Source organism: Stutzerimonas stutzeri SDM-LAC, assembly GCF_000235745.1.
GTDB classification, from domain to species: domain Bacteria; phylum Pseudomonadota; class Gammaproteobacteria; order Pseudomonadales; family Pseudomonadaceae; genus Stutzerimonas; species Stutzerimonas stutzeri_H.
Window position 1 is genome coordinate 1 of the sequence record NZ_AGSX01000064.1, and the last position, 51,495, is coordinate 51,495.

General features: G+C 62.2%; 38 protein-coding genes and 1 pseudogene. 13 read left to right on the forward strand and 26 right to left on the reverse strand.

The genetic code is table 11. The features are described 5' to 3' along the window. The 4 genes from nirJ to PSTU_RS0107420 form a co-directional block, all read left to right on the forward strand. On the forward strand, positions 1 to 1,095 hold a 1,095-nt coding region (gene nirJ / locus PSTU_RS20565), incomplete at its 5' end, for a heme d1 biosynthesis radical SAM protein NirJ (RefSeq protein WP_019340405.1). 65 nt (positions 1,096 to 1,160) lie between these two features. After that, positions 1,161 to 2,000, forward strand: coding sequence for a uroporphyrinogen-III C-methyltransferase (gene cobA, locus PSTU_RS0107410; protein ID WP_019340406.1), 840 nt, complete (start codon positions 1,161 to 1,163; stop codon positions 1,998 to 2,000). Then, positions 1,991 to 3,484, forward strand: coding sequence for a nitrite reductase (locus PSTU_RS0107415; protein ID WP_019340407.1), 1,494 nt, complete (start codon positions 1,991 to 1,993; stop codon positions 3,482 to 3,484). Before cobA ends, PSTU_RS0107415 begins: the two co-directional genes overlap by 10 nt. Before the next feature lie 240 nt (positions 3,485 to 3,724). Further along, a complete protein-coding gene (locus tag PSTU_RS0107420; RefSeq protein ID WP_019340408.1) occupies positions 3,725 to 4,585 on the forward strand; it encodes a LysR family transcriptional regulator in 861 nt (286 codons plus the stop codon). A 39-nt stretch (positions 4,586 to 4,624) separates the two neighbouring features. Here PSTU_RS0107420 and PSTU_RS0107425 read toward each other — a convergent pair whose 3' ends face one another. From PSTU_RS0107425 to PSTU_RS0107495, 15 genes are all read right to left on the reverse strand, one after another. Further along, a complete protein-coding gene (locus PSTU_RS0107425) occupies positions 4,625 to 5,764 on the reverse strand; it encodes an HPP family protein (RefSeq protein ID WP_019340409.1) in 1,140 nt (379 codons plus the stop codon). Positions 5,765 to 5,899: 135 nt separating this feature from the next. Beyond that, a complete protein-coding gene (locus PSTU_RS0107430; RefSeq protein WP_019340410.1) occupies positions 5,900 to 7,039 on the reverse strand; it encodes an HPP family protein in 1,140 nt (379 codons plus the stop codon). Positions 7,040 to 7,327: 288 nt separating this feature from the next. Beyond that, on the reverse strand, positions 7,328 to 8,449 hold the full coding sequence (locus PSTU_RS0107435; RefSeq protein WP_019340411.1) for a methyl-accepting chemotaxis protein: 1,122 nt from the start codon (positions 8,447 to 8,449) through the stop codon (positions 7,328 to 7,330). A 14-nt stretch (positions 8,450 to 8,463) separates the two neighbouring features. Beyond that, a complete protein-coding gene (locus PSTU_RS0107440) occupies positions 8,464 to 9,207 on the reverse strand; it encodes an SDR family NAD(P)-dependent oxidoreductase (RefSeq protein WP_019340412.1) in 744 nt (247 codons plus the stop codon). Positions 9,208 to 9,313: 106 nt separating this feature from the next. Further along, positions 9,314 to 10,504, reverse strand: coding sequence for an NnrS family protein (locus PSTU_RS0107445; protein WP_019340413.1), 1,191 nt, complete (start codon positions 10,502 to 10,504; stop codon positions 9,314 to 9,316). 353 nt (positions 10,505 to 10,857) lie between these two features. Next, the gene (gene tatA, locus PSTU_RS0107450) at positions 10,858 to 11,040 is read right to left on the reverse strand and encodes a twin-arginine translocase TatA/TatE family subunit (protein ID WP_019340414.1); all 183 of its coding nucleotides are present in this window, start codon (positions 11,038 to 11,040) and stop codon (positions 10,858 to 10,860) included. Between the two features lie 33 nt (positions 11,041 to 11,073). Then, positions 11,074 to 11,625 carry a nitrous oxide reductase accessory protein NosL gene (locus tag PSTU_RS0107455; protein ID WP_029404665.1) on the reverse strand — a complete coding sequence of 184 codons (552 nt, stop codon included), beginning with the start codon at positions 11,623 to 11,625 and terminating at the stop codon, positions 11,074 to 11,076. 23 nt (positions 11,626 to 11,648) lie between these two features. Further along, positions 11,649 to 12,476, reverse strand: a complete 828-nt coding sequence (locus PSTU_RS0107460; RefSeq protein ID WP_019340416.1) for an ABC transporter permease — start codon at positions 12,474 to 12,476, stop codon at positions 11,649 to 11,651. Beyond that, on the reverse strand, positions 12,473 to 13,399 hold the full coding sequence (locus PSTU_RS0107465) for an ABC transporter ATP-binding protein (RefSeq protein WP_019340417.1): 927 nt from the start codon (positions 13,397 to 13,399) through the stop codon (positions 12,473 to 12,475). Before PSTU_RS0107465 ends, PSTU_RS0107460 begins: the two co-directional genes overlap by 4 nt. Then, positions 13,396 to 14,703 carry a nitrous oxide reductase family maturation protein NosD gene (locus tag PSTU_RS0107470; protein WP_019340418.1) on the reverse strand — a complete coding sequence of 436 codons (1,308 nt, stop codon included), beginning with the start codon at positions 14,701 to 14,703 and terminating at the stop codon, positions 13,396 to 13,398. The genes PSTU_RS0107465 and PSTU_RS0107470 overlap by 4 nt, the downstream gene beginning before the upstream one ends. Before the next feature lie 66 nt (positions 14,704 to 14,769). Then, positions 14,770 to 16,671: a TAT-dependent nitrous-oxide reductase gene (gene nosZ, locus PSTU_RS0107475; RefSeq protein ID WP_019340419.1), complete on the reverse strand. Its 1,902-nt coding sequence runs from the start codon at positions 16,669 to 16,671 to the stop codon at positions 14,770 to 14,772. A 60-nt stretch (positions 16,672 to 16,731) separates the two neighbouring features. After that, a complete protein-coding gene (nosR, locus tag PSTU_RS0107480) occupies positions 16,732 to 18,912 on the reverse strand; it encodes a transcriptional regulator NosR (protein WP_019340420.1) in 2,181 nt (726 codons plus the stop codon). Between the two features lie 378 nt (positions 18,913 to 19,290). Beyond that, a complete protein-coding gene (locus tag PSTU_RS0107485; protein WP_019340421.1) occupies positions 19,291 to 20,544 on the reverse strand; it encodes an acyl-CoA dehydrogenase family protein in 1,254 nt (417 codons plus the stop codon). Positions 20,545 to 20,714: 170 nt separating this feature from the next. Beyond that, entirely contained in the window at positions 20,715 to 21,155 is a 441-nt protein-coding gene (locus PSTU_RS0107490) for a CopD family copper resistance protein (RefSeq protein ID WP_019340422.1), read from the reverse strand. Between the two features lie 92 nt (positions 21,156 to 21,247). Further along, a complete protein-coding gene (locus PSTU_RS0107495) occupies positions 21,248 to 21,571 on the reverse strand; it encodes a hypothetical protein (protein WP_019340423.1) in 324 nt (107 codons plus the stop codon). Positions 21,572 to 21,762: 191 nt separating this feature from the next. On the opposite strand from PSTU_RS0107495, the gene PSTU_RS0107500 reads away from it, so the two are divergent. Further along, on the forward strand, positions 21,763 to 22,161 hold the full coding sequence (locus PSTU_RS0107500) for a DUF488 domain-containing protein (protein WP_019340424.1): 399 nt from the start codon (positions 21,763 to 21,765) through the stop codon (positions 22,159 to 22,161). Positions 22,162 to 22,164: 3 nt separating this feature from the next. Here the strand turns inward: PSTU_RS0107500 and PSTU_RS0107505 are convergent, their stop codons facing one another. Both PSTU_RS0107505 and PSTU_RS0107510 read right to left on the reverse strand, forming a co-directional pair. Then, positions 22,165 to 23,163, reverse strand: a complete 999-nt coding sequence (locus PSTU_RS0107505; protein ID WP_051127869.1) for a TRAP transporter substrate-binding protein — start codon at positions 23,161 to 23,163, stop codon at positions 22,165 to 22,167. A gap of 364 nt (positions 23,164 to 23,527) precedes the next feature. Next, positions 23,528 to 24,526, reverse strand: a complete 999-nt coding sequence (locus tag PSTU_RS0107510; RefSeq protein ID WP_029404666.1) for a TRAP transporter substrate-binding protein — start codon at positions 24,524 to 24,526, stop codon at positions 23,528 to 23,530. 357 nt (positions 24,527 to 24,883) lie between these two features. Here PSTU_RS0107510 and PSTU_RS0107515 point away from each other — a divergent pair, with 357 nt between their 5' ends. From PSTU_RS0107515 to PSTU_RS0107525, 3 genes are all read left to right on the forward strand, one after another. After that, the gene (locus PSTU_RS0107515; RefSeq protein WP_019340427.1) at positions 24,884 to 25,867 is read left to right on the forward strand and encodes an NAD(P)/FAD-dependent oxidoreductase; all 984 of its coding nucleotides are present in this window, start codon (positions 24,884 to 24,886) and stop codon (positions 25,865 to 25,867) included. Between the two features lie 177 nt (positions 25,868 to 26,044). Next, positions 26,045 to 27,421: an L-serine ammonia-lyase gene (locus PSTU_RS0107520; RefSeq protein ID WP_019340428.1), complete on the forward strand. Its 1,377-nt coding sequence runs from the start codon at positions 26,045 to 26,047 to the stop codon at positions 27,419 to 27,421. A gap of 162 nt (positions 27,422 to 27,583) precedes the next feature. Further along, entirely contained in the window at positions 27,584 to 31,765 is a 4,182-nt protein-coding gene (locus PSTU_RS0107525; RefSeq protein ID WP_019340429.1) for a CheR family methyltransferase, read from the forward strand. Between the two features lie 183 nt (positions 31,766 to 31,948). Here the strand turns inward: PSTU_RS0107525 and PSTU_RS0107530 are convergent, their stop codons facing one another. Beyond that, entirely contained in the window at positions 31,949 to 33,505 is a 1,557-nt protein-coding gene (locus tag PSTU_RS0107530) for a sigma-54-dependent phenylalanine hydroxylase transcriptional regulator PhhR (RefSeq protein WP_019340430.1), read from the reverse strand. A 269-nt stretch (positions 33,506 to 33,774) separates the two neighbouring features. On the opposite strand from PSTU_RS0107530, the gene phhA reads away from it, so the two are divergent. The 4 genes from phhA (at position 33,775) to PSTU_RS0107550 (ending at position 37,554) form a co-directional block, all read left to right on the forward strand. Beyond that, the gene (gene phhA, locus PSTU_RS0107535; protein ID WP_019340431.1) at positions 33,775 to 34,560 is read left to right on the forward strand and encodes a phenylalanine 4-monooxygenase; all 786 of its coding nucleotides are present in this window, start codon (positions 33,775 to 33,777) and stop codon (positions 34,558 to 34,560) included. A gap of 276 nt (positions 34,561 to 34,836) precedes the next feature. Continuing rightward, a complete protein-coding gene (locus PSTU_RS0107540; RefSeq protein WP_019340432.1) occupies positions 34,837 to 35,193 on the forward strand; it encodes a 4a-hydroxytetrahydrobiopterin dehydratase in 357 nt (118 codons plus the stop codon). Next, positions 35,190 to 36,386: an amino acid aminotransferase gene (locus tag PSTU_RS0107545; RefSeq protein WP_019340433.1), complete on the forward strand. Its 1,197-nt coding sequence runs from the start codon at positions 35,190 to 35,192 to the stop codon at positions 36,384 to 36,386. Before PSTU_RS0107540 ends, PSTU_RS0107545 begins: the two co-directional genes overlap by 4 nt. Positions 36,387 to 36,729: 343 nt before the next feature. Beyond that, positions 36,730 to 37,554, forward strand: coding sequence for an EAL domain-containing protein (locus PSTU_RS0107550; RefSeq protein WP_019340434.1), 825 nt, complete (start codon positions 36,730 to 36,732; stop codon positions 37,552 to 37,554). Between the two features lie 7 nt (positions 37,555 to 37,561). Here the strand turns inward: PSTU_RS0107550 and PSTU_RS0107555 are convergent, their stop codons facing one another. The 7 genes from PSTU_RS0107555 to PSTU_RS0107590 form a co-directional block, all read right to left on the reverse strand. After that, positions 37,562 to 38,245, reverse strand: coding sequence for a type 1 glutamine amidotransferase domain-containing protein (locus PSTU_RS0107555; RefSeq protein WP_019340435.1), 684 nt, complete (start codon positions 38,243 to 38,245; stop codon positions 37,562 to 37,564). Positions 38,246 to 39,368: 1,123 nt separating this feature from the next. Continuing rightward, positions 39,369 to 41,258, reverse strand: a complete 1,890-nt coding sequence (locus tag PSTU_RS0107560) for a methyl-accepting chemotaxis protein (protein ID WP_019340436.1) — start codon at positions 41,256 to 41,258, stop codon at positions 39,369 to 39,371. A 195-nt stretch (positions 41,259 to 41,453) separates the two neighbouring features. After that, a complete protein-coding gene (locus tag PSTU_RS0107565) occupies positions 41,454 to 42,914 on the reverse strand; it encodes a sodium-dependent transporter (RefSeq protein ID WP_019340437.1) in 1,461 nt (486 codons plus the stop codon). An 80-nt stretch (positions 42,915 to 42,994) separates the two neighbouring features. Next, positions 42,995 to 43,648 (reverse strand): maleylacetoacetate isomerase, encoded by a 654-nt coding sequence (gene maiA / locus PSTU_RS0107570; RefSeq protein WP_019340438.1) that lies wholly within the window; start codon positions 43,646 to 43,648, stop codon positions 42,995 to 42,997. A 366-nt stretch (positions 43,649 to 44,014) separates the two neighbouring features. Next, positions 44,015 to 45,424 carry a sodium-dependent transporter gene (locus tag PSTU_RS0107575; protein ID WP_019340439.1) on the reverse strand — a complete coding sequence of 470 codons (1,410 nt, stop codon included), beginning with the start codon at positions 45,422 to 45,424 and terminating at the stop codon, positions 44,015 to 44,017. A gap of 214 nt (positions 45,425 to 45,638) precedes the next feature. After that, a complete protein-coding gene (locus PSTU_RS0107580) occupies positions 45,639 to 46,733 on the reverse strand; it encodes a Glu/Leu/Phe/Val dehydrogenase dimerization domain-containing protein (protein WP_019340440.1) in 1,095 nt (364 codons plus the stop codon). Between the two features lie 426 nt (positions 46,734 to 47,159). Continuing rightward, positions 47,160 to 50,630 carry an indolepyruvate ferredoxin oxidoreductase family protein gene (locus PSTU_RS0107590; protein WP_019340441.1) on the reverse strand — a complete coding sequence of 1,157 codons (3,471 nt, stop codon included), beginning with the start codon at positions 50,628 to 50,630 and terminating at the stop codon, positions 47,160 to 47,162. Positions 50,631 to 50,868: 238 nt separating this feature from the next. On the opposite strand from PSTU_RS0107590, the gene PSTU_RS0107595 reads away from it, so the two are divergent. Then, the gene (locus tag PSTU_RS0107595; protein ID WP_019340442.1) at positions 50,869 to 51,336 is read left to right on the forward strand and encodes an Lrp/AsnC family transcriptional regulator; all 468 of its coding nucleotides are present in this window, start codon (positions 50,869 to 50,871) and stop codon (positions 51,334 to 51,336) included. Here PSTU_RS0107595 and PSTU_RS21765 read toward each other — a convergent pair. Continuing rightward, positions 51,333 to 51,495, reverse strand: a pseudogene (locus tag PSTU_RS21765) (phosphonate metabolism protein/1,5-bisphosphokinase (PRPP-forming) PhnN); the annotation flags it as partial. The gene PSTU_RS0107595 and the pseudogene PSTU_RS21765 overlap by 4 nt on opposite strands.

The window sequence follows — 51,495 nt, forward strand, 5'->3', positions numbered from 1 at the left end:
CCCGTAGTGATCTGGAACCTGCTCCGGCGTTGCAACCTGACCTGCAAACATTGCTATGCCACCTCTGCAGACAGCGTCTTTCGCGACGAACTCGATACGAGCGAAGCGCTGAAGGTCATCGATGACCTGCTCGACGCCGGTGTGCGCGTACTGATCCTTTCCGGCGGTGAGCCGCTGCTGCGCGACGACATCTTCGAACTGTCCGAATACGCGCGTCTGCGCGGCTTCTTCGTCGCGCTGTCGACCAACGGAACGCTGATCGACGAGCAGAACATCGAGCGGATCGCCGCCGCGAAATACGATTATGTGGGCATCAGCATCGACGGCCTGGAAGCGGTGCACGACGACTGGCGCCAGCTCAAGGGCAGCTTCGCCGCCTCCATGCATGCCATCGACCTGTGCCGCGGGCACGGCATCCGCGTCGGCCTGCGCACCACCCTGACGCAGAACAATTACCCGCAGCTGCCGGCCCTGCTGGCGTTAATGCGCGAACACGATGTGCAGAAGTTCTACCTCTCGCATCTCAACTACAGCGGGCGCGGCAAGCGCAGCCGCAAGGCCGACGCGCATCACCAGATGACCCGCGACGCCATGAATCAACTGTTCGAGCAGGCCTGGGACGACGTACTGCATGGCCGCGAGACCGATTTCGTCAGCGGCAACAACGACGCCGATGCAGTGCTCCTGCTGCAGTGGGTGGAAGCCCGGCTACCGCAACACCGTGACCGCCTGGAAGGGATGTTGCGTGCCTGGGGCGGAAATGCATCGGGCGCTGGAATTGCCAATATCGACAACATCGGCGACGTACACCCCGACACCTACTGGTGGCAGCACACGGTCGGCAACGTCCGCCGGCAGTCGTTTCGCGAACTGTGGCTGGACCAGCCCGAGCCCCTGCTCAAGGAACTGCGCCAGCACCCGCGCGCCGTGGGCGGTCGTTGTGCCGAATGTCGCTGGCTGCCGATCTGCAACGGCAACACGCGCACCCGCGCCTGGGCCGAAGGCAACCTCTGGGGCGAAGACCCGGGGTGCTACCTCAGCGATCAGGAAATCGGCCTGCCGCAACCCCAGCACATCCCCAGCCTCTCTATTTGATACCGAGCGCGGCCCCGAAGCCGCCCGAGACCTAACGCCGTCCGATGAGATTTTCAGGAGTTCGCATGGATCAGCCAATCACCCTTCCCGCTTCGCTCGGCGCCACGCTAGCCCCAGGTGAAGTTGCCTTGATCGGCGCCGGCCCAGGCGACCCCGGGCTGCTCACACTGCGGGCGTGGAGCCTGCTGCAGCAGGCCGACGCGGTGGTCTACGACCGCCTTGTCAGCGACGAGCTGATGAAGCTCTTACCCGCCCGCTGCGCCCGTCACTACGTCGGCAAGACCAGCGGCTACCACAGCCTGCCGCAGCCGCAGATCAACCAGCTGCTGGTGGACCTGGCGCAGCAGAACCTGCGCGTGGTACGCCTCAAGGGCGGCGATCCGTTCATCTTCGGCCGCGGCGCGGAAGAACTCGAATACCTGCTCGCACGCGGCATCAACGGTCAGGTGGTTCCGGGTGTGACCGCCGCTGCTGGCTGCAGCGCCTATGCCGGGATTCCGCTGACCCACCGCGACCTGGCGCACTCCTGCCAGTTCATCACCGGCCACTTGCAAGAAGACGGCGCGCTGCAGCTGCCCTGGAGCAGCCTGGTCGAGGGCAAGCAGACGCTGGTGTTCTACATGGGCCTGGCCAGCCTCGGTGAAATCTCGCGCAACCTGATTGCCGCTGGCCTGCCGGTCGACACCCCCGCCGCGCTGATCGGCAACGGCACCCGGCCGGATCAGCAAGTGGTTCGCTGTACCCTGAAGCAACTGCCGGCGATGGCGCAGCAACAGCAGTTGAAGCCTCCGACGCTCACCGTGATCGGCCAAGTGGTGGGGCTCTTCGCCGGCACCCAGCTGGAATTTCCCGCCCGGCTCTGTGCGGAGTCACAGCCAGCCGTCACGGAGGCCTTATGCGTCTGACCCCTTTTGCTCTGCTATTGCTCTGCGGTGCCGTTCAGGCCGCACCCGACGCCGTGTCGCTGGAGCAAGCCGGTGTGCTCTACGAACAGCATTGTCAAAGCTGCCACGGGGTTAACCGTCTCGGTGGCGCCGGGCCTGCATTGCTACCCGAGAGCCTCAGCCGAATCAAACCGGATGAGGCGCGCGCGGTGATTCACGATGGTCGTCCGGCCAGCCAGATGGCGGCGTTCGGCAATCGCCTGAACAGCGCCCAGATCGACGGGCTGGTCAGCTACCTGTACCAGCCGGCCGCCACACCACCAACCTGGAGCGATACCGACATCCGCGCCAGTCATCGCATCCTCGCCGATCTGGACAGCTTGCCGAGCACACCGCAGCACGGCGCCGATCCGCTCAACCTGTTCGTCGTGGTCGAGGCCGGCAACCATCACGTGCGCGTGCTGGATGGCGATCGCTTCGAAGAGCTTGCCAATTTCCCCTCGCATTTCGCCCTGCATGGCGGGCCGAAGTTTTCCCCGGATGGTCGCTTCGTCTACTTTGCCTCACGTGACGGCTGGGTCAGCGTCTACGATCTGCACAACCTGACCATGATCGCCGAGATCCGCGCCGGGCTGAATACGCGCAATCTCGCCGTCAGTAACGATGGTCGCTGGGTGCTGGTGGGCAACTACCTGCCGGGCAATCTGGTGTTGCTCGATGCCCGCGACCTGTCGTTGGTCAAACACATCCCGACCCTGGGTGCAGACGGCACCCAATCGCGGGTCAGTGCCGTTTACACGGCCCCGCCGCGTGACAGTTTCGTGGTGGCGCTGAAGGACGTGAAGGAAGCCTGGGAACTGTCCTACGCCGGCGAGCCGGACTTCGAGCCTCGGCGCATCGAAGCCGCTGACTTCCTCGACGATTTTTCCTTCACCCCGGATTACCGCCACCTGCTCGCCACCTCGCGCAAGGCACTCGGTGGGCAGGTCATCGACCTCGACACTGGCAAGGCGGTCACCGACATTCCGTTGCCGGGCATGCCGCACCTGGGCTCCGGCATCTACTGGAAACGCAACGGTGACTGGGTATTCGCCACGCCCAACGTGAGCAAGGGGTTGATTTCCGTACTCGATCTGCAGAGCTGGAAACTGATCAAGGAAATCCCCACCGAAGGGCCGGGTTTCTTCATGCGCAGTCACCTGAACTCGCCCTATGCCTGGACCGACGTGTTCTTCGGTCCCAACAACGATGCGGTGCATCTGATCGACAAGCAGACCCTGGAGGTCGCCCACACGCTGCGCCCGATGCCGGGCAAGAACGCTGCACACGTCGAGTTCACCAACGACGGTCGTTACGCGCTGCTCAGCGTCTGGGACACCGATGGCGCACTGATCGTCTACGACGCCAGCACCCTGGAGGAGGTCAAACGCATCCCGATGAACAAGCCATCCGGCAAATACAACGTCGGCAACAAGATCGAGTTCGCCGAAGGCACTTCGCACTGACCACGCCCTCCGAGCTGCCGGCCATCGGCAGCCTCGGAGGGTAGGCTTCAGCCCACCAGAACACAGCGCGGGACACCAAACGCTGAAAAGCGATTGCATGAACGTCCGGAAGGAAGCGGAGAGCTTAAGCCAACCCCACCGCGACGGTCAGCGCCGGGGCTTCTGCACAGCTGATTCGCTTTCAACATTGATTCCAACCTGCTTTCATATCACCCCCTTTGATATGAGTGGTCTATTGCCATGGACATCGATCTCGCCCGCACCTTTCTCGAGATCATTCGTAGCGGCAGCTTCATCGCCACCGCCGAGCGGCTGCATATCACCCAAACAGCCGTGACCGCCCGGATTCGCAGTCTGGAAACACAGCTCAGCTGCCGACTTTTCGTGCGCAACCGTGCTGGCGCACGGCTGACCACTGACGGCGAGCGCTTCGTCGCCTACGCCACACAGCTGGTACAGACGTGGGAGACAGCCCGGCGCGATCTGCCGCTGCCGCGCGGTTACGACAAGGTGCTGTCGCTCGGCGCCGAGGTGAGCCTGTGCAATCCACTGATGCTCGCCTGGGTCCAGCGGCTACGCCAGGCGATGCCTGATCACGCGCTGCGCAACGAGGTGGCCAGCGGCGATGAGCTGCAAAAGCAACTCGACCTGGGCGCGCTGGATGCGGCACTGGTGCACCAACCCGAGTATTGGCCGGGGCTGCAGGTAGAGCAGTTGCTCGAGGAAAAGCTCATCCAGGTGGTGCATGCGACCAATCCGGACCCCTATCTCTATGTCGACTGGGGCCCGGCGTTTCGTCAGCAGCACGATCTTTCCCTGCCGGGTCACATGCGCGCCGCATTGTCGTTCAGCCTGGGCCCGCTGGCACTGCAATATCTTGTGCAATGCGGTGGCCGTGGTTACTTTCGCACGCGGGTGGTGCAGCGTTATCTGGATGAAGGTTTGCTCATGCGCGTCGAGCGTGCGCCGGAATTCAGCTACCCGATCTATCTGGTCTATTCACGTGCGGCACAGTCCCCGGCTCTGTTCAAAGCGCTCGAACTGCTACGCGAAGTGGCCGAAGACGACTACGACTGGTCGCGCTGGAACTACGAAATCTGAGCCGGACGAAGCCAGGCAAGACACTGGGACAACCACGACTCAGTGGCTCAGCCGTTTCATCCAGTTCTGGTAGAGCCCGGCGACCAGATCGCTCTGGGTGATCATGCCGACCAGACGCTGCTCGGCGTCTACGACAGGCAAGCAGGACATGCGACGATCCGCCAGCAGATGCACAAGATCGGCGAGATTCGCATCTTCATGCACCGACACCACCGGCGCGCTCATCACCCGCTCCACTCGCACCTCGCGACCGGACGTTAGCCGTCGAAGATTGAGCCGCGACGGGCTGGGCTCGAAATGCTGCAGGAGATCGGTCAGGGTGAGGATGCCAGGCAGCTTGCGGCTGCCCGGCTCGAGCACAGCCAGCGAATGAAGCCGGTGCCGACGCACGACGTGCCAGGCCTGACGCATCCGCGCCTCGGGATCGATCCAGTGCAACTCTCGGCACATGATGTCTGCAGCCGCGACCGTGCCCATGCTGCGACGAATGGCGTGGGTCTCGGTGCGCTTGATCAGCTCGACCAGGTCGTCGCGGGTGATGTCGACGTACTCACCGAAATCCTCCAAGGCACGGTCCACGTCATCGCTGGTGAAGCTCATGTGCTCGTCGCCCAGCGGGACCCCGCCACTCTGCTCGCCGCCGCTTGCTGCGCGAGGCTTGGGATAGCGATGGCGCGTGAGGTTGTTGTAAACCAGCGCTGCGGCGATCAGCAGCAGCGAGTTGAAGGCTACCGGGAGCAGCAGGCCATAACCCAACTCGCTGATCCCCGGCCCACCGATGGCGGCGACCATCGCCAGCGCACAGCTCGGCGGATGCATGCAGCGCAGCAGGAACAGACAGGCAATAGACAAGCACACCGCCAGCACCGCCGCCGCAAGGGTAGGCAAGGCACTCGCGCCCAGGGCGATGCCAACAGTCACGGCAACGAGATTGCCACCGACCACCGACCAGGGTTGGGCGAAGGGACTCGATGAAGCACTGAAGAGGATCAACGCCGAGGCGCCGGCTGGCGCGACGATGTGCAGCGTAACCGGGCCACCGAACAACCAGAGACCAATGGAGACCATCGGCAGCACTACCAAGCCGACGCCGACTACCGCGCGCAGCCATTCCTTGGGCCCAACGCTCAATGGCACCGGTAAAAAGGATCGCAGCCAGTCGTTGAAAGGGTCTTGCATAGGCTCGGCCTGGAAGGTGTATAGCACTCAGGCACTGCGACTAGGCTGCAGGTTCCGGCCGTTCCCACCGAGGGCTGCAATGTATGAGGCGACGGCTGATCACCACCGGCGCCTCCCGACATGGCATGGGACGCTTCAGTCGGGTAAGTGCTTCAACCAGTTCCGATAAAGCGCGGCAATCAGATCGGTCTGGGTGATCATGCCCACCAGGCGTTGCTGGTCGTCCACCACCGGGAGGCAATGCAGGCCACGGTCGGAGAGCATGAATACCAGGTCGACCATGTGGGTGTCTTCGGTCACCGAGACGACCGGCGTACTCATGATCGTGCGCAGATGGACGCCGCGCAGGAATTTCAGCTGGCCGAAATTAATCCTCGCTGACGCCGGCCGGAAGTGCTTGAGCAGATCGACCAGGGTCACGATGCCGACCAGCTCGTGGCTGTCGGGCTGCAGCACCGGCAAGGAATGCAGGCGGTGCTCGCGCAGGCTCTGCCAGGCGCGCTGGATGGTGCAGTCCGGCGTGCTCCAGTAGAGGTCCCGGGACATGATGTCGGCCGCAGTGATTTCGCCCATGCTGCGCCGCAACGCGTGCTTCTCGGTCTGCTTGATCAGTTGAGCGAGATCATCGCGCGTGATGTCCACGTACTCGCCGAAATCCACCAGGGCCCGCTCTACATCGTCTTCGCTGAAGCTCATGCGCTCGCTGGGCAAGGGGTCCTGAGTGTGATGGAGGTTACCCTTGGGTGGGCGCGGTTTCGGATAGGGGTGTCCACTGAGGTTGTTGTAGATCAGCGCAACCGTCACCAGCAGCAACGAGTTGAATGCCACCGGGTATAGCAGCTGGAACCCGTAGGCATGCAGCTCCGGGCCACCGACCACCGCCACCAGCGCCAGTGCTGCACCCGGCGGATGCAGGCAGCGCAAGCCGAACAGGCAAATGATCGCCAGCGCGCCGGCCAGGCCAGCCGCTGGCGCCACAGGCAATGGACTGGCACCCAACGCGATACCGATGGCAGCGGCCAATAGGCTGCCGACGATCACCGACCATGGCTGGGCAAAGGGGCTCGACGAGGCCACGAACAGCAACACCGCGGACGCAGCCGCCGGTGCGGCCAGTGGCAGGGCGACGGAAATCCCGAAGACCCAGGCGCTGAGCGGAATGACCAGCAGCAAAGCCAGGCCGATGCCTGTTGCGGCGCGCAGCCATTCGACGGGGCGCGCTGAAAAAGGCGTGGGCGCAAAGGATCGACACCAGTCTAAAAGGCGTTCCTGCATGGTTCCTGCTTGCGTTGAGTCGGTCGGTCCCGCCCACGTCCAAGCGTTTGGATATGGCGGGCAATGTCAGCCGATCAGAAGGAGGTCCAAGACCTCGAATAGAGGCCCCGGATCGAATCGGGCGCACATTGTCGGCGCGCCGCGGGCTCAATGCTAATGAATAGTATTGATGCGTTGCTGCAGTATTTTTGTTAACAACACTGCGAATAGGCCTGAGTCATCGATAGCAAACAGGTTAACCGGCCCATTTGGACGGCATAAGCAAAGAAAAACGGCTTACCGATGGTGCTAGCACGCTTCGCTAATAGCAGCTTTTGACTCTTTCTCATGCTCACCGATTAACGCCGCCACGATGCGCATCACTTCAAGATTCGCCTCTTCCATCTCGCTCATATGGGCAAGTGCATCTTCCAGCGCCTGTCGGCGAAACGCCTCGATGGCCTGCTGGCCCTGATCATGAACGGCCGTATGCGGGCGCTCGATCTGCTGGAAATGCTCCAGCCGGTGCATGCCGCGATTGGCCTCCCCGTAGTACCAGCGACCGAAGCGACACTCACGTTCGCTGGGCAGAACCGCCGCGTTCTGGCTGTTCGAGCCAAGCACTTGGTTATAGACGACGAACTTCAGCGACAGCTCATCGAGGTTGGCCAGTTCAATCCCGGCACGGAACGAGGAGCGCTCGATGCCGTGACGCATGTCGCCTGACAACTTGTGTAAGTGCTGCATGGCCGCCATCGCCAGTTCGGTGGTACGGCTGAACCCGTGCGCCAAGCTGCCCTGAACCTGTATATAGGCGTGAACGCTGGCGATCTCGGTCTGCACTTCGGAAATTTTCTTGACGATGTCGGCAGTGGCCAGTGCGGTCTTTTCCGCCAGCGTGCGGATTTCCCCTGCGACCACGGCGAAACCGCGGCCGGCATCACCGGCCCGCGCCGCCTCGATGGCGGCGTTGAGGGCGAGCAGGTTTGTCTGGCTGGCGATGCCGCTGATGAGATCGACGATGCCGTTGATCTGTTGCGAATGGGCCGCCAGGGCGTCGACCTGCTGCGAAGCCTGATTAAGCCCGCTTTCCATGTCGACCGCCTTGCTCTGTAGCTCGCCGAAGTGCTGCTGGTTGCTCAGCGCTGCGTTGGCGACCTGCTCGGCCTGCGTGCGGTTCTCGCCGAGCTGGCCGGTGAGGTATTCGAACGAGTCGCCCAGATGCCCCACCGAATGGCTGAAACGCACCAGATTGCCGGCAACGCCTCGATAATAGTCCAGCTGACGTTGCCCGTTGGCGCCAGCGGCGCTGGCAGCGGCTGCCTGCGCCTCCAGCACGGCGATACGCGCGGCTTGCTCCGCGCAGGTTTGCTGCAACTGGTCACGCTCCTGCTGCAGTTCAAGGGCGGCTCGTTTCCATCTGAAAAACATTGTCTGCCTCGCAGTTAAGTAAGCGTGTAACCGTTGTCGACCACCCAATCCTGGCCGTAGACGCCACGTGCTCCTTGCGAGAGCTGGAACAGGATGACGTTGGCCACCGCAGCGGACTCAAGGAAATGTCCGGGCAGTAAACGCTGGGTGACACCTTCGGCTACCTGCTCCAGCTGTTCATCGGCCAGTCCCAGCGTGCCCCAGATCGCGGTAGCGGTTGGCCCTGGCGAGACCACGTTGATACGCAGGTTCAGCGGTGCAAACTCCACTGCCAGGGTGCGAGCGTGGGCGACCAGTGCGGCTTTACTGGCGATATAGGCAGCCAGCCCCGGGAAGGTACTGCGCGTGAGGAAGGTGCCGACGAACACCACCGATGCCGGTTTGGCCAGCTCGCCGCGCAGCGCCGCCAGCGTGTTCAGCGCACCAGCGCCGTTTACTGCCCATTGGCGGTCGAAGCAGGCCACGTCGAGGCTGTCGCCCAGCTCGGCGATGCCGGCGTTCGGCACCAGATAGTCCACCGGACCGAGCTCCGCGGCTCGACGCGCCAGCAGTTGCAGGTCATCGGCTGAGGTCACATCGCCCGCGATCCAGTACAGGTGCTCCGGGTAGATTTCGACCAGCTGTGCCAAACCGCCCAGACTACGCGACATCGCCAGCACCCGCGCGCCGCGCTGCAGCAATGCAGTACACAGCGCCAGCCCGATCCCCGAGCTGGCACCGGTAACGACGGCCAGGCGTTCATAGAATTCATTTTTCATCATCATCTCCGATGCCGGCGCTCGCCGAGCCGCAGGCTGCCCGTCCCGGAATAGGCAGGCAGCATTTTTCGTTAGGGTGAAGCGGAATAAGTGGTTTGCTCAGCGACTAGCCCGGATGGCCATCGACCCGCGCAGCCACCAGCATTGGCGCATAGCGCCAGACATATAAGGCGAAAGCCAGAGCCCAGCAGACCGCCGCGAGCCACAGCCCGAGCAATGGCCATTCGGTGATTAGAAACACCCGTGAAGCCGCGCCCAGGTTGAACAGCACGAAGGCACCGACGATGCCAGGCGGCAACTGCAACGGTCGCCCGGTATGGCCGAGCGTGACGCGAGCAATCATCGCCAGGATCAAGCCGCTCATGGAGCCGACCGACAGCGCGTGCAGCGCTGAACTGGAGCTTTCCAGCAAGCCGAAATTCCACAGCGCCAAGCCGGTTGCCGCGACCACCAGCCAGAGCATGGCCAGGTGCAGCGACCACAGCAGCGGCACGCGCCAGATACCGGCGTCGTACCAGCGTGCCAGCCGCAAGAGGTGCCCCATGGCGATGGCGAGAAACAGCACGCCAAGCGCGACATGTTGTTGCAGCGCAACACTGACCGCGTAGAGCACGGCAATCAGACCGGTTCCTACCAGCAGTGCCACGTCCAGCCACAGCCATGGTTTGACCGCTTCGGTGCGGCCGAGACCACGCTGGGTAAAGAAGGGAATCACCCGCCCGCCGATAATGGCCATCAGCGCCGCCACCAGCCATAGCCCAGCGAGTACGCCCTGGCGCTGCAAGCCGTCGTCGCCCAGCGCCACGCCGCAAAGTACCAGTACATCGGCGCCAATCATGAGGCTGAGGACAGCGATGATCGGGTAGTTGCGCTTCTGCCTGACCACCCAGAGCATGCGCCCCATCAGCACGGCCACACCCAGCATGAACAGCAGGTCCAGCGGAATCAGCAAGGCCACCGGCAACCCGAACAGCCAGCCGAGGCGTGCCAGCAGCCAGACCACGGCCAGCGCCATCAACTTGTTGCCGGATACACCAGGCTGGCCGGTCCAGGTCTGCCCCGCCGTCAGCAAGAAACCGGCAACAATCGCCATGGCGAAACCGAACAGCATTTCGTGACGGTGCCAGGCCAACCAGCCGCCGGTTGGCTGAAAGCCCGGCCACAAACCTGTCCACGCGGCAATCCACAAAGGAATCGCCAGCATCGCGAAGATGCTGCCACCGAGGAAAAACGGGCGAAAGGCGAGCCGCCACATGGGCGGAATACTCAAGGCTTTCCGCCGATCGATAACTTGCACAAAGGCCTCCTGAGCTTTTTCGTCTCTGCCGGGGAGAAGATCCCTCCGGTCAGAACAGTGATCGCTCCGGAACCACGGAGCCATGCCTACTTTTTACAGGTTAGAGGGCTCTGGCAGACTTGATTGCAATCATCTTTTTTTCGAGGGAGCGCGGCTGCGGTCGCCGGCGGGTGTGGGTGCGCTCAGGAGTCGGGCAGCACGAACCGGTACGAACGACCAATGGCAAGTTCGGATTCTGTACCGCCCGGCGGCCGGTAGAGTGGGCCACGCCCTACCGATCCACCGAACCGGAGCCTGGTGGCTGTAAAACGCGACATCCACCCTACGGACGCGGAGTTGCGAGGGAGGTGGAGCTATTTAGCCTCGTGCTTGACCGCTTCGACCGATGCAGCGTTGTCACCATCGCTCATGGATTTGCGGAAGCCACTGATGGCGCCGCCGAGATCGGAGCCCAGGCCGCGCAGGCGCTTGGTGCCGAACAGCATGACCACGATCAGCAGTACGATCATGAGTTGCCAGATGCTGATGCCCATCATTTCAAATACCTCATCGAGTTGTTGGTTTGCGGCCTAGTGACCGGCGTGAGCCTGTTGATGGCCGGGCATGTCGTGCGACATGCCGGACGATTGCTGGAGCACCGATTGATCGATGTCCTCGAAGCGCAGCACCCGGCCACCGTGCATGGCTGCCAGCGACTTGGCCGCGGACTCGTCAGAGAAGGTTGCCAGCACCACACCCATAGCGCCCTTGAGCGACGTACCCGCGACGTAGTAGGCGCTGGTGGCATCAATCAGGTATTGGTCATCCGGATTCTCCCAGGTGGAGCGGCCCATGTCGTGCACGTAGAGCTTGGCGTTGAGCATGCGATTCTCCGGCTGCAGCCACCAGCCGAGCATCTCCGCGGTGGAGCAAAACTTCCGCACCCCGCCCTTTTCCACCGCCTGCCCCTTGGGCCCCGGGAAATCGCTGATCACCATGCCGCAGACATGGCATTCGTCGCTGCTGTGAAAAGCGACGGGCTCAAGCAGTTGCTCGCTCTGCTCGGCCTCGTTACAAGCTGCCAGGCCCAGCATCAGTGCAGCGGTAACCAGCATGCGTGACGCTCTATTTAGCGTATTCATCATTACAGTTTCCTTTTCCATGGTCATGCGGGACGACGGCGGAAGACACCGTAGGCCAGCAGCAGTGAAGCACCCACCCAGAGCAACAGGCACAACCAGAGCGCCGCGCCCGGCACGGGTAGATCCCCACCCAGCGCCAGTACACCCATGGCATTGCCGCCTTCGAAGCCGGACAGATTGATCAAACGGTAGATATCGGCCGGGTTGAGCAGCAACAGCCAGGGCAGCGCGTCAGGGCTGAAGCTACCTTCGCTGAGTACCAGCAGCGCCAGCAGGACCAGATCGAACACCAGCACGAAGAGAAACCACACCCCAAGCGCCAATCCCGCTGCGCTGGATTTCTCGCTGACTTTGCTGCTCAGCACATAGGCCAGGGCGAGAAACACCCAACCGAGGAGCGTCGAGGAGATCATGAAGCGGCCGAAGGCCCAGAGCAGCAGGCCGATCTCGATATTTTCCACCAGCGCGGCGATGGCCAGCATGGCGCAGCCGAAGCCGATCAGCACTGCCAGTGCCAGGATCAGCCCGTGGCCGACGAACTTGCCCAGCAGGATCTGTCCGCGCCCCAGCGGATAGGTAAGTAGAAGCATCAGGGTGCCGCCCTCGTCCTCGCCAACAATGGCGTCGTAGGCCAGCAACAGTGCGATCAGCGGCATCAGAAAGGTCGCCAGGCTCGCCAAGCTGGCGATGGTCGCCGGAATCGAGGTAAAGCCGAGCTGACCGGATGCTGCCGCGCCGAGCCAGGCGATACCCACCGCCAGCACCGCGAACAGCAGGCTGATGGCCAGTAACCAGCGGTTGCGCAAACCGTCGCTGAATTCCTTGCGGGCAATGTTCCAGATCTGGTTCATAGCGTGCCCTCCGCCGTGCGCACATCGCCGGCGCGTTGCATGTAGTAGCGATACAGGTCCTCCAGCGACGGCTGGTGGATCTCGATGTCATCCGGCTCGCCCTCACCAAGCAACTCGCGCAACAGCGGCAGCTTGTGGCCGTTGATTGCGCTGACTTCGACGCTGCGCTCACCCAGCGAGCGGGCGCTATGACCAGCGGCGTCCCAACGCTGCAACCAGCCGGCGCTGTCGCCGATACCACTGGCGCGAATGCGCACCGGCAGCCCTGCCTCGACGCGCAGCTGCGCCAGGCTGCCGACAGCCTGCAGTTGGCCCTTGGCGAGAATCGCCGCCCGGTTGATATGCGCCTCGACGCCGGGTAGCACATGCGAGCAGAGGATCACGCTGGTGCCGCGCTGGCGCATGCGGTCGATTAACTGGTAGAGATCGCCGGTGGCGATGGGGTCCAGCCCGACGGTGGGCTCATCCAGCAGCAGCAGGCGTGGCTCGCCCAGCAGCGCTTGCGCCAGGCCGAGGCGCTGGCGCATCCCTTTGGAATAGGTCTTCACTCGGCGCTCAGCTGCGTGGGACAAACCGACCTGCTCCAGCAATTCGTCGACCTGCGCCAGTGACGCGCCTTTCAGCCGGGCAAAATGGCGCAACGTCTCGCGACCACTGAGCTGCGGATAGAACGTTACGTTTTCCGGCAGGTAACCCAGTTGGCGACGGACCTCGGGATCATGCGGTGCCCGACCGAGCACACGCACCTGCCCTTCGCTAGGCGAAAGCAGGCCGAGGATCAACTTCATGCTGGTGGTCTTGCCGGCGCCATTGTGGCCGAACAGACCCAACACCTCGCCCTCGCCGAGGGTCAGATTCAGATCATGCAGCACGGTCATGCTGCCGTAACGCTGGTTCACGCCCTGGATGTCTACCGCGCTCATGGCGTTGGCTCCTGCGTTTTGCTAATCAATAGTTCGGTTGGCGGCTTCATCAGCGGATGGCTGTCCTGCACGCCGGGCGACTTGATGACCGGGAAGGCGCGCTGAACCCAGCGCAACACTTCGATACTCGGGCTGTTCATCAGCAATCGCACCTGCGGATAAAGCCACAGCAGGCGGTCGACGTTGTCGTTGGGCTCGTAAGCCACGTCACCCAACCCGTCGCTGTTACGGTCCCAGCCGAGGTAGTCGCTCCAGTAGTTTCCACGGCCGTCGATGGACCATTCCTGCGTGCGGGTGGCCACGTACTTGACCTGCTGCTGGTTGCCGATGAAGGCGTTGCCAGAGATGCGATTGTCTTCCGAACCAGCAGTCAGGTGGATGCCCAGCGCGCTTTTCTCGAAGCGGTTGCCTTCGATGGTATTGAACAATGAGTTGTAGATGAACAGTGCCTTGCCCTCGGCACCCGAGATCATGCTGTCGCCGGTCGAGCCGCTGCGCACGTTGCTGACGACGTTGTCGCGGATGGTCGAATAGGTGATGTAGTTCATCAGGATGCCGTAGTTCTCATCCTCCTCGGAGCGGTTGCCGATAACCTCCAGCTTGCGGCTCTGCATCAGTGCATAACCGGTACGGGTGCGACGGGTGATATTGCCGATTACGCTGTTGTCGTTGGCAAACATGTAGTGCACGCCGTAACGCAGATCCTCCAGCACGTTACCTTCGATATGGTTGCCGTTGGAGGTATCGATATAGATGCCGTCACGGGTGTTGCGCACCTGATTATCGATGATCCGCGCACCGCTTACCGCGTACAGATGGATACCGTTGCCACGGTCCTGGGAGCGTACGTTCGGGTCACCTTCGATGACGTTGTCCAGCAGGCTGACATCTTTCGAGCCGTCGACCCAGACGCCAAAGCCCGGCCCACGCAGCTGGTTGTTGCGGATGACGACACGCTGCGCCTTCGGCTGGATGAAGATGGCCGCGTTCATTTCGGTGAGATCGCGTCCCCAATCGAGCAAGGTGCAGCCTTCAACGGTTACATCCGACGCCTCGATCAGCAGCCCGTTGCCCTCGCCTCCTGCCTGCAACACCGCGCCGGGCTCGCAATGCAGCTCCATGGACTGGTCGATGCTGAACTGACCGGTGTATTCACCGGCCGGCAGGCGCCAGCGGTTTTGCCCTTGCGCCTCGAGCGGCAAGGTGGTGATAGGTTGCGGTGCCGCCTGAGCCACACCGCCGAATAGAGCCAGCAGCAGTGCTGCCAGCGGTTGAAGCCTCGATGTCGCCTGAGACCTGAGCACTACGTTGTTCCTCTTCAGCTTCCAGGCAGGTGAAAAGGCGGGAGCGATCGCTCCCGCCCGATCCGGTTACGCCGGCTCGACCAGCATACGGCCGACCATTTCCATGTGCAGCGCGTGGCAGAACCAGCTGCAGTAGTACCAATGCAGGCCGGGCTTGTCGGCCGTAAAGGTAATGGAAGAGGTCTGCTGCGGGCTGATTTCCATGCTCGCGCCGTGGTTGGTCATGACGAAACCGTGGGACACGTCCTCGATCTGGTCGATGTTGGTGATGGTCACGGTGACCTCATCGCCCTGCTTGACGGTGAACTCGGTCATGCCATAGGTCGGTGCCATGGAGGTCATGTACACCCGCACCTTCTTGCCATCGCGGATGACCTTGTTGTCGGTCTCCAGCTTGACGCCGTCTTTCTTCGCCATCTCAACGGTCGGCGCGAAGAACGGATCGTTACGGTCCCAGATTTTCTTCGGCTTGATCTGGTCACGGCGAGCCAGGATGCAGTCGTGCGGTTCGGCATAAGTCGGGCCGTCATGCACCAGCTTCATTTCTTCGCCAGAAATATCGATCAGCTGGTCGTTCTCCGGGTGTAGCGGGCCGGTCGGCAGGAAGCGGTCCTTGGAGAATTTGCACAGCGCCACCAGCCACTTGCCATCGGCTTCGCTGGTTTCGGTCAACGAGGCGTGGATGTGGCCCGGCTGGTACTGCACGTCGAGCTTCTGCCTGATGTAGTTGACCTTCTCGCCCTTGTAGGCGCGCACCGCGTCGGCCATGTTCCACTTCACCACCTGGCTGTCGATAAACAGCGTGGTGTAGGCGTTGCCACGACCGTCAAAGGTGGTGTGCAGCGGGCCGAGGCCAAGTTCGGGCTCGCCAGCGACAACATCGCGCGGGTCCTTCAGCTTGCCGTCGAACAGATCGTCGAGCTTGGCGATTTCGATCATGGTGACGGTAGGCGACAGCTTGCCGGCGGCGATGAAATACTTGCCATCGGACGAGGTGTTGCAGCCGTGCGGGTTCTTCGGCACCGGGATGTAACGCGTGAATTCGGAGCCGGCACGGCCGTCGATCACTGGAACCTTGGAATCGCCGATCGTGCTGAACTTGCCGGCTTTGACGGCCGCTTCGATGCGCGGGATGTTGTAGACCACCACCCAGTCGCGCTCGTTGCGCATCATGCCGCCCAGGTCGTAGGCCTTCTCCGAGTTGTAGCAGGTGGAGGCGGCGTACTTGCCGGTGTAGTCGGCGTCGGTGTTGTCCAGGTTGCCATCGACGATGACCTGGAAAGCCATCTCCATAGTCTCGGCATCGATGACGTTGAACATCGTGTAGGCGTTCTCAGCCTGCAGATCGTACGAGCTGCCGTCGTTTGGATGCGGGATGACGAATTCGGCGTTGGCGAACACGTACTTGGTGTGCGGCACCTTCTGCAAGCGCAGGCCGTGAATGGCCTGGACGTTCGGCACGGTGAGCATCTTGTCGCACTTCATGATGTCCAGACGGATACGCGCGACGCGGCTGTTGGCCTTGTCGTTGATGAACAGGTACTTGCCGTCGTACTTGCCATCGGTCATCGAGATGTGCGGATGGTGGCAGTCGCCGTTCAGGAACTTGGCGCTCTCGCCCATGATGTGCTTGCTTTCGTTGGTCAGCCCCCAGCCTGTGGCGGAGTCGACGTTGAACACCGGGATACGCATCAGCTCGCGCATCGATGGCACGCCTACCACGCGCACTTCGCCCTGGTGACCACCGCTCCAGAAGCCGTAGTAGTCATCCAGTTCGCCCGGTGCGATGTGAATCTTCTGCTGCGCGTCCTTGACCGCTGCGGCCCAGGTTTCGCGGCTCATTACCGCACCGCCGAAGGCGGTTGCTGCAACGGCGGCGCCGGTCAGGGCACTGGCGCCCAGGAAGCCGCGACGGCTTAATCCGTTCTTTTCCAGCGTTTCGGGGAGGTTCTTGCTCTTGTCGCTCATGGGGGTATTGCTCCTTAGCGTGTACAGACAGGTCAAACGATCGATTGTGAGCGCTCGTGATCAGGCGCTCTGCGGGTCTACCACTTGCACTACAGGGATCAGCGTTGGGCCAGACGGGGCTTTCTTGCCGCGTTTACTGCGCTTGTTCTTCACGATCAGCGGCGGGCACTTGTTGTCGTTGTGATAAGTCATCTGGCAATCGAGGCAGTAGTGGCACTCGTTGTGATTGATGTGTCCGTCCGGGTGAATCGCCTGGACTTCGCATTCGTTGGCGCAAACCTGACACGGGTTGCCGCACTCCTTGCGCCGCTTGAGCCAGTCGAACAGGCGGAAGCGGCCAGTGATCGCCAGGCCCGCGCCCAGCGGGCAGACGTAACGGCAGTACACCTTGCGGGTGAAGATATTGATGACCAGCAGCACCACGGCGTAGGCAACGAACCACCATTGGCGATCGAACCTGAGGGTGATGGCGGTCTTGAAGGGCTCAACCTCGGCGGCCTTCTCGGCCATCATCATCGACTCGAGGGAAATGCCGAACAGCACCAGCAGGACGATGTACTTGATCGCCCAGAGCCGTTCGTGGACCGCGAAAGGCACATCGAACTGACGAATCTTGAGTTTGCGCGCGGCCTCGTTGATCAGCTCCTGCAAGGCACCGAACGGGCACAGCCAGCCGCAGAACACGCCGCGTCCCCAGAGCAGGACGCTCGCCGCGGTAAAGGTCCAGAGGATGAAGATCACCGGATCGGTCAGGAACAGCTCCCAACGGAAGTCCTGCACCAGCGCATGCACGAAGGTCAGCACGTTGACCACCGACAGTTGCCCCAAGGCATACCAGCCAATGAACACGACGGTGAAAATCAGGTAGCCGTGGCGCAGCTTTTTCAGGAAGTTGGGGTGCTGGGTGAGCTTGTCCTGCATGAACAGAATGACAGTCAGCAGAAGCAGCGCAGCCAGGATCACGCCAATCTGAAAGCTCTGCTGATACCAGATGTTCACCCACATCGGCCGGTTGGCTTCCTCGATGGCGGCCAGCTCGTCAGCGGTCGGTTGCGGTCGCTCGATGTATTGCTCAGGCATCTGATAAGGCAATTCGAAGCTGGTGAACATGCCGCTGACCGGGCCGGTCTGGCGGCGCACCAACAGTTCCAGGGTCCAGGGTGAACCAGGGTCGAACGCGGCGTGCTCACGAATAATGAACACCGCCATTTCGCTGAAATCCGGCATGCCTTCGGCGTATACGTCGTCGAGCCGCTGGAAGTCCATGTCGCGGAAGCTGATCACGTTGCCGAACTGGCGCAGCTGCACCCGATCGAAGATGCCACCGCGCACATAGCCCGAGCCCTTGAACGAGTACTCGCCACTGCCCATGACCGCGACGGCGTGCTCGCCCGGCTTGAGCTCCTTCATCAGATCGGCGAAGTGTGTATCGCCGAGCAGCGCCCGGCCGATGGTTGGCGGGTTCAGGTGAGTGGCGTAGAGATCGATGAAGGTCTCGTCGACCTCCTCCGGCGCGGCCTCGTCGACACCTTCGGCTTCGGTGCCTTTGAACGCCTGATCGATGTCGCCCTTGGTCAGGTGGAGGCGACGGATCGCGCCGTTGCCGGTCAGCTCGCTCCAGGTCGCGGGCTCGTAGAAATCCTCGCGAACGGTGGCCGGCTTTTGCGTCGCACCGGCCTTCTCTTCCACCAGCCCGAGCGACACGGCAACGTCGTGGGCTGCGCGCATGACGATTTCATTGACCACCATGACCGTAACGGTGGCACCGGTGACCGCATCGATGGTGACCGCATTCTTGTCCTTGGACCGGCCGACCACGACCCGTTGATCGACCTTGATGCCGCGGTACTTGGCGTTGAACGCGTGCAACTCTTCTTCAGGGATACCGATGAGCAGGATCGGCTCATGGTGCTCGAGTACGTACGCATCGACGATCACGCCCTGCGGGTCGAGCAGCACCTGCATGTTGATCGGCTTGCCGGAGTAAGCCGGAATATCCACCACATTGATGGACTGGAAGGCGTAGCCCAGTACTTCGTCGCCTTGGGTGATCGTGCGGACCTGGTACTCGCCTTCGGCAGCCGAAACGCTGGCGTCCGGGAAGAACTGTTCGATGCGCTGTTGCTCGACGTCGTATTCCTTGGCATGAGCGAACGTGCTGAACATCAGCGCCATCAGCAGGGCGAAGCCGAGCCCCCATGCGCCTCTAGTGCCAGCTGCGAGAGAGAGAACGGACTTCATAAGCTACCTACCTAATGCTGCGAATATGGGCCGATAGTAGGCGCGCGCGACCACCGCGTCACTTGACGTTTATCAAGATCGATCCGGTAAGGCTGATTGCATTGAGCCACGTCAATCCGATGGTTGGCTGCGACAACAATCGGACGACCGCCATCGGGTTAATACAGGTGCCGCAAAGTCTAGAACAGACCGAAGCGCCAAATGTGCCGCTGGTCGATTTACCCGCGGTATGAACCCTGCGGCGTGCCGCGCCGGCCGACTCTGGCGGCCCACACACGCTTCGGTCTTGATACATTTCGGTGCGCTGGGGCGTAGCGTGGATCGCACTGCACTGGTCCACAAAATAGGCCCCGGCGGTTTCAGAAATCGACGACCCCTCTAGGCATTGCGCCCAGGCGGCGTCAGGTAGGCGGCCGTTGCGCCACGATTGGCTTCGCTGGCCTTGATTTCCATCCGGGCGATGCTGCGCAGATGCACCTGGTCGGGGCCATCGGCGAAGCGCAGGGCCCGCCCGCCGGTCCACATGTCTGCCAGCGGCGTATCGGGCGTCAGGCCCATTGCGCCGTAGACCTGCATGGCGCGATCAGCGACGTTGGTCAGCATTCGGGGCACCAGCGCCTTGATCATGGAGATCTCCTTGCGCGCCGCCTTGGCACCGACCTCGTCGATCATCCAGGCGGTCTTCAGCACCAGCAGCCGCGCCTGTTCGATTTCGATGCGGGACTCGGCAATCCAGTCGCCAACATTCGAATACTGCTGCAGGTATTTGCCGAACGCCTTGCGCTCCTGGCAGCGCTCGACCATCAGTTCCAGCGCCAGCTCGGCCATGCCGATCGAGCGCATGCAGTGGTGGATTCGCCCCGGCCCAAGGCGGGCCTGGGCCATCATGAAGCCCTCGCCTTCCTTACCCAGCAAATTGCCTGCCGGCACCCGCACATTACGCAGAACCAGCTCGCTGTGGCCTTCCGGTGCCAGGTGATTCATCACCGGAATATTGCGTACCAGCTCGACACCGGGCGTGTCGAACGGCACCAGAATCATGCTCTGCTGCTGGTGGGTCTCTGCAGCCGGGTCGGTCTTGCCCATGACGATCAGCAGCTTGCAGTTGGGGTGCGAGGCGTTGGTGATAAACCACTTGCGCCCGTTGATCACGTAATCGTCGCCATCGCGCCGGATCAGCGTCTGGATATTGGTGGCATCGGAGGACGGCACGTCCGGTTCGGTCATGGCGAAGGCCGAGCGGATCTCGCCGTCAAGCAAGGGATTCAACCAGCGCTGGCGCTGCTCCGGCGTGGCGAACATGTGCAGCAGCTCCATGTTCCCGGTATCCGGCGCATTGCAGTTGAACACCTCCGACGCCCAGTGCACGCGCCCCATGATCTCGGCAAGCGGCGCGTACTCCAGATTGCTCAGCCCCATGCCCGGCTCATCCTCGCCGAGCGAGGGCAGGAACAGGTTCCACAGCCCTTCCGAACGCGCCAGCGCCTTGAGATCCTCCATGAACGAAACCGGATAGACCCCGGCCGCAACCTCCATATGCCAGGCGCCGATACGCGGCACGATGTACTGATCCATGAACGCGAGAAGCTGCTGACGCAGCGCTTCGACACGTGGGCTATAGGCGAAATGCATCGGACACCTCGAAGGTCAGACGGGTCGGGAATGCACTCACCATAGGCGCGGTAAGGCAGAAAAAGAACAAGTCTAAAGCAGCTGAATCAGTCGCCAATCACGGCGGCTGATAGCGCGACGGGGTTGACCGAGGTCATCGCCCGCAAGGCGCCAATGCACTAGCGCTGCCCTTACCAGCGCAGATAGAACATCCCCTTGGCCAGCAACACGATGCCCACCATCTGCGCGAAGATCGCCCAGTGGATGCGCCGATAGCGGGTCGGCGTCATGCGCCCGCTGCGCAGCAGCATGGCGACCATACCAAAGGTGAAAAAGACCCCGACCGCCAGCAGAATCTTCAGTGACAGCAAGGTCGCAAAGCTGCTGGCGAATGGGTCGGCCAATGCCTGGCGGTGATACCAGGCCAGCCCGATACCCGCGCCGTAGACGAACAGTACGACCCAGTGCAGCACCACCCGCAAGCGCGCGCCGACCGCCTTGTCGACCCTTTGCATCAGTTCCGGCTCGATTTGCTGGCGCACGCGGCTGAGCACCGCGACCTCGACGAACAATGTGCCGATAAAGAAGATCGCCGCCAGCAGATGGATGACATGCAACAGGGAATAGCTCATCACGGCTCCTTCGGTTGTGGTGCCGCCCAGCCTAGCAAAGCCACAAGCGCCGCAGAACAGCGCTCAGCGATTCAGCTCGCAGGTTGTCACCCTTAGCGTTGCACCTGCTGCCCGACGACCAGGCTGTTGTTCGACGTGCGCAGTCGCGATCGGCTTCCATCGTCTTTCTCGATCACGTAGAGGGTTTGCTCCAGACCGGCCGCTTCCTGCACCTCCTGCCCGGCCAGGTAACCCAAACCGCCACCGATCAGCGCACCGATAGGGCCGCCGGCAACCGCTCCCAGCATAAGCCCGCTAAGCCCACCGAAACCGCCACCGACGACGCGATCCTCACGTGCCGATACCACCTCATCGGCGCTGGCCAGCGAGCTGGCGAACAGGGTTGCGCAGGTAACCAAAGCGACTAGATTCTTCATACGATGCTCCGCTGTGTATTGTGTTGTCACCTGTGTACAGTCATAAAGCGTGCCGCTTTTAATTGCCTTCATATTCAATGAGTTAAAGTCATAAGCGTATTTTCCACCCTGAACATACGGGTCATTTATACCCGTCAAAGAGTATTTTTAACCCAGCACTAAAACCGCCTCTCAGCATGGAGACCATTGCAATGATCCGCTGCAAACGCGCCTACGAGCCGCCAGCACTCGATGACGGCCATCGGGTGCTGGTCGATCGTCTATGGCCTCGCAACCAGCGCAAGGAAACGCTGGCACTCGATGACTGGTGCAAGGCGCTGGCGCCCTCCAACGAACTGCGCCGCGCGTTCAAATCCGGCAAGCTGGCGTTCGAGCGTTTTCGAGAGGATTACCGACGGGAACTGGCGGGCCATCCCGAGCACTGGTGGCCGCTGCTGGATATTGCGGCAAGCGGCCAGCTAACGCTCGTCTACGCCGCGCGCGACGAGCAGCAGAACAACGCGCAGGTGTTGGCCGAATGGCTGGAAGAGGAGTTGGAGCGGCGCGACAGGCCAAGCTCGCCGACCTGCTATGCCGGCGAGCGAATGTGACGATCAGCGCTTGCGGTTGACCGTTAGTGCGGCGCGGATCACGTCGGCACCGATCTCGTTTTCGTAGGACTGCCAGACCGGCATCATTTTTTCGCGCCAGGCTTGGCGCTGCTCGGCGGTCAGCACGATCAGCTTGCTGCTGCCGCTGGCGAGGATTCGGTCGCGGTCGCGCTGGTTCAGCGCTGCGGCTTCCCGGTTCACCACCTGGGTCACTTCGAGAATGATGCCCTCGAGCTCGGAGCGCACAGCAAAGGGCATGCTCATCCAGAACTTCGAGCTGGTCACCAGCATGTAGTTGAGCACCCCGTGGTTGCTCTCGGTGATGAACGGCTGAACCTTGTGCATGTTCTGGCTGGCAATGTTCGACCAAGGGTTTTCCGCGCCCTGGACCACACCCGCCTGCAACGACTTGTATACCTCGGCGAAGGGCAGCACTACCGGCTTTGCCCCTACCGCGCTGAACTGTGCTTCAAGCACCGAGGAGGGTTGCACGCGAAACGCCAATCCGGCGGCATCTGCAGGCATACGCAGTGCCGTAGTAGCGGAAAGTTGCTTAAGGCCGTTGTTCCAGTACGCCAGGCCATAGATGCCGGAGTCGGCCATCGAGCGTAGCAATTCACGGCTCATTTCGCGCTTCTGGAAGCGCTGAACGGCCGCGTCGTCATCGAACAGGAAGGGCAGATCGAAGACCTGCAGCTTCTTCGTGTACTTGCCGAACTTCGACAGCGAAGGCGCGAGGATCTGCACCTCGTTGTTCAGCAGCGCCTGCATCTCGTCGGCATCACCGACCAGTGTCGAGTTCGGGTAGACCTCAACCTTTACCTTGCCGCCCAAGCGCTCATGCACCAGTTTCTGGAACAACAATGCCCCTTTACCCTTGGGCGTGTCGTCCGCTACCACGTGGGCGAACTTGATGACGAACGGCTCGCCTTCGGCCGCCATGACCGACGCACTCAACCCAGACAGGACTGCAACTACCGCAGCAACGCAAAACTTGAACATCTGACCCCCAACGGAAATAGCCCGAATCGACGCCTTGTGAGCACCGTTCGAGTGGTTAATCGACAACGATAAGGCCTGACTCACGCAGCGGCGTGGTCGGTTCGCTTTCTTCAACTCGAGTTGGCCAGATCATCTCGACTGCGGCGGTCGGCGGCTGGCCTTTATTGGAATGCGGCTGGCGAAAAGCAGGGCGCTAGGGCCGTTACCAACCGAGCGGAAGTCTTCGCGATCACCGGGCGTGGCACAAGGCCAGAAAGTCCAACCAGCTCTCAAAACGACACATTGGTTGAGCGCGCAGTGAGTGCGCGCTCGGCAGGAGTCAGCTGAAGCACCAGCGCCCATACGGCGCCGGAACAGGCCCGCACTAGCGGCGGTTGACCGTCAGCGCCGCACGCATGACGTCGGCGCCGATCTGCGACTCGAAGGATTTCCATACCGGCTGCATCTTGGTGCGCCAGGCCTGGCGCTGCTCGGCGGTGAGCGTAACGAGCGTACTGCTGCCGCTGGCCAGGATGCGTTCACGCTCGCGCTGATTGATTGCAGCAGCCTCTGCATTCACCGTCTGGGTCACCTCGAGCAGGATGTTTTCCAGCTCGGAACGCACCGCGAATGGAATGCTGGTCCAGAAGGCGGAGTTGGTCACCAGCATGTAGTTGAGCACGCCATGGTTGGTTTCGGTGACATAGCTCTGCTTTACCCCGGCGTTCTGCCCACGCATGTTCGACCAGGGGCCTTCGGTGCCTTGCACCGTGCCGCTCTGCATGGCTTTCGCCACGTCGGAAAAGGGTAGCCGGATGGCCTTGGCATCTACTGCCGCGAACTGCGCTTCGAGTACCGATGACGGCTGAATGCGAAACGCCAGACCCGCCGCGTCCGTCGGACTGCGCAATGGCTGGCTGGCCGACAACTGCTTGAGACCGTTATTCCAATAGGCCAGACCGTAGATCCCGCGGCCGGCCATCGAGCGCAGCAGCTCGCGACTCATCTCGCGCTTCTGGAAGCGCGCCACCGCCGCCTCGTCGTCGTCGAACAGGAACGGCAGATCGAAGACCTCCAGCTTCGGCGAGTACTCGGTGAACTTGGACAGCGACGGCGCCAGCATCTGCACCTTGTTATCCAGCAATGCCTGCATCTCATCGGCGTCGCCAACCAGCGTCGAGTTCGGATACACCTCGACCTCCACCGCACCGGCGAGCCGCTCGCGAACCAGTTTCTGGAACAGCAAGGCGCCCTTGCCCTTTGGCGTGTCGTCCGCGGCGACATGGGCAAACTTGATCACGATGGGTTGCGCGGCGCTGGCCGCCACCGGTGCGAACAACAGGTACAGCGCCACACAAGGCGCAACGAAAAACGATCTGAACAATTTGACCCCCACGGGAAATGAGCTCGACGCGACGCCTCGTGAGCACCGTGCGAGTGATGTATTGCAGTTCGATATGCTCAGGTGCTGCCTGGTAAGGCGCGCCTGAAGACGTACAGCGGGGTGACCAGAGCACCACGACGAATCGAAGGCTGGCCTTTATTGGAATGGCGGTGACCGGCCAGTACGGATTGAATCCAGCCAGTCACCAAGCGGCGCATTTTTCGCCACCAGAGGCTCTAGCACAAGGGTTTAACGTCGAACCAGCTCTCAAAACAGAACATTGCACTCATCGGAATATGCGAACTTTCGAACCGCCCCTCACTTCTACTGGCAACATCTTGGCCACTGCGATCTGCCATGAACGACGAATCGACCCCACCGCCGCCACACCCCGCGCCAATCGACTGCCTGATTGTGGGTGGCGGGCCGGGCGGATTGACTGCAGCGCTCTATCTCGCACGCTTTCGCCGTAGCTGCATGGTCGTGGACGCCGGTTCCAGCCGCGCGTCGTGGATACCGCGATCGCATAACTACCCAGGTTTCCCGCCGGGGATCAGCGGCAATGATCTGCTGGCTCGCCTACGGGAACAGGCCAGGGGCTATGGCGCGCGACTCGAGCATGGTCGGGTCGAACATATCGAACCCCATGTCGATGGCTTCAGCGTGCGCTACAGCGACAAGCACTGCGTGACCCGCCGGATCATCCTGGCCACCGGCATTGAAGACACCCTGCCGGACATGCCCGATGTCGAGCAGGCAATCGGCGAAGGCAAGGTGCGCTTGTGCGCGATATGCGACGGTTATGAGGTCAACGGTGACAACGTCGCGGTCTACGGCGAGGCGGAATGCGCCATTGGCCATGCGGTGTTTCTGCGCACCTTCAGTGACCAGGTCACGGTGGTCGTCCATGGCGAGCCCAATGCCTGCGACCAGGCCATCGCACTGGCCGAGCACTATGGTATTCGGGTGATCAGTGATCGAGTCGAGTCCCTGCACCCCTGCGAAACCGGCATCGAACTGCTGACCTGCGGTGGTGACCGGCATCATTTCGACTTCATTTATCCCAACCTGGGCGCGCGATATCGCTCAGACCTGGCGTTGCAGCTGGGCATCGACTGTGACGAGTGTGGCGGCATCCAAGTGGACGACCACCTGCAAACCACCCTGCGCGGTCTCTATGCCATCGGCGATGTGACCCTTGGCCTGAAGCAGATGAGCGTCGCCATCGGCCAGGCGGCGCAGGCGGCAACGGCGGTGCACAACAGCCTGGAAGCCAACCCCTGGGGTGGCTCAAGGCTGGATAGCACAGGCAGCGCGGCGGCCGACAGCGCTGGGCGATAGCACGCTATGCGTGCGCAACAAGCCGGTGCGCGCACCTCGCCGCAAAGCGCAGCGACATCGTTTTGCCTGTTTGCAGATCAGGGCGCTGCCGACGCGCCGCGTTGCCGATTCTTATCCGCCGCCGCCAATGGTGAAACAGCTAGGCTGTCTACAAGACTGTTCGCTTCGGAGCCATTCATGTCACTCAGCGTGTTCGACCTGTTCAAGATCGGTATCGGCCCTTCCAGCTCCCATACGGTGGGGCCGATGCGCGCCGCGTTGCGTTTTGCCGAGGGGCTCAGGCGTGACGACCTGCTTGCCACCACTGAACATCTGAGGGTCGAGCTGTACGGCTCGCTCGGCGCCACCGGCAAGGGCCATGGCAGTGACAAGGCGGTGTTACTGGGCCTCGAAGGCGAGCGGCCCGAGGACGTCGATACCCACGGCATCCCCCAGCGCATGGCGGCGATGCGCGAATCCCACGAACTGCGCCTGCTGGGCGAAAAACTCATTCGATTCGAAACCAGCAATGACCTTCAATTCATCCGCAAGCCGTTGTCCTTCCACCCCAACGGCATGATTTTCCGCGCCCTCGATGCCGCCGGCCTGCAGTTGCGCAGTCGCGAGTACTACTCGGTAGGCGGCGGCTTCGTCGTCGACGAGCAAGCTGCAGGCGATGACCGCATCGTTGAGGACACCACGCCGCTGCCCTACCCTTTTCACAGCGCCAACGAGCTGCTCGCACTGTGCGACACGCATGGTCTATCGATCAGCCAGCTGATGCTGGCCAACGAGGCCGCCTGGCGCCCGGAGGCTGAAACACGAGCGGGTCTGCTGAAGATCTGGCAGGTGATGCAGGATTGCGTAAAGGCAGGGTGCAATACCGAAGGAATCATGCCCGGCGGGCTAAAGGTCCAGCGCCGCGCTGCCGGACTCTACCGGCAACTCAGCGGACATCCGGAAGCCAATCTGAGCGACTCGCTCAACGTGCTGGACTGGGTCAACCTGTACGCATTGGCCGTCAACGAGGAGAACGCCGCGGGCGGCCGGGTGGTAACCGCGCCAACCAATGGCGCAGCGGGAATCATCCCTGCCCTGCTGCATTACTACTCACGTTTCATCCGTGGCGCCAACGAAGACGGTGTGGTGCGCTTTCTGCTCACCGCGGCGGCGATCGGCATCCTGTACAAGGAAAACGCGTCCATCTCCGGAGCGGAGGTCGGTTGTCAGGGCGAGGTCGGCGTGGCCTGCTCGATGGGCGCCGGCGCGCTGTGCGAAGTCCTCGGTGGGACGGCGAGACAGGTGGAGAACGCCGCTGAAATCGGCATGGAACACAACCTCGGGCTGACCTGCGACCCGGTTGGCGGGCTGGTGCAGGTGCCGTGCATCGAGCGCAACGCCATGGGTTCGGTGAAGGCCATCAATGCGGCGCGCATGGCTCTGCGCGGTGATGGCAGCCACTTCATTTCGCTGGATAAAGTGATCCGCACCATGCGCCAGACAGGTGCGGACATGAAGAGCAAATACAAGGAGACCGCACGGGGCGGGCTGGCCGTGAACATCATTGAGTGCTGACGCCAGCCGCACGGGAACTCTGGTTCGCCGCCGGCAGTAATCACCATCACAAAGCCTTATCATCCATTCGACGGCGCCACGTTCGATGGATGAATTTCCTCGCCCTGGTAGCTGTCTCCCTCTTTGACGACCGGGAACGTCTGAGTAGACGTTGAGGAATTGATGAGCATCAGCCCTGAAGCATCTGCGCCCCAAAACAGCCCCTTGGCCCGAAGCACACTGACGTTTCCTGTGGTCGGCATCGGCGCCTCGGCGGGCGGGATTCAGGCGCTGCTTACGCTGTTCGAGCACATGCCGAACGATTGCGGCATGGCGTTCGTGGTGATCATGCACCTGTCGCCCAAGCACGAAAGCAATGTCGACAAGATCATTCAGAACGTCACCCAGATGCCGGTGCTGCAGGTCACCCAGCCGGTAGCCATCGAACGCAACCATATTTACGTGATCCCGCCGGCGCTGGACCTGTCGATGAACGACGGTTACCTGCGCCTGCAGCAACCGGAGCGTGAGCGCGGCCCGCAGGTCGCGATTGATCTGTTCTTTCGCGCCCTGGCGGACGTGCATCACAGCCACGCGGTGGGGATCGTGCTTTCCGGAACCGGCGCCGATGGCTCAGTGGGCCTGTCGCGCATCAAGGAACAGGGCGGCGTGACCCTGGCGCAGGCGCCGGAAGATGCGGAGTACGATTCGATGCCGGCCAGCGCCATCGAGACCGGCATGGTCGACATCGTGCTGCCCGTGGCGGAGATGCCGCAGCGGCTGGTTGAGCTGTCGCAGAATCTCCAAGTGCTGTTGACCCGCAAGGATCCGCTGCCACCATTGGGTGAGATCGAGCAAAACGACAAGCCTGACGGTCAGGTTGAACACGAGCAGGCACACACGCAATCCAAGCCCAACGAATTGGCGTTGCGCGAGATTCTTGCGGCGTTGCGTGCGCGCACCGGCCACGACTTCCGTCACTACAAGCAAGCCACGGTGTTGCGCCGTATCGAGCGGCGCATGCAAGTCAACGCCCTGCGCGACATGCCAAGCTACGCCCGCCACCTACAAAGCCACCCGGAAGAAACCCCAGCACTGCTGGCCGACCTGCTGATCGGCGTCACCAACTTTTTCCGGGACCGCGAAGCGTTCGAGGCCCTGGAGCGCGACGTGCTGCCGGCGTTATTCGAACAGAAGCTCGAAGCGGACAACAGCGCCCTGCGCGTCTGGTCGGCGGCCTGTTCCACCGGTGAGGAAGCCTATTCGCTAGGCATGTTGCTGGCCGACCAGGCCGAACGCAGCAGCGCGCGCGGGCGCATCCAGATGCAGCTTTTCGCCACCGACATCGACGAGCGCGCCCTGGAAACCGCCCGCGCCGGCATCTACCCGGAAGCCATCATCACCGATGTGCCGCCGACGCGGCTGCGGCAGTATTTCATCAAGGAGCAGAACCATTTCCGCATGCAGAAGGAGCTGCGCGAGCGAATCCTGTTCGCCCGCCACGACATCCTGCGCGATCCGCCGTTCTCGCGACTGGACATGATTTCCTGCCGCAACCTGATGATCTACCTGGACCGGGACATCCAGATCGAAGTGCTGCGTATGTTTCATTTCGCGCTCAACCCCGGCGGCTACCTGTTCCTCGGCAACTCGGAAACGGCCGATGCCTGCAGCCAGTATTTCACCCCGGTAGACAAGAAGAACCACATCTACCGCGCCAAGGATGTCGGCTCCGCCCTGCGCCGCGCACCGACGGGCTCCTTCCAGGGTTTCGCGCTGTCCACGCCGCCGCGGCCGCCGCTTAACGAGCCCTATCGGCGCAACAAGAAGTTTTCCTTTGCCGACGTGCACCAGCGCGCCCTTGAGCAGTACGCGCCGCCCAGCGTGATCGTCAATCACGACGGCGAAATCGTCCACATGTCCGACATGGCGGGAAGCTTCCTGCGCTATGTCGGCGGCGAACCCTCGCTGAACCTGACCACGCTGATCCACCCACAGCTGCGCCTCGAACTGCGCACCGCGCTGTACCAGGCCACCCACACCGGTAAAAGCGTCGAGGCGCAACGCGTTCGGCTGGAACGTGACGGCCGCAACTTCTACGTGAACATGGTGGTTCGGCCGTTCCGCGACAACGAGGCTGGCAGCGAGTACATGCTGGTGCTGTTCGACGAACTCGAAGCCTGCGTAGAGAACCGCACGCTAGAGCACCCGGACACCCCGGAAACCAAGGACAGCGTCCTGACCCAGCTCGAAGCGGAGCTGCAGCAGACCAAGGAACAGCTGCAAGTCACCATGGAGCAGTCCGAGACTTCCACCGAGGAGCTGCGCGCCTCCAACGAAGAATTGCAAGTTATAAATGAACAGCTGCGTTCGGCCACCGAAGAGCTGGAGACCAGCAAGGAAGAGTTGCAGTCGATCAACGAAGAGCTGACCACGGTCAACTGCGAGCTCAAGACCAAGGTCGACGAGACCAGCAAGATCAACGATGACCTGCAGAACCTGATCTCCTCGACCGACATCGCCACGGTTTTCGTCGACCGCAAGATGCGCATCAAGTGGTTCACGCCGCGCGCACGGGACGTCTTCAACGTCATTGACAATGACGCCGGCCGGTCGTTGCTCGACATCACCCATCGCCTCAACTATCCCAAGCTGCACCAGGACGCTGCCGAGGCGTTCGGCGAGCTGCATTTGGTTGAGCGCGAGATAAGCAACCGCGACGGTGACCGCTGGTATCTGGCGCGTTTTCTGCCTTATCGAACCCTGGACGACCGTATCCAGGGCGCGGTGCTGACGTTCATCGACATCACCGACAGGCGTCGCGCCGAAGCGCAGCTCGAGGCCGGGCAGGCGCACCTGCGCCTGCTGGCGCAGAGCACCAAGGGCTACGGGATCATCACGCTCGATTGCGACGGCATCATCACCACATGGAATCGAGGCGCCGAGATCATCTTTGGCTACACAGGCCGGGAGGCAATCGGCCAGTGCATCGACATGATCTACACCGAAGCGGACCGCAGCGCCGGCGTTCCAGCGGCCGAGCGCAAGCGTGCACTGGAGTACGGACAGGCTTCGGATGAACGCTGGCACCTGCGCCGGGACGGCTCGCGATGCTTCTTCAGCGGTCTGGTCAACGCTTTGGTGGATAACGACGGAACCGTGACTGGCTTCGCCAAGATCGCCCGCGACCTCACCGAAGAACGACAGCAAAGCACCGATCAGCAGAGCGAACTGGAAAGCATCCAGGCCGCCAACTCTCAAAAGGATCAGTTCTTCGCGGTCCTCTCGCACGAACTCAAACACCCGCTCAACCTGATTCAGCTCAACACCGATCTCCTGGCCCGCTCCCAGGTGGCGAAGCACTCCCCGAGCCTGCGCAAGGCGACCCAGTCGATCCAGAACGCGGTACGCAGCCAGTCGCGGATCATCGACGATCTGATGGACGTGTCGCGCATCCGCACCGGCAAGCTCAAGCTGCAATTCTCGACCCTGAACTACCAGGAGGTGCTGTGCGGGATCGAGGCGGTATTTGCGCCACTCGCCCAGGGCGAGAATGTCACCTTCGACTCCTACAAGCCGGACCAGCCGATCTATATCCACGCCGATCCGACGCGTCTCGACCAGATCATCTGGAACCTGTTGAACAATGCCTGGAAGTTCACCAAGGGCGGCGAGCGCATCTGCATGCAACTGGAGCGCGATGGCGACCAGGCGCGCCTGGACGTGATCGACAGCGGCGAAGGCATTTCCGCAGACTTTCTGCCCAAGGTCTTCGACATGTTCGGCCAGGCGGAAATGCAACATGCCCAACGCTCCAAGCACGGTCTGGGCATCGGCCTGGCGCTGGTCAAGCAGTTGGTCGAAGCCCACAACGGCCGCATCGAGGCGTTTTCAGAAGGCCTTGGCCGTGGTGCGCGGTTCAGTGTCTGGCTGCCCGTGCATCTGCAAGCCGAACTGGAGCTCAGCGAGCGGGAGCGTGACGGTGAGATAGGCAGCCTGGCGGGGGTCCGCATCCTGCTGGTCGACGATTCGCCGGATATCCTCGAAACCATGTGCGAGCTGCTAGAGAGCGAGGGTGCGGACGTGACCACCGCCGACAGTGGCGCCAAGGGCATCGAGCAGGCCGAGCAGGCACGCTTCGACGTCATCGTCTCTGACATCGGTATGCCGGAGATCGACGGCCACAGGATGATGACCGCGATCCGCAGCGGCGGCGCCAACACCGACACGCCCAGCATCGCCCTGACCGGCTACGGCACCCTGCGCGACGTAGAAAACGCCAAGGCCGCTGGCTTCACCTTGCATCTACGCAAGCCTATCGATCTGCAAGCCCTGATCGATGCGGTGACCCAGGCGGTGAATTGAACCAGGCACGCACCGGCTCGCGGCCCTTCGTAGCAGCGAGCTTGCTCGTGATCCCAGACGGTCAACCGCGACACAGCCGCAACCACCTTTGATCGCCAGCAAGCTCGCTCCTACAGAAAGCGGCTCGACTTTTATGCAGCTTAGACAGCCGCTTGAGCGGCTACCTGCTGCGCCGCGTGCAATTCAACCGTCCTTTACAATTCCGTATCCCCGCAGCTTGTTGGCCACGGTGGTGTGCGAAACGCCGAGGCGTTTGCCCAGCAGCCGGCTGCTGGGATGGCGTTGATACAACTCCTGCAGCACCGCCTTTTCGAAGCGGCCGACGATGTTTTCCAGATCGCCGTCCAGCGAGAAGTCCCCCAACGGCTGCGGTGAGCCATAGTCCGGCAGGCGGATGTGTTCGGGCTTGATGACCCCGCCCTCGCACAGCGAAACCGCCTGGAACAGGGTGTTCTCCAGCTGCCGCACATTGCCCGGCCAGTGGTAGGCAGCCAGGCGTTCCAGCGTCTGCGCTGACAGGCTCGGCAAGGCGCAACCGATCTGCCGGCTGGCCTGATCGAGAAAGTGCAGCGCCAATAGCTCCAACCCGTCCAGGCACTCGCGAAGTGGCGGAATATGCAGCGACAGCACGTTAAGGCGGTGATAGAGATCCTGGCGGAATTCGCCTTTGGCGCAGAGGTCGGACAGGTCCAGCTGAGTCGCGCAGATCACCCGCACATCCAGGTAAACCTCCTCGTCACTGCCCACCCGGCGGAAGCAGCCATCCTGCAGGAAGCGCACCAGCTTGGCCTGTAAGCGCGTGCTCATCTCACCGACGCCATCGAGAAACAACGTGCCGCCTGCGGTCAACTCCAGCAGGCCCAGTTTGCCCTCCGGGCGCGCGCCTTCGAAGGCACCCGGTCCGTAGCCAAACAGCTCGGTTTCGGCCATGGATTCCGGCAGGCCAGCGCAGTTCAGCGCCATGAACGGCGACTGCCCGCGCGGGCTGGACAGATGACAGGCGCGCGCCAGCAATTCCTTGCCGGTGCCGGTCTCGCCCTCGATCAGCAACGGCGCATCCAGCGGTGCCATGCGGCGCGCTTCACGGACCACAGCAGCCATAACCTTCGAGCTCTGGAAAATGCTGTCGAAGCCGCGCAGCTCCTGCTTGCGCACGTTGTAGATACGCTCCCCCACCCGGTCGGCACGATGCAAGGTCAGCACCGCACCGGCCAGCGCCTCGCTGTCATCGTGCTCCGATTGCAGCGGGGCGATGTCGGCGAGGAACACATCGCCCTTGATGGTCACGCGCAGGCCATTGATGCGCGCCTTGTTCGCTCGCACCAGCTCCGGCAGGTCGAAGTCTTCGGCGTAGCGCGACAGGCTCATCCCCGGCACCTCGTCCACCCGCACCCCGAGCAGCTGCGCCGCAGCGCGGTTGGCCGCCACGATGGCGCCGGCCATGTCGATGGACAGCACGGGAAATTCCAGCGCGCCGAGCAGCGCATTGAGCTCCAGTGAATGTCGCTCGCTGGGCATCAACCCGACCTTGCGCACCTCGAACACGCCCTGCAGCGCCTCGATCTTCGGCCGCAGCGCCTGCAGTTGCAGGTTCATCAGGTTCGGGCAATGCAGGTAGACGGCATTGCCGTGCTCGCCACCCACTTCGCCGCGGGCGACGTTTATGCCGTAGTCGACCAGCAGTTCGAGCATGTCACGGAGGATGCCAACGCGGTTCTGGCAGTGAATCTTGATACGCATGCAAGGGTGCCTTTGGGCTTGTTGTTATGAGCGGCGTCCACTTTTTGCGGATCGCCTTTGATTTTCGTCAAGATTATTTGACAGACACACCAGCAAGCAAGGCGATATCTCAAAGACTACGCCAAACTGTAATTATTTCGTTACACAGCACGGCTCATGTTCACGCTTTTCATAACGCCAATGGACTCGCCACAGCGCTGGCAGCGCGATCAGATGGAGGCATCCCATAACAACAAAGACTCAAGCGGCCGCCCCGCTCAGGAGGTCAGATGAAAGCCACTAAATACGTAGCCCGAGAACCGGATGCGCAGGGTCACATCCACTATCCGGACACTGAACATGCGGTTTGGCAAACCCTGATCGAACGCCAGCTGAAACTGCTCGACGGCCGCGCTTGCCAGGAATATCTGGATGGCATCGAACAGCTCGCGCTGCCCCACGACCGTATCCCCCAACTGGGCGAAATCAACCGCGTGCTGGATGCGACCACCGGCTGGCAGGTCGCCCGTGTGCCGGCGCTGATTCCCTTCCAGACTTTTTTCGAGCTGCTGGCAAGCAAGCGTTTCCCGGTTGCCACCTTTATCCGCACGCCGCAAGAACTGGATTACCTGCAGGAGCCGGACATTTTTCACGAGATCTTCGGCCACTGCCCGCTGCTGACCAACCCCTGGTTCGCCGAATTTACCCACACCTACGGCCAGCTCGGCCTCAAGGCGACCAAGGAAGAACGCGTCTACCTGGCGCGGCTGTACTGGATGACCATCGAATTCGGCCTGGTGGAAACCTCCGCCGGACGGCGCATCTACGGCGGCGGAATCCTCTCCTCGCCCAAAGAAACGCTCTACAGCCTCTCCGACGAGCCCGAGCACCAAGCGTTCGACGTGGTGGAGGCGATGCGCACGCCCTATCGCATCGACATCCTTCAGCCGGTGTACTTCGTCCTGCCGGAGCTCAAGCGGCTGTTCGACGTGGCCCATGAAGACATCATGGCCCACGTACGCAGCGCCATGAACCTCGGGCTGCATCAGCCGAAGTTTCCGCCGAAAGCGGCGTGATCACTGTCGAAATGACCGCGCGTGAGGCACGCCGACGTGGCGACCAGGCCGATTCGCGGTCAAGACCGCTCCCACGACATCTGCCCATTTATCCACTCTGTAGGAGCGGCCTCGGCCGCGAAGCGTTGTGGCTCGCAGGATGGATGATGCTGAAGGCTCACCCCGATGAAGCCTCTCTGCACCGTGCCCTATCGAACGCCATACGCGTACCAACCTGCGGCGTTGCCCACCCGACGCTGCTTAACTCTTACCAACCTCACCACAAAGGACCCGACCATGACCGCCCTCACCCAAGCCCACTGCGAAGCCTGCCGCGCCGATGCACCCAAGGTGTCCGATGACGAACTGGCCGAGCTGATCAAGCAGATCCCGGACTGGAACATCGAGACCCGCGACGGCCACATGGAGCTGGAGAAGGTCTTCCTGTTCAAGAACTTCAAGCATGCGCTGGCCTTTACCAATGCCGTTGGCGAGATCGCCGAAGCCGAAGGTCACCACCCCGGCCTGCTCACCGAGTGGGGCAAGGTCACCGTCACCTGGTGGAGCCACTCGATCAAAGGCCTGCACCGCAACGACTTCATCATGTCCGCGCGTACCGACGAGGTCGCGAAGAACGCCGAGGGTCGCAAGTGAAGCATTTCACGGACGTGGCGCGGGTGCCTGGCGACCCGATTCTCGGTCTGCTCGATGCGTACCGGGCCGATCCGAATCCGGCCAAGCTCGACCTCGGCGTCGGCGTCTACAAGGACGCACTTGGAATAACGCCCATCCCCAAAGCCGTGAAGCTGGCCGAGCAGCGCCTGATCGAGAGCGAAAAAACCAAGAGCTACATTGGTGGCCACGGCGACCCGTTGTTCGGTGAGCAGCTGTTGCAACTGGTGCTGGGCGAAAACTCGCCAGCGCTGGTCGAGCACCGTGCCGGCTGCACCCAGACGCCCGGCGGCACCGGCGCACTGCGGCTGGCTGGCGACTTCATCGCCAAATGCCTGCCGGGGCGCAGCCTCTGGCTCAGCGACCCGACCTGGCCGATCCATGAAACCCTGTTCGCTGCGGCGCGCTTGAAGGTCAAGCACTATCCCTACGTCGACGCGCAGAACCGCCTGGACGTGCCGGGCATGCTCGCCGCGCTGGAGCAGATCCCCAGCGGTGACGTGGTGCTGCTGCACGCCTGCTGCCACAACCCCACCGGCTACGACCTGAGCCGTGACGACTGGCGCCAGGTGCTGCAAATCGTGCGCCGCCGCGAGCTGCTGCCGCTGTTCGACTTCGCCTACCAGGGCTTCGGCGACGGCCTGGATGAAGACGCCTGGGCCGTCCGCCTGTTCGTCGCTGCCTTGCCGGAAGTACTGATCACCAGCTCCTGCTCAAAGAACTTCGGCCTGTATCGTGAGCGCACCGGTGCGTTGATCGCGGTCACCGCCGACGGAGAGTCGCTGATTGATGTGCGCAGCCAGTTTGCCTCGGTGGCACGCAACCTCTGGTCGACACCGCCCTCACACGGTGCTGCGGTGGTCGCGACGATTCTGGCCAACCCCGAACTGCGTCAGCTCTGGCAACAGGAAGTCGCCGCCAAACGCGAGCGCATCGCTGGTTTGCGCCAGGGGCTGGTGGAAGCGCTTGCGCCCTATGGGTTGGCGGAGCGCTTTGCGCATATCGCGCAACAACGCGGGATGTTCTCCTACACCGGCCTTACCGCCGAGCAGGTGCTGCGCCTGCGGCGAGAGGATGCGGTGTATCTGGTCGAAAGCGGGCGGGCGAACATCGCCGGGCTGGATGCGGCGCGGCTTGACCAATTGGCGGCGGCCATCGCCCGCGTCACCGGCTGATCACACGCCACTCGCTCGAAGCCCGGAGGCCGGCCGACATGACCGGCCTCCGCGTTTTCCGGCTCGGTTCAACATCAACGCCCTCCCCGCGCGTCAAGCGAACCGCCAACCGAGCGCGCCCGTCTCGCCCCATCCACCCGCCCGTCAAGCACCTCTCTGAAGGTCTGGAACTCAGACGCCGCTTTTATGTCGTAGCATTTGGCCATCATGCTGGGTCGATTCTGGCCTACCATATAGCCCTGCTATCTATTCCGGTGTGACTGACCGGTCCGGTGACGAACGGGCTCTAGCGAAAGCCAGGGTAGCCGCTATCTTCAGCAATAGGTTTCGAACGAGCTCGCCCATGATTCATAGCAACACCGCCGGTAACCCTGCTCCGCACCAATACGCCTGTCATTCAGCCAGCGAGCACGGGGCGTGCCCCAGCTGCGCGAGTGGCGAGCGTCTCGGCTTTCGCTTCAGCTACGCCTACCAACCGATCGTGGACATCGCCAAGCGTGAGATCTTCGCTCACGAAGCCCTTGTACGAGGCGTGAACGGCGAACCTGCGCCCAGCGTGCTGGCGCAGGTGACCGAGGACAACCGCTTCCGCTTCGACCAGGCTTGCCGGGTCAAGGCGATCAAGACCGCCGCCAAGCTCGAGATGCAAAGCAAGTTGTCGATCAACTTCATGCCCAACGCCATCTACCGTCCGGAGCTGTGTATCCGCTCGACGCTGGAAGCCGCGCATGCCCATGGTTTTCCGGTCGAACAGATCATCTTCGAAACCGTCGAAGGCGAGCGCATCAGCGACGCCAAGTGGCTGACCGAGGTTTTCCGTGAATACCAGCGCATCGGCTTTCTCACCGCCATCGATGACTTTGGCGCCGGCTTTGCCGGGCTCAACCTGCTCGCCGACTTCCAGCCCGATCTGATCAAGCTGGACATGGACCTGATCCGCGGTATCGATCAAAGCCATTCGCGCCAGGCCATCGTCCGCGGCACGGTGGGCATCTGCACAGAACTGGGCATCCAGGTGATCGCCGAGGGCGTGGAAACATCGGACGAATGCAAAGCCTTGCGCGACTTGGGCATCGGCCTGATGCAGGGCTATCTGTTCAGCAAACCGCTGTTCGAGACCTGCAGCCACGCCGATTCCCTGGCATGGCCGAGCGAACTGCCGGGCTGAACGAGGCTCAGCCGGCCTTCACGAGTTTAAGCAGCTCCCGGGCAGCCTCTTCCGAGGAGGCCGGGTTCTGGCCGGTCACCAGCAGGCCATCGACCCGCACATAGGACGACCAGTCCGGGCCCTTGCTGTAGTCGCCGCCGATCTCCTTGAGCTTGTCTTCCAGCAGGAACGGCACCACGTCAGTCAGCTGCACCCCCTCCTCCTCGGTGTTGGTAAAGCCGGTGACGCGCTTGCCTTTGACCAGATACTCGCCGTCCACGCCACGCACCTGCACCAGCGCAGCCGGCGCGTGGCACACCGCCGCCACCGGCTTGCGCGCCTGGATGAAGGCTTCGATTAGCGCGATGGACGTCGCGTTGCCGGTCAGGTCCCACAGCGGGCCATGGCCCCCGGGGTAGAACACCGTATCGAAGTCCGCCGCCGATACCTCGTCCAGCTTGCGGGTATTGGCCAGCAACGCCTGGGATTCGGCATCGCTCTTGAAGCGTTTGGTCATCTCGGTCTGCGCATCCGGCGCATCACTTTTCGGGTCCAGCGGCGGCTGCCCGCCTTTGGGCGACGCCAGGACGATCTCGGCGCCGGCATCCTTAAACACGTAGTACGGCGCGGCGAATTCTTCGAGCCAGAAGCCGGTGGGTTTGCCGGTGTCGCCGAGCTTGTCGTGGGATGTAAGGACGATGAGGACTTTCATGGGGGTCTCCTGTGATCGGGTGGCCCTTGGATTTGCGGGGCCTTGGTTTATCTGGACCGTGGGAGGGGGGAATCGGTCAATTGGCTTTGGCGGCGGCCAAAGCCGTGAAGCCTGATGCCTCATTGCTTTTTTCGTAGGAGCGAGGGAGACGTCGAGTCCTTGCTCGCGAAGATTTTTTAGCTTGTGCATGCGGCCTATTACGGAGTTGGCCGAGGCATTGGTTTCGCCCTGCTGGGCGACTCACTTTTTTCAATTGCCAAAAAAGTAAGCAAAAACACTTGCCCCTGCATCCGGCCCCGGCTTCGCCGGGGTTCCTTCACTCAGGTGTCGCTCCGGGGGCACGCCGCGAAGGCCATCCCTGGCCCATCGCGACTCTCGCGGCATCCATGCCGCTCAACCCCCTCCACGCCACCTGCGCTCAGCCTCCTGAAAGGGGCGTTCGGCGGCGTCTGTGAGTTGGTTCGTCAGCAGAGGAGCAAGGTGCCCAGGCGTAGGATGGGCGAAGCCCATCGCAAGAGTTCGATGGGTTGCACCCATCCTACGAGACTGTTCGCCCTTAAGTGACGAAGGCGCTTCGTTGCTGTTCAAACGCCCAGACGACTCGGTCCCGAGCCCCGACGGCGTAGCGACTGGTCTTGAACGTTGCACTCAAAAATAGGTGGGTAAGCGTCGCGTTACCCCCCTACAGAAGACATCTACAAAGGCGTCATTGCACGGCCCAACAGACACCACCGAATCGCCCCTTTCAGGAGGCCGAATGGAATCGCTGCGTAGAGGGGCGAGCGGCATGGATGCCGCGAGAGCCGTGAAGAGCCATGGATGGCCCTTGCGCGGCGACCCTCGGAGCAGCGATGGAATGTGGGAAGTCGAGCGCAGCGAGACCCGGATGCAGGGGCAAGCGTTTTTGCTTACTTTTTTGGCGACTGAAAAAAGTGAGTCGCCCAGCAGGGCGAAACCAATGCTTCAGCCAACTCGCCAAAAGGGTCACTCAGCGAACACAAAGCGCAAAAAGCTTCGCGACCAAGAACTCGCCGCCCCAACGCCCAGACGAAAGCGCCTGAATACGACGCCAATTCGGCAAAATGAAAAAGGGCGCCGAAGCGCCCTTTTCATCAACCCCGGATCAGATCCGAAAACTCCCCACCAACTGCTTCAACCGCGCCGCCTGCTGCTCCAGGTCGCCACAGGCGCGCAAGGTGGACTGCAAGTTCTCGACGCCCTCCTGGTTCAACGTGTTGATCTCGGTAATATCCATGTTCAGCGACTCGATCACCGACGTCTGCTCCTCGGTGGCGGTCGCCACCGATTGGTTCATCGCGTCGATCTCGCCGATGCTCTGGGTCACACTGCCCAGGCGCTCACCGGCCTGGTTGGCGATACCGACGCTCGATTCGCTCTGGCGCTGGCTTTCGGTCATGGTACTGACCGAATCACGCGCGCCGACTTGAAGCTTCTCGATCATCCCGTGGATCTCCTGCGCCGAGCTCTGGGTGCGATGCGCCAGGCTGCGCACCTCGTCGGCTACCACCGCAAACCCACGCCCCGCTTCACCGGCACGGGCCGCTTCGATCGCCGCATTCAGCGCCAGCAGATTGGTCTGCTCGGAGATGCCCTTGATCACGTCGAGAATCTGGCCGATCCCGACGGTCTGTGCATTCAACTCTTCGATCTGCGCACAGGAGGCGCTGATGTTATTCGACAACTGCTTCATTGCCTGGATGTTCTGCTCGACGACCTTGCGCCCGTCTTCGGCCTGATGGCTGGCACCGCTGGCCTGCTGCGAGGCGTCTGCGGCGTTGCGCGCAATCTCCTGCGCGGCGGCGCCAAGCTCATTGATCGCCGCCGCCACGCTGTTGGTGCGGCTGGCCTGTTCATCCGAGTTGAGCATGGATGAGTTGGAGGCCGTCAGCACACGGTGTGCGACTTCGTTGACCTGCTCGGTTGCCGACGCCACGTCTCGAATCGACCCGTGGATGCGCTCGACGAAGCGGTTGAAGGCCATGGCCAGCACGCCGAACTCATCGTTCGACTCGACCTTCAGCCGGCGCGTGAGATCCCCCTCGCCTGCAGCGATGTTTTCCATCGCCTGACCCATGTCAGTCAGCGGGCGCATCAGCACGCGAATCAACATGCCCAGCAGCAGCATAATGAACACCACGGCGATAATCGTGGCCAAGAACGCGGTGGTACGGAAGCTGCTCAGAGCCGCGTAGGCCTTTTCCTTGTCAACCGAGATTCCGACGTACCACTTGACCGACGGCAGGCCGGCTACCGGAGTGAAGCTGACGATCCGCGTCTGGCCGTCGAGCTCGGCTTCGCTGTACTTGCTGGTCAGTGCCGGGGGATTCTGCGGATAGAGATCGCCCAAGGTTTTCATCACCTTGGTTTTGTCAGGATGAACAAGAATCTTGCCGTCGCCATTGATCAGGAAGGCATAGCCCATGCCATCGAAATCCAGCGCATTGATGGCATCCACCAACACTCGCAGACTCAGGTCACCACCGACGACACCAAGAGTCTCGCTACCGCGCTTGGCCGGCGTTGCGGCAGTAATGACCAGTTCATTAGTGCCGGTATCGACATAGGGCTCGGTCAGGGTTGTGCTTCCGGCACCCACCGCGTCCTTGTACCAAGGCCGTTGGCGAGGATCGAAGTCTGCAGGCAACTCCAGCTGCGGATGAACGATGAACTCGCCATCCGAGCGCCCCAGATAGGTGAAGGTAAAAGTGGAACTGTAGGCCGGTTGTTCGACCAGCGACCTGACCACGCCGCCCGAGCTGTCACGAGCGATACTCTGAGCAACGCTTTCCATCAGCACCAAGCGTCCGGACAGCCAGCTCTCGATGTTGAGAGCTGTCGATTTACCCATTTCGTCGAGGTAGCTCTGCAGGTTGTCGCGAATGGCATTTCGCTGCAGATAGTCGTTATAGAGGGTAAACAACGCGAACGTAGCGATTACTACGAGCGAGGCGGCCAACAATATCTTGTGGCTGAATTTGAGGCGACTGGACATAAGAGTAAGACCGTATTGTTCTGATCGAATCGGCAATCCGAGCCTGACTAAGCATCCATGCCTGTCCGATCTGTCGGCTGCTACCGATAAATCTTTAATTTGAGGTGTGACGAAACGGACTGCCGACACAAGCAAAAACGGCACACTCATTGCTGAGTGTGCCGCTCTGCTACCGCACCAGATGAGACCGCGAACTCAGCGCCCTGCCAGCGCCGGCATGACCCGTGGCCGCATGACTTCGCCGAGAATGGTCAGCACGCCGATGGCGCCGGCGATCCAGTACCAGCGCTGAAGCGGGTCGAAGCCCAGCCAGCCAAGCGCATGCAGGAAGACCATCATGATCATCACCGGGCTGACGTAGCGCACCATGAACAGCCACAGCGCATAGCCCAGCGGCGGCAGGCTCAGCTCGTCGCGCATGATGTCCGAACGCAGGCAGTAGCCAGCCAGGATCACCATGAAGATCCCGCCAAGCGGCATCATCCAGCGCGAGGTCAGATAGTCCAGCCAATCGAAGAAGTTCTTGCCCGCCGGTGTCCAACCCGACAGCAGGTTGAACGAAAGCATCGCCAGCATGCTGATCACCAGCAGCACCGCGCCGGCGCCAATGGCAGCCTTGACACGGCTAATACCGTGCTTCTCGTTGAGATAGGCGACGGTGGCCTCGATCATCGAGATGGCCGAAGTCAGCGCAGCGAGGCACACCATGGCGAAGAACAGCACACCGAACAGGGTGCCGAACGGCATCTGCTGGAAGGCCAACGGCAGGCTCATGAAGATCAGCCCAGGCCCCGCGGTGGGGTCCATGCCGTTGGCGAAGATGATTGGGAAGATCGCCAGGCCAGCCAGCAACGCCACGCAGGTATCGATGATCGCGACCGTGAAGGTGGTACGAGCGATGGACTTGTCATCGGGCAGATACGAGCCGTAGGTCAGAATCGCACCGGAAGCCAGGCTCAGCGTGAAGAAGGCATGACCGAGGGCGGCCAGCAAGGCTTCGCCGGTGATCTTGGAGGTGTCGAAGCTGAACAGGAAGGCAAAGCCCTGATCGAAACCACCGCTGGTAAAGGCGTAGCCGACCAGGATCAGCAACATCACCGCCAGCCCCGGCATCATCCAGCGCACCGCATTCTCGATGCCCTTCTGCACACCCTTGGCGACGATCCACAGGGTCAGCAGCGCCACCAGCAGGCTCCAACCACCGAGCGCCCACGGGTTGGCGTTATGCGTTTCGAAGATCTGCGCCATGCCGTCGACCGAGGCGGCCGCCAAGGAGCCGTCAAGCATCTTGACGGTATAGGCGAAGGCCCAGCCGGCAACGACCACGTAGAAGCAGAGGATCATGAAGCCGGCCAACATGGCCATGCCGCCGACGGCCTTCCACGCTGGGTTGCCGTTGTTCTCGCGCACCACCCGGCCAATGGCGTCGATGGGGCTACCACGACCGCGACGGCCGATGGCGATCTCGGTCATCATCACCGGGACGCCGATGGCGAGAATGCACGCCAGGTACATCAGCACAAAGGCGCCACCACCGTATTCGCCGGTGATGTAGGGGAATTTCCAGATGTTGCCGAGGCCGACTGCGGAGCCGGTCGCGGCGAGAATGAAGCCCCAGCGGGACAGCCAGAGGTTCTTGGGTTTTTCACGTGTCATGCGTCACCTGTTTGTTTTTATCTGTGACGGAAATCGAACCCGCCGCGCTTGTGGCGCGACGGAGTGAGGGCGGTCAACCTTTATTGAGCGTCGGGCTGCACCTCCGGAGCTGCGTTGGCAAAGGCTTCGAGGGTTTCGCAGCGTTCGACCATCTCGAGAATGCGCGGGTACGCAGTGAGGTCACAGGCAAAACGGCGCGCATTGTATACCTGCGGAATCAGGCATGCCTCCAGATAACCCGGCCGCTTGCCGAGCGACAGCTTGCCGTCGAAGGCGGCCAGCCCCTGCTCGACACCAGCGAGGCCCGTGGCGATCCAGTGCTGGATCCACTGCTGCTTGGCCTCGTCCGCAATGCCCAGCGGGCCGCTGAGGTACTGCAACACGCGCAGGTTGTTCAGCGGATGCAGGTCACAAGCAATGTGCAACGCCAGCGAGCGCACGCGTGCGCGATCAGCGGGGTCATCCGGCAGCAACGGCGGAAGCGGAAAGACCTCCTCCAGGTATTCGAGAATCGCCAGCGATTGGCTGATGCGCTCGTTGCCATCGACCAGAAGCGGCACCAGTCCCTGCGGATTGAGTGCCTTGTAGTCGGCCGAACGCTGTTGTCCGCCGTCCTTGACCAGGTGCACCGGCAGGTTTTCAAAGGCGAGGCCTTTCAAGTTCAGCGCGATGCGCACCCGGTAGGCGGCGCTGGAACGCCAATAGCCGTAGAGCTTCAGTGTGGGTGGCGCCATTGTGGTTGTGTCTGTGCTCATAACGCTCCCAGTGCAGGTTTCTCGATGCGGACAACCCTAGGACCACTCCGTGGCCCTATTGATGGTTAAGCCAGCAAGACTGCGGAGCCGGCTTGGCCGCGCCCATCACAAACCACGCAGAGGAGCCGCGCAAGCCCGCCTTCTGCGCGGCGCAGGGATAAACGTTGCACTTACCGGAAGGATTTCTTTACGCCGCGCTACAGACACCAACCGCCAGTGTTGCGCGGCTCGTGTCGTAACGAAAAATTGACAGCGGCATGCGACAAGCCGTCGCACCACCCTCTCGTGTCGTCCGGCTGGCGGCGCGGCGTGAGCAACCGCGCGCCATCGGTCATTGGAGAGTCGCTAGATCAGCCCGCTCAGGTTCAAGAACACAAGCACGATGGCCAGAGGCGTGCCAAAGCGCAGCAGCAGCCACCACGCATGAAAGAGCGCGCCCTGGCGTATCCCAATGGCGTCACGCACGACCCTTTCCTGCAACACCCAGCCAGTAAACACCACCGTCGCCAAACCACCCAGCGGCATCAGCCAATTTGTGGTCAGGTAGTCGAGGCTATCGAAGAAGGTCTTGCCGAACAGCATGTACTCCGACCAGTAATTGAATGAGAACACGCTGCCCAGACTCAGCAACCACAGCAACGCGCCACTGATGAGCACTGCCTTCAAGCGGGTCATGCCGAAGCGCTCGGTCATCCAGGCGATGCTGGGCTCACTCAGGGAAATGGCCGACGTCAGCGCCGCGATCACCAGCATGATGAAAAACAGCCCGCCGACCAACTGGCCCAGCGGCATCTGGCCGAAGGCGATCGGCAGCGTGACGAAGATCAGCCCCGGCCCGGCGCCCGGCTCCAGACCGTTGCCGAATACCAGGGGAAAGATTGCCAAGCCGGCCAACAGGGCGACGGCCGTATCGGCCAGTGCAACCAGAATCGAGGTCTTGGCGATCGAGGTGCCTTCCGGCAGGTAGGAGCCATACACCATCATCGCGCCGCAGCCGAGGCTGAGCGTGAAGAAGGCGTGGCCCAGCGCGATCAGAACGCTGGTCGCAGTGAGTTTGGAAAAGTCCGGCACGAAGAGGAATTCCACCCCACGGGCGAATTCGCCGTTCACCGCGGCGTAGCCGACCAGTATCAGCAACAGCACGAACAGACCTGGCATCAGAAAACGCAGCGACTTTTCCAGCCCGCCACTCACACCGAGACCAACAATCAGCAAGGTCGCCGCTAGCACCAGACTGCCGTAGCCAATCAGTTGCAGCGGGTTAGCCAACATGGCGTTGAACATCGCCCCGCTGCCGTCGCCCGTGACGCCGTTGAAGCTGCCGCTGAAACTGGCCGGGACGTATGCCAGCGCCCACCCGGCCACCACCAGGTAGAAGCTCAGGATGAGAAAGCCCGTCAGCCCACCGAGCCAACCGGCCACGCGCCAGCGCGGGCTGGCGCCGGCCTCACGAGCCAGACGTGCGACGGCACCATCGGGGTTTTGCCGGCCGCGGCGACCGATCATCACCTCCGCCATCAGCAAGGGAATGCCGATCAGTAGGATGCAGCCGAGATACACCAGTACAAAGGCGCCGCCGCCGTTCTCACCGGTGATGTAGGGGAACTTCCAGATATTGCCCAGGCCAACCGCCGAGCCGGTAGCGGCGAGGAAGAACACCCAGCGCGAAGACCAGAGGCCACGCGCCGCGCTTTGCTGAGTACGAACGGAGGTGCCACCGAGAGAGCCGGCGGCAATGCTGCTTTTGTCAGTCATTGCGGATTCCTGCTTGTTGTTTTTGTCAGGGCTTACAACGGAAACGCCGATGGGGAGCCAGGGGCCGTCTGTGCTACGACTGCGTGGCGCCGGGTACAAACGCCTAACACCGAGCCGCGATTGGGCTCGCTACCTCGATGCTTCCGTCAAAGGCTCGGCAGTACGACTGGGCTGCCGAAATAAATCGGGCGACACAGGGTCGCCCGGATGATCATTAGGCGTGCAGTCGCTCCTGGCTCGGTTGTGCGGTGTGCTCACCGACGTGCAGCCGCTCGCGCGCCAGACGGTCAGCGATGATCGAGGTCGGCTCACCACCTGCGGCAGCACGCTCGAAGATCTCGCGCAGGGTGTCGGCGATACCGCGGACATGCGCATCGCTCTGCGCCGGGCTGCCGCCAATGCGCTGGTAGTAGACGTCGATGATGCCACCGGCATTGATGGCGTAATCCGGTGCGTAGAGATGATTGCGCCGCTGCAGTTCGGCGCCGATTTCTGGCGAGGCCAGCTGGTTATTCGCAGCGCCGGCGATCACCGGGGCACGCAGCGTTTGCAGGGTTTCGGCGTTGAGAATACCGCCCATGGCGCATGGCGCGAACACATCCACATCGAGGCCATAGATATCGTGCGGGCGCACCGCGCGGGCACCGAGTTCATCCACTGCCTTCTGCACATTGGCATCGAAGATGTCGCACACCCACAGCTCGGCACCGGCCTCCTTGAGATGACGAGCCAGCCCGAGACCGACATGCCCAACACCCTGAATGGCGACTTTAAGGCCGGCAAGATCATCCCGACCGAGGCGCTGACGCACCGCTTCGCGCAAACCGACAAAAACGCCAAGCGCGGTGGAGGGCGACGGGTCGCCGCTGGCGATGCTGCCGTCGAGCGCGGTACGCGGTGTCGCGCCGATGACATGGCGGGTGCGCTGGGCGAAGGCCTGCATTTCCGGGTCACCGGTGCCCGAATCCGCCGCCGTGATGTAGCGCCCGCCGAGGCTGTCGACGAAATCACCCATGGCGTGTAGCAGCGCCTGGCTCTTGCCGGTGTGCGGATCGCCGATGATCACAGCCTTGCCGCCACCGAGTTTGAGCCCGGCCAGCGAGGATTTCAGCGTCATGCCGCGAGACAGACGTAGCACGTCACGCACGGCATCGTCGTCGCTGGCATAAGGAAACATCCGGCAGCCGCCCAGCGCCGGGCCGAGGGTGGTGTCGTGGATGGCGATGATGGCGCGCAGCCCCGATGCCTTGTCGTGGCAGAAGACGACCTGTTCATGGCCGTCGAAGTCGGGATGGGTGAAAACGGACATTGCGAATTCCTCGTTCTTGTTAGTTTGAAGCCCTGCGGCTGGCAGGGCCTTGTTGTCTGTAAGCAGCGCTTAACGAGCGCGTCGTAACAGCGAAACCGGGTGCCGCCCGCTGCTTCTCGGCGGTGTTCTTCGCGGTCAAGACCGCTCCCACAACACACTCAACGGCGCAGCGGTGCCTTGGAGCAGGATCCGGTATTTGCTGCGTACCGGTGCTCCTGTGCCGATCCACTCGCGGTTAAGACCGCTCCCACGACATACGCAGCGGCGCGGTGGCACCTGGAGCAGGATCCGGTGTTTGCTGCGTTCCGGTGTTCCTGTGCCGATCCATTCGCGGTCAAGGTCACTCGTAAAACCTCTCCCGACACCTGCAAAACCCGTGGGAGCGGTTGGGGACGCCTAGTCTTGACCGCGAATGGCTCCACCAAGCTACGCCGCCGGCTCGAACAGCCGCACGGTTTGCACTTCGTCGCCTCGGTTCAGCTGCTCCTTGAGAAGCTTCTCCTGCTGGCGGGCCTTGGCAATGGAGCGCTCCTTCACCGGGCCGTAGCCACGGATCAGTTCCGGCAGCGCAGCGATGGCCACAGCAGTGCGGTAATTGGTCGGTTTGAGCTGCGCCAGGAGCTCGTCGAGGTTGCGTTCGTACTCGCTGATCAATCCGCGCTCGACGCGCCGGTCATGGCCGTAGCCGAACACGTCCAACGGCGTGCCACGCAGGAACTTCAGCTTGGCCAGCACGTTGAAGACGTTCAGCACCCAAGGGCCCAGCTCACGCTTGCGCGGCTCGCCGGTGGCGCTGTCGCGCTTGGCCAGCCAGGCCGGGGCCAGGTGGAATTGCAGTTTGTAGTCACCTTCGAACTGCGCTTCGAGCTGCTGGCGGAACTCCGGCTCGCTGTACAGCCGCGCCACTTCGTACTCGTCCTTGTAGGCGAGCAGTTTGAAGTAGTAACGCGCCACGGCCTTGGACAGGGCCAGGTCATCGGCGGTATCCACATCACGCACGCGCTCGACCACGCGGCGATAACGCTTGGCGTAGGCCGCGTTCTGGTAGCGGGTGAGGAAATCCACGCGCCAATCGACGATCTCTTCCAGGGTCTGGCAGATCGGCTCCGCTAACTCAGACGGACGCGCCAGCTTCTCGACCGCCTCGCGCTCCAGTGCCGCACGGCGGCCCCAGCGGAAGGCCTGCTGGTTCAACTCGGCAGCGACTCCGTTGATGCTGATGGCCTTTTCGATGGCTTCGGCAGACAGCGGCAACAACCCTTGCTGATAGGCGAAGCCCAGCAGGAACAGGTTGGTGGCGATGCTATCGCCCAGCAGCCGAGTGGCCAGGAAGGTCGCATCGATGAAGTGGGTTTTCTCTGCACCCACCGCATCGACCAGCGCGTCGCGCATGGCCTTGCCCGGCACCTGAGCATCAGGGTTACGGGTGAACTCGGCGGTTGCCGACTCGTGACTATTGATCACCGCGTTACTGATCTGATCGTTGAGGCGGGTCAGGGAATCCTCGCCGGCAGCCACCACCAGATCGCAGCCCAGCAGCAGATCGGTTTCGCCGGCGGCGATGCGCACGGCGTAGATATCGTCCTGCTTGGCGGCGATGCGAACGTGAGTGACCACCGGGCCGAACTTCTGCGCCAAGCCGGCCTGATCGAGCACCGTACAGCCTTTACCTTCCAGATGCGCGGCCATGCCCAGCAGTGCGCCGAGGGTGGTCACGCCGCTGCCGCCAACGCCTGGAATCAGCACGTTCCACGGACGATCCAGCGCCGGGTGCTGTGGCTCGGGCAATGTTGCCGCCTCTATACCACCCGCCATCGCCTCGGGCTTACGCAGCCCACCGCCGTGTACGGTCACAAAGCTCGGGCAGAAGCCTTCAACGCAGGAAAAGTCCTTGTTGCAAGCGTTCTGGTCGATCTCGCGCTTGCGGCCCAACTCGGTTTCCAGCGGCATCACCGCCAGGCAGTTGGACTTCTCGCCACAGTCTCCACAGCCTTCGCACACGGCCGGGTTGATAAAGGCGCGCTTGGCCGGGTCTTCCAGCTTGCCGCGCTTGCGCCGACGGCGCTTTTCGGTCGCGCAGGTCTGGTCATAGATGATCACCGACACGCCCTTGAACTCGCGCAGCTCGCGCTGGATGGCGTCCAGATCGCGACGGTGGTGGAAGCTGGTGATGGAGGCAAAGGTTTCGCGGGTCGGGTACTTGTCCGGCTCGTCGCTGATCAGGGCGATACGTTTGACGCCTTCGTCGGCGACCTGCCGGCTGAGCTGGTCGACGCGCAATTCGCCGTCGATCGGCTGGCCACCGGTCATGGCGACCGCATCGTTGTAGAGGATCTTGAAGGTGATGTTGACGCCAGCGGCCACCGCGGCGCGCACCGCCAGGCTGCCGGAGTGGAAGTAGGTGCCATCACCGAGGTTCTGAAACATGTGCGGCGTGTCGGTGAACGGCGCCTGGCCGATCCAGTTGACGCCCTCCCCGCCCATCTGGGTAAAGGTCTCGGTGCGGCGGTCCATCCACTGCACCATGTAGTGACAGCCGATGCCGGCCGAGGCGCGGCTGCCTTCCGGCACCTTGGTCGAGGTGTTGTGTGGGCAACCGGAGCAGTAGTGCGGCGTGCGCACGGTGTCGTAGCTGCGCGCGGCCAGGGCCTTTTCCTTGGCCGCAAGGAAGGCCAGCCGCGCCTGGATGCTGTCGCTGGTGTAGATCGGCGCGAGGCGCTTGGCGATCACCCGCGCGATCATCGCCGGGGTCAGCTCGCTGAGGTTCGGCAGCAGCGAGGTGCCGTGCTCGTCGAACTCGCCGACCACCCGTGGGCGCTTGTCCAGCGGCCAGTTGTAGAGCTGGCCGGTGAGCTGGTCTTCGAGGATGCTGCGCTTTTCCTCGACCACCAGGATCTCGTCCAGGCCCTGGGCAAATTCATGCACCGAAACCGGCTCCAGCGGCCAGCTCATGCCAACCTTGAGTACCCGCAGGCCGACCGAGGCGCACAGTGCTTCGTCGAGACCGAGGTCATCTAGCGCCTGGCGTACGTCGAGATAGGACTTGCCGGTGGTGATGATCCCCAGTCGCGGGTTCGGCGAATCGAGCATCACCTGGTTAAGGTTGTTGGCCCGGGCAAAGGCCCGCGCAGCGTAGATCTTGTAGAGGTTGAGGCGCTTTTCCTGCGCCAGCGGCGGGTCCGGCCAGCGGATGTGCACGCCGTCTTCGGGCAGTTCGAAATCCTCCGGGATGCGCGTTTTGACGCGTAGCGGGTCGACTTCCACCACAGCGGAGGAATCGACGTTTTCGGCGATGGTCTTGAGCGCGACCCAGCAGCCGGAATAGCGCGACAGTTCCCAGCCGATGATGCCGTAGTCGAGAATTTCCTGGACGTTGGCCGGGTTGAGCACCGGGATCGAGGCGGCGATGAATGCGTGCTCGCTCTGGTGCGGCAATGTCGAGGATTTGCAGCCGTGGTCGTCGCCGGCCAGCAGCAGCACGCCGCCATGGGGCGAAACGCCCGCGGCGTTGCCATGCTTGAAGACGTCACCAGAGCGGTCGACACCCGGCCCCTTGCCGTACCACATGGCGAACACGCCGTCGTACTTGGCGCCCGGAAACAGGTTGGTCTGCTGACTGCCCCAGACCGCCGTCGCCGCCAGCTCCTCGTTGAGGCCCGGCTGGAAATGGATGGCGTGCTGCTTCAGGTAATCGCGCGCTTCCCAGAGGCTTTTGTCCAGCATGCCCAGCGGCGAGCCGCGGTAGCCAGAGATAAAGCAACCGGTATTCAGGTTTTGGGCTTGGTCGCGTTGATGCTGCAGCATGGGCAGGCGGGTCAGCGCCTGGGTGCCGGTGAGGTACAGATGCCCGGTAGCGAGCCGGTACTTGTCATCCAGGCGGATCTCGGCCAATGACATGTGGCGCTCCTGTTTGTTTTTATCGGAGTCAGGACAACGCTTTACGTTGTCCGCCTAACAAGGCTGTGGCGGCTGCACGGTAAGCCGGCCCACGCCAGCGACCGGCGGGGGATCACCCCACCGTTGCGCGTTGATAAGAGTCTGGCCGTGACAGAGAGAGATTTTCTTTCTACTTTTGCGGTGTAAGCGCCATCGCGTGCATGATCCATCCACTAACAACAACAAAAAGAGCACAACCATGCAGACCCCGCTGAGCAGCATCGACCGCAAGATTTTGCTGCTGCTGCAACACAACGCCGACCTGTCCGCTGCCGAGATCGCCGAAAAGGTCGAGCTGTCGCAATCGCCCTGCTGGCGCCGCATCAACCGCATGCAGGAAGAGGGGCTGATCGAGCGCAAGGTCGCCCTGCTCAATCCCAAGAAGCTCGGGCTGAACATGACGGTGTTCGTCAATATCAAGCTGTCCGCCCACGGGCGCAGCAATCTGGATGAATTCGAGCGCGCCGTGGTCGGTTATCCCGAAGTGCTGGAATGCCACACCATGGCCGGCGAGTCGGACTACCTGCTCAAGGTGGTCGCCAAGGACATCGACAGCTACGAACGCTTCCTGCGCGATCAGCTGTTGCAGCGCCCCCATGTGCAGGAGGCGCATTCGCACATTGCGATGAGTGAAGTGAAGCGGACCACGGAGTTGCCGCTGGACTAGCCGCCGAACGGCGATTTATCGATCAGCTGCAGCAGGCGCTCGACCGTCTCGGCCAGCGGCCCGGAATTGTCCAGCAGTTGCACCTGTTCCTGCTCCGCCGCCGAGCGAAACCGCTCGTTGCGCGCCAGGCGAGCCTCAATCTGAGCGAGCGGCTCCCGC

Excerpts from the sequence above, each read along its gene's own strand:
- cobA (WP_019340406.1), top strand. The coding sequence starts at position 1,161 with ATGGATCAGCCAATCACCCTTCCCGCTTCGCTCGGCGCCACGCTAGCC.
- PSTU_RS0107415 (WP_019340407.1), top strand. The coding sequence starts at position 1,991 with ATGCGTCTGACCCCTTTTGCTCTGCTATTGCTCTGCGGTGCCGTTCAG.
- PSTU_RS0107420 (WP_019340408.1), top strand. The coding sequence starts at position 3,725 with ATGGACATCGATCTCGCCCGCACCTTTCTCGAGATCATTCGTAGCGGC.
- PSTU_RS0107425 (WP_019340409.1), bottom strand. The coding sequence starts at position 5,764 with ATGCAAGACCCTTTCAACGACTGGCTGCGATCCTTTTTACCGGTGCCA.
- PSTU_RS0107430 (WP_019340410.1), bottom strand. The coding sequence starts at position 7,039 with ATGCAGGAACGCCTTTTAGACTGGTGTCGATCCTTTGCGCCCACGCCT.
- PSTU_RS0107435 (WP_019340411.1), bottom strand. The coding sequence starts at position 8,449 with ATGTTTTTCAGATGGAAACGAGCCGCCCTTGAACTGCAGCAGGAGCGT.
- PSTU_RS0107440 (WP_019340412.1), bottom strand. The coding sequence starts at position 9,207 with ATGAAAAATGAATTCTATGAACGCCTGGCCGTCGTTACCGGTGCCAGC.
- tatA (WP_019340414.1), bottom strand. The coding sequence starts at position 11,040 with ATGATGGGCATCAGCATCTGGCAACTCATGATCGTACTGCTGATCGTG.
- PSTU_RS0107455 (WP_029404665.1), bottom strand. The coding sequence starts at position 11,625 with ATGAATACGCTAAATAGAGCGTCACGCATGCTGGTTACCGCTGCACTG.
- PSTU_RS0107460 (WP_019340416.1), bottom strand. The coding sequence starts at position 12,476 with ATGAACCAGATCTGGAACATTGCCCGCAAGGAATTCAGCGACGGTTTG.
- PSTU_RS0107465 (WP_019340417.1), bottom strand. The coding sequence starts at position 13,399 with ATGAGCGCGGTAGACATCCAGGGCGTGAACCAGCGTTACGGCAGCATG.
- nosZ (WP_019340419.1), bottom strand. The coding sequence starts at position 16,671 with ATGAGCGACAAGAGCAAGAACCTCCCCGAAACGCTGGAAAAGAACGGA.
- nosR (WP_019340420.1), bottom strand. The coding sequence starts at position 18,912 with ATGAAGTCCGTTCTCTCTCTCGCAGCTGGCACTAGAGGCGCATGGGGG.
- PSTU_RS0107485 (WP_019340421.1), bottom strand. The coding sequence starts at position 20,544 with ATGCATTTCGCCTATAGCCCACGTGTCGAAGCGCTGCGTCAGCAGCTT.
- PSTU_RS0107490 (WP_019340422.1), bottom strand. The coding sequence starts at position 21,155 with ATGAGCTATTCCCTGTTGCATGTCATCCATCTGCTGGCGGCGATCTTC.
- PSTU_RS0107495 (WP_019340423.1), bottom strand. The coding sequence starts at position 21,571 with ATGAAGAATCTAGTCGCTTTGGTTACCTGCGCAACCCTGTTCGCCAGC.
- PSTU_RS0107500 (WP_019340424.1), top strand. The coding sequence starts at position 21,763 with ATGATCCGCTGCAAACGCGCCTACGAGCCGCCAGCACTCGATGACGGC.
- PSTU_RS0107505 (WP_051127869.1), bottom strand. The coding sequence starts at position 23,163 with ATGTTCAAGTTTTGCGTTGCTGCGGTAGTTGCAGTCCTGTCTGGGTTG.
- PSTU_RS0107515 (WP_019340427.1), top strand. The coding sequence starts at position 24,884 with ATGAACGACGAATCGACCCCACCGCCGCCACACCCCGCGCCAATCGAC.
- PSTU_RS0107520 (WP_019340428.1), top strand. The coding sequence starts at position 26,045 with ATGTCACTCAGCGTGTTCGACCTGTTCAAGATCGGTATCGGCCCTTCC.
- PSTU_RS0107525 (WP_019340429.1), top strand. The coding sequence starts at position 27,584 with ATGAGCATCAGCCCTGAAGCATCTGCGCCCCAAAACAGCCCCTTGGCC.
- PSTU_RS0107530 (WP_019340430.1), bottom strand. The coding sequence starts at position 33,505 with ATGCGTATCAAGATTCACTGCCAGAACCGCGTTGGCATCCTCCGTGAC.
- phhA (WP_019340431.1), top strand. The coding sequence starts at position 33,775 with ATGAAAGCCACTAAATACGTAGCCCGAGAACCGGATGCGCAGGGTCAC.
- PSTU_RS0107540 (WP_019340432.1), top strand. The coding sequence starts at position 34,837 with ATGACCGCCCTCACCCAAGCCCACTGCGAAGCCTGCCGCGCCGATGCA.
- PSTU_RS0107550 (WP_019340434.1), top strand. The coding sequence starts at position 36,730 with ATGATTCATAGCAACACCGCCGGTAACCCTGCTCCGCACCAATACGCC.
- PSTU_RS0107555 (WP_019340435.1), bottom strand. The coding sequence starts at position 38,245 with ATGAAAGTCCTCATCGTCCTTACATCCCACGACAAGCTCGGCGACACC.
- PSTU_RS0107560 (WP_019340436.1), bottom strand. The coding sequence starts at position 41,258 with ATGTCCAGTCGCCTCAAATTCAGCCACAAGATATTGTTGGCCGCCTCG.
- PSTU_RS0107565 (WP_019340437.1), bottom strand. The coding sequence starts at position 42,914 with ATGACACGTGAAAAACCCAAGAACCTCTGGCTGTCCCGCTGGGGCTTC.
- maiA (WP_019340438.1), bottom strand. The coding sequence starts at position 43,648 with ATGGCGCCACCCACACTGAAGCTCTACGGCTATTGGCGTTCCAGCGCC.
- PSTU_RS0107575 (WP_019340439.1), bottom strand. The coding sequence starts at position 45,424 with ATGACTGACAAAAGCAGCATTGCCGCCGGCTCTCTCGGTGGCACCTCC.
- PSTU_RS0107580 (WP_019340440.1), bottom strand. The coding sequence starts at position 46,733 with ATGTCCGTTTTCACCCATCCCGACTTCGACGGCCATGAACAGGTCGTC.
- PSTU_RS0107590 (WP_019340441.1), bottom strand. The coding sequence starts at position 50,630 with ATGTCATTGGCCGAGATCCGCCTGGATGACAAGTACCGGCTCGCTACC.
- PSTU_RS0107595 (WP_019340442.1), top strand. The coding sequence starts at position 50,869 with ATGCAGACCCCGCTGAGCAGCATCGACCGCAAGATTTTGCTGCTGCTG.